Annotated in this window: 56 protein-coding genes and 1 tRNA gene (2 of these 57 only partly in view); 35 read left to right on the top strand and 22 right to left on the bottom strand. The window is 67.3% G+C overall.

Annotation, left to right across the window (positions count from 1 at the left end; genetic code table 11):
- From A5707_RS22485 to A5707_RS22470, 4 genes are all read left to right on the top strand, one after another.
- Window positions 1-966, top strand: partial view of a WS/DGAT/MGAT family O-acyltransferase gene (locus A5707_RS22485; RefSeq protein ID WP_065016631.1) — the 3' portion only. 441 nt of this gene lie to the left of the window's left edge; 966 of the gene's 1,407 nt are visible here — the last part of the coding sequence; the start codon falls outside the window, past its left edge; its stop codon occupies window positions 964-966.
- A 64-nt stretch (window positions 967-1,030) separates the two neighbouring features.
- Window positions 1,031-1,528, top strand: a complete 498-nt coding sequence (locus A5707_RS22480; RefSeq protein ID WP_156658276.1) for a DUF6912 family protein — start codon at window positions 1,031-1,033, stop codon at window positions 1,526-1,528.
- Between the two features lie 98 nt (window positions 1,529-1,626).
- Entirely contained in the window at window positions 1,627-2,763 is a 1,137-nt protein-coding gene (locus A5707_RS22475) for a ferredoxin reductase (RefSeq protein ID WP_065016629.1), read from the top strand.
- Between the two features lie 81 nt (window positions 2,764-2,844).
- Window positions 2,845-4,110 (top strand): fatty acid desaturase family protein, encoded by a 1,266-nt coding sequence (locus tag A5707_RS22470; RefSeq protein ID WP_065016628.1) that lies wholly within the window; start codon window positions 2,845-2,847, stop codon window positions 4,108-4,110.
- 73 nt (window positions 4,111-4,183) lie between these two features.
- Here A5707_RS22470 and rsgA read toward each other — a convergent pair whose 3' ends face one another.
- The gene (gene rsgA, locus A5707_RS22465; RefSeq protein WP_065016660.1) at window positions 4,184-5,164 is read right to left on the bottom strand and encodes a ribosome small subunit-dependent GTPase A; all 981 of its coding nucleotides are present in this window, start codon (window positions 5,162-5,164) and stop codon (window positions 4,184-4,186) included.
- Window positions 5,161-6,444: a 3-phosphoshikimate 1-carboxyvinyltransferase gene (aroA, locus tag A5707_RS22460; protein WP_065016627.1), complete on the bottom strand. Its 1,284-nt coding sequence runs from the start codon at window positions 6,442-6,444 to the stop codon at window positions 5,161-5,163. The genes rsgA and aroA overlap by 4 nt, the downstream gene beginning before the upstream one ends.
- A 45-nt stretch (window positions 6,445-6,489) precedes the next feature.
- Between aroA and A5707_RS22455 the strand changes: the two genes are divergently transcribed.
- The 6 genes from A5707_RS22455 (at window position 6,490) to A5707_RS22430 (ending at window position 12,265) form a co-directional block, all read left to right on the top strand.
- Window positions 6,490-7,245: an SOS response-associated peptidase gene (locus A5707_RS22455; protein ID WP_065016661.1), complete on the top strand. Its 756-nt coding sequence runs from the start codon at window positions 6,490-6,492 to the stop codon at window positions 7,243-7,245.
- Between the two features lie 71 nt (window positions 7,246-7,316).
- A complete protein-coding gene (locus tag A5707_RS22450; protein ID WP_065016626.1) occupies window positions 7,317-8,861 on the top strand; it encodes an aldehyde dehydrogenase family protein in 1,545 nt (514 codons plus the stop codon).
- Window positions 8,858-10,021, top strand: a complete 1,164-nt coding sequence (locus A5707_RS22445) for an NDMA-dependent alcohol dehydrogenase (protein ID WP_269455163.1) — start codon at window positions 8,858-8,860, stop codon at window positions 10,019-10,021. The genes A5707_RS22450 and A5707_RS22445 overlap by 4 nt, the downstream gene beginning before the upstream one ends.
- Before the next feature lie 56 nt (window positions 10,022-10,077).
- Window positions 10,078-10,671, top strand: a complete 594-nt coding sequence (locus A5707_RS22440) for a TetR/AcrR family transcriptional regulator (protein WP_082969629.1) — start codon at window positions 10,078-10,080, stop codon at window positions 10,669-10,671.
- 20 nt (window positions 10,672-10,691) lie between these two features.
- A complete protein-coding gene (locus tag A5707_RS22435) occupies window positions 10,692-11,501 on the top strand; it encodes an enoyl-CoA hydratase/isomerase family protein (RefSeq protein WP_197495408.1) in 810 nt (269 codons plus the stop codon).
- Window positions 11,502-11,590: 89 nt separating this feature from the next.
- Window positions 11,591-12,265, top strand: a complete 675-nt coding sequence (locus tag A5707_RS22430) for a class I SAM-dependent methyltransferase (RefSeq protein ID WP_082969628.1) — start codon at window positions 11,591-11,593, stop codon at window positions 12,263-12,265.
- Here the strand turns inward: A5707_RS22430 and A5707_RS22425 are convergent.
- Together A5707_RS22425 and A5707_RS22420 are read right to left on the bottom strand one after the other, a co-directional pair.
- Window positions 12,256-12,744, bottom strand: coding sequence for a YbaK/EbsC family protein (locus tag A5707_RS22425; RefSeq protein ID WP_065016622.1), 489 nt, complete (start codon window positions 12,742-12,744; stop codon window positions 12,256-12,258). The two genes, A5707_RS22430 and A5707_RS22425, sit on opposite strands and share 10 nt — an antisense overlap.
- Before the next feature lie 3 nt (window positions 12,745-12,747).
- The gene (locus tag A5707_RS22420; protein WP_065016658.1) at window positions 12,748-13,596 is read right to left on the bottom strand and encodes an SDR family oxidoreductase; all 849 of its coding nucleotides are present in this window, start codon (window positions 13,594-13,596) and stop codon (window positions 12,748-12,750) included.
- A gap of 274 nt (window positions 13,597-13,870) precedes the next feature.
- Here A5707_RS22420 and A5707_RS22415 point away from each other — a divergent pair, with 274 nt between their 5' ends.
- Together A5707_RS22415 and rsrA are read left to right on the top strand one after the other, a co-directional pair.
- Entirely contained in the window at window positions 13,871-14,521 is a 651-nt protein-coding gene (locus tag A5707_RS22415) for a sigma-70 family RNA polymerase sigma factor (protein ID WP_197495407.1), read from the top strand.
- Entirely contained in the window at window positions 14,518-14,826 is a 309-nt protein-coding gene (gene rsrA / locus A5707_RS22410; RefSeq protein WP_065016620.1) for a mycothiol system anti-sigma-R factor, read from the top strand. Before A5707_RS22415 ends, rsrA begins: the two co-directional genes overlap by 4 nt.
- A gap of 36 nt (window positions 14,827-14,862) precedes the next feature.
- Here the strand turns inward: rsrA and A5707_RS25005 are convergent, their stop codons facing one another.
- Both A5707_RS25005 and A5707_RS22405 read right to left on the bottom strand, forming a co-directional pair.
- Window positions 14,863-14,937 (bottom strand): 50S ribosomal protein bL37, encoded by a 75-nt coding sequence (locus A5707_RS25005; RefSeq protein WP_085976515.1) that lies wholly within the window; start codon window positions 14,935-14,937, stop codon window positions 14,863-14,865.
- 70 nt (window positions 14,938-15,007) lie between these two features.
- Window positions 15,008-15,832 carry a hypothetical protein gene (locus A5707_RS22405; RefSeq protein WP_065016619.1) on the bottom strand — a complete coding sequence of 275 codons (825 nt, stop codon included), beginning with the start codon at window positions 15,830-15,832 and terminating at the stop codon, window positions 15,008-15,010.
- Between the two features lie 220 nt (window positions 15,833-16,052).
- Between A5707_RS22405 and A5707_RS22400 the strand changes: the two genes are divergently transcribed.
- Both A5707_RS22400 and A5707_RS22395 read left to right on the top strand, forming a co-directional pair.
- On the top strand, window positions 16,053-16,268 hold the full coding sequence (locus tag A5707_RS22400) for a biotin/lipoyl-binding carrier protein (RefSeq protein WP_065016657.1): 216 nt from the start codon (window positions 16,053-16,055) through the stop codon (window positions 16,266-16,268).
- A 36-nt stretch (window positions 16,269-16,304) separates the two neighbouring features.
- A complete protein-coding gene (locus tag A5707_RS22395; RefSeq protein WP_065016618.1) occupies window positions 16,305-17,831 on the top strand; it encodes a sensor histidine kinase in 1,527 nt (508 codons plus the stop codon).
- A 65-nt stretch (window positions 17,832-17,896) separates the two neighbouring features.
- Here the strand turns inward: A5707_RS22395 and whiB1 are convergent, their stop codons facing one another.
- Both whiB1 and A5707_RS22385 read right to left on the bottom strand, forming a co-directional pair.
- Window positions 17,897-18,151 (bottom strand): transcriptional regulator WhiB1, encoded by a 255-nt coding sequence (whiB1, locus tag A5707_RS22390; protein WP_023371700.1) that lies wholly within the window; start codon window positions 18,149-18,151, stop codon window positions 17,897-17,899.
- 257 nt (window positions 18,152-18,408) lie between these two features.
- Window positions 18,409-19,374: a diacylglycerol/lipid kinase family protein gene (locus tag A5707_RS22385; RefSeq protein WP_065016617.1), complete on the bottom strand. Its 966-nt coding sequence runs from the start codon at window positions 19,372-19,374 to the stop codon at window positions 18,409-18,411.
- A gap of 95 nt (window positions 19,375-19,469) precedes the next feature.
- Between A5707_RS22385 and A5707_RS22380 the strand changes: the two genes are divergently transcribed.
- Window positions 19,470-19,859, top strand: coding sequence for a hypothetical protein (locus tag A5707_RS22380; RefSeq protein WP_065016616.1), 390 nt, complete (start codon window positions 19,470-19,472; stop codon window positions 19,857-19,859).
- A gap of 28 nt (window positions 19,860-19,887) precedes the next feature.
- Here the strand turns inward: A5707_RS22380 and A5707_RS22375 are convergent, their stop codons facing one another.
- A complete protein-coding gene (locus A5707_RS22375; protein ID WP_065016615.1) occupies window positions 19,888-20,985 on the bottom strand; it encodes an isochorismate synthase in 1,098 nt (365 codons plus the stop codon).
- The gene (locus tag A5707_RS22370) at window positions 20,982-21,581 is read right to left on the bottom strand and encodes an acid phosphatase (RefSeq protein ID WP_065016614.1); all 600 of its coding nucleotides are present in this window, start codon (window positions 21,579-21,581) and stop codon (window positions 20,982-20,984) included. Before A5707_RS22370 ends, A5707_RS22375 begins: the two co-directional genes overlap by 4 nt.
- Window positions 21,582-21,735: 154 nt before the next feature.
- Here A5707_RS22370 and A5707_RS22365 point away from each other — a divergent pair, with 154 nt between their 5' ends.
- A complete protein-coding gene (locus A5707_RS22365) occupies window positions 21,736-22,530 on the top strand; it encodes a ParA family protein (RefSeq protein ID WP_065016613.1) in 795 nt (264 codons plus the stop codon).
- Window positions 22,531-22,532: 2 nt separating this feature from the next.
- On the opposite strand, the gene A5707_RS22360 is transcribed toward A5707_RS22365, so the two are convergent.
- On the bottom strand, window positions 22,533-23,750 hold the full coding sequence (locus A5707_RS22360; RefSeq protein ID WP_065016612.1) for a hypothetical protein: 1,218 nt from the start codon (window positions 23,748-23,750) through the stop codon (window positions 22,533-22,535).
- A 21-nt stretch (window positions 23,751-23,771) separates the two neighbouring features.
- Entirely contained in the window at window positions 23,772-25,277 is a 1,506-nt protein-coding gene (locus A5707_RS22355) for a DEAD/DEAH box helicase (protein ID WP_065016611.1), read from the bottom strand.
- 305 nt (window positions 25,278-25,582) lie between these two features.
- On the opposite strand from A5707_RS22355, the gene A5707_RS22350 reads away from it, so the two are divergent.
- Window positions 25,583-26,278 carry a ferritin-like fold-containing protein gene (locus A5707_RS22350; RefSeq protein WP_065016610.1) on the top strand — a complete coding sequence of 232 codons (696 nt, stop codon included), beginning with the start codon at window positions 25,583-25,585 and terminating at the stop codon, window positions 26,276-26,278.
- Between the two features lie 7 nt (window positions 26,279-26,285).
- Here the strand turns inward: A5707_RS22350 and A5707_RS22345 are convergent, their stop codons facing one another.
- The gene (locus tag A5707_RS22345) at window positions 26,286-26,933 is read right to left on the bottom strand and encodes an MmpS family transport accessory protein (RefSeq protein WP_065016609.1); all 648 of its coding nucleotides are present in this window, start codon (window positions 26,931-26,933) and stop codon (window positions 26,286-26,288) included.
- Between the two features lie 191 nt (window positions 26,934-27,124).
- On the opposite strand from A5707_RS22345, the gene A5707_RS22340 reads away from it, so the two are divergent.
- Entirely contained in the window at window positions 27,125-27,373 is a 249-nt protein-coding gene (locus A5707_RS22340; protein WP_065016608.1) for a DUF3107 domain-containing protein, read from the top strand.
- On the opposite strand, the gene A5707_RS22335 is transcribed toward A5707_RS22340, so the two are convergent.
- The gene (locus tag A5707_RS22335) at window positions 27,360-28,016 is read right to left on the bottom strand and encodes a TetR/AcrR family transcriptional regulator (protein ID WP_065016607.1); all 657 of its coding nucleotides are present in this window, start codon (window positions 28,014-28,016) and stop codon (window positions 27,360-27,362) included. The genes A5707_RS22340 and A5707_RS22335 overlap by 14 nt on opposite strands.
- Before the next feature lie 181 nt (window positions 28,017-28,197).
- Between A5707_RS22335 and A5707_RS22330 the strand changes: the two genes are divergently transcribed.
- The 3 genes from A5707_RS22330 to A5707_RS22320 all read left to right on the top strand — a co-directional run bounded on the left by A5707_RS22330 (window position 28,198) and on the right by A5707_RS22320 (window position 31,409).
- On the top strand, window positions 28,198-29,250 hold the full coding sequence (locus A5707_RS22330) for a DUF3152 domain-containing protein (RefSeq protein WP_082969626.1): 1,053 nt from the start codon (window positions 28,198-28,200) through the stop codon (window positions 29,248-29,250).
- A gap of 89 nt (window positions 29,251-29,339) precedes the next feature.
- Window positions 29,340-30,518 carry an adenylyltransferase/sulfurtransferase MoeZ gene (gene moeZ, locus A5707_RS22325; RefSeq protein ID WP_065016605.1) on the top strand — a complete coding sequence of 393 codons (1,179 nt, stop codon included), beginning with the start codon at window positions 29,340-29,342 and terminating at the stop codon, window positions 30,516-30,518.
- Window positions 30,519-30,554: 36 nt separating this feature from the next.
- Window positions 30,555-31,409 carry a TIGR02569 family protein gene (locus A5707_RS22320; protein ID WP_065016604.1) on the top strand — a complete coding sequence of 285 codons (855 nt, stop codon included), beginning with the start codon at window positions 30,555-30,557 and terminating at the stop codon, window positions 31,407-31,409.
- 45 nt (window positions 31,410-31,454) lie between these two features.
- On the opposite strand, the gene A5707_RS22315 is transcribed toward A5707_RS22320, so the two are convergent.
- Window positions 31,455-31,766 carry an MGMT family protein gene (locus tag A5707_RS22315; RefSeq protein ID WP_065016603.1) on the bottom strand — a complete coding sequence of 104 codons (312 nt, stop codon included), beginning with the start codon at window positions 31,764-31,766 and terminating at the stop codon, window positions 31,455-31,457.
- A gap of 2 nt (window positions 31,767-31,768) precedes the next feature.
- On the bottom strand, window positions 31,769-32,536 hold the full coding sequence (locus A5707_RS22310) for an alpha/beta fold hydrolase (protein ID WP_065016602.1): 768 nt from the start codon (window positions 32,534-32,536) through the stop codon (window positions 31,769-31,771).
- A 128-nt stretch (window positions 32,537-32,664) separates the two neighbouring features.
- Here A5707_RS22310 and A5707_RS22305 point away from each other — a divergent pair, with 128 nt between their 5' ends.
- From A5707_RS22305 to A5707_RS22290, 4 genes are all read left to right on the top strand, one after another.
- Window positions 32,665-33,774 carry a hypothetical protein gene (locus A5707_RS22305; RefSeq protein WP_065016601.1) on the top strand — a complete coding sequence of 370 codons (1,110 nt, stop codon included), beginning with the start codon at window positions 32,665-32,667 and terminating at the stop codon, window positions 33,772-33,774.
- 41 nt (window positions 33,775-33,815) lie between these two features.
- The gene (locus A5707_RS22300) at window positions 33,816-34,505 is read left to right on the top strand and encodes a hypothetical protein (RefSeq protein ID WP_065016600.1); all 690 of its coding nucleotides are present in this window, start codon (window positions 33,816-33,818) and stop codon (window positions 34,503-34,505) included.
- 87 nt (window positions 34,506-34,592) lie between these two features.
- On the top strand, window positions 34,593-37,730 hold the full coding sequence (locus A5707_RS22295; protein ID WP_065016599.1) for an ATP-dependent helicase: 3,138 nt from the start codon (window positions 34,593-34,595) through the stop codon (window positions 37,728-37,730).
- Window positions 37,727-40,966 carry an ATP-dependent helicase gene (locus A5707_RS22290; RefSeq protein WP_065016598.1) on the top strand — a complete coding sequence of 1,080 codons (3,240 nt, stop codon included), beginning with the start codon at window positions 37,727-37,729 and terminating at the stop codon, window positions 40,964-40,966. The genes A5707_RS22295 and A5707_RS22290 overlap by 4 nt, the downstream gene beginning before the upstream one ends.
- Here A5707_RS22290 and A5707_RS22285 read toward each other — a convergent pair.
- Entirely contained in the window at window positions 40,963-41,346 is a 384-nt protein-coding gene (locus tag A5707_RS22285) for a hypothetical protein (protein WP_065016597.1), read from the bottom strand. The genes A5707_RS22290 and A5707_RS22285 overlap by 4 nt on opposite strands.
- A 39-nt stretch (window positions 41,347-41,385) precedes the next feature.
- Here A5707_RS22285 and A5707_RS22280 point away from each other — a divergent pair, with 39 nt between their 5' ends.
- Together A5707_RS22280 and nudC are read left to right on the top strand one after the other, a co-directional pair.
- Window positions 41,386-42,456 (top strand): potassium channel family protein, encoded by a 1,071-nt coding sequence (locus A5707_RS22280; RefSeq protein WP_065016596.1) that lies wholly within the window; start codon window positions 41,386-41,388, stop codon window positions 42,454-42,456.
- A 5-nt stretch (window positions 42,457-42,461) separates the two neighbouring features.
- Entirely contained in the window at window positions 42,462-43,385 is a 924-nt protein-coding gene (nudC, locus tag A5707_RS22275) for an NAD(+) diphosphatase (protein ID WP_065016595.1), read from the top strand.
- A 1-nt stretch (window position 43,386) separates the two neighbouring features.
- Here the strand turns inward: nudC and mrx1 are convergent, their stop codons facing one another.
- Window positions 43,387-43,641 carry a mycoredoxin Mrx1 gene (gene mrx1, locus A5707_RS22270; protein ID WP_065016594.1) on the bottom strand — a complete coding sequence of 85 codons (255 nt, stop codon included), beginning with the start codon at window positions 43,639-43,641 and terminating at the stop codon, window positions 43,387-43,389.
- An 88-nt stretch (window positions 43,642-43,729) separates the two neighbouring features.
- Between mrx1 and A5707_RS22265 the strand changes: the two genes are divergently transcribed.
- From A5707_RS22265 to A5707_RS22260, 3 genes are all read left to right on the top strand, one after another.
- Window positions 43,730-45,901, top strand: a complete 2,172-nt coding sequence (locus tag A5707_RS22265; RefSeq protein WP_197495406.1) for an ATP-dependent DNA helicase UvrD2 — start codon at window positions 43,730-43,732, stop codon at window positions 45,899-45,901.
- 100 nt (window positions 45,902-46,001) lie between these two features.
- Window positions 46,002-46,133 carry a hypothetical protein gene (locus tag A5707_RS24810; RefSeq protein ID WP_269455162.1) on the top strand — a complete coding sequence of 44 codons (132 nt, stop codon included), beginning with the start codon at window positions 46,002-46,004 and terminating at the stop codon, window positions 46,131-46,133.
- A gap of 128 nt (window positions 46,134-46,261) precedes the next feature.
- On the top strand, window positions 46,262-46,534 hold the full coding sequence (locus A5707_RS22260) for a WhiB family transcriptional regulator (RefSeq protein WP_065016656.1): 273 nt from the start codon (window positions 46,262-46,264) through the stop codon (window positions 46,532-46,534).
- A gap of 70 nt (window positions 46,535-46,604) precedes the next feature.
- Here A5707_RS22260 and A5707_RS22255 read toward each other — a convergent pair whose 3' ends face one another.
- From A5707_RS22255 to A5707_RS22245, 3 genes are read right to left on the bottom strand one after another with little or no spacing between them, the layout of a single operon-like run.
- Window positions 46,605-47,948, bottom strand: a complete 1,344-nt coding sequence (locus tag A5707_RS22255) for an ABC1 kinase family protein (RefSeq protein WP_065016592.1) — start codon at window positions 47,946-47,948, stop codon at window positions 46,605-46,607.
- A 43-nt stretch (window positions 47,949-47,991) separates the two neighbouring features.
- Entirely contained in the window at window positions 47,992-48,846 is an 855-nt protein-coding gene (locus tag A5707_RS22250) for a cyclodehydratase (protein ID WP_065016591.1), read from the bottom strand.
- Window positions 48,847-48,883: 37 nt separating this feature from the next.
- Window positions 48,884-50,260, bottom strand: a complete 1,377-nt coding sequence (locus A5707_RS22245) for a zinc-dependent metalloprotease (RefSeq protein ID WP_197495405.1) — start codon at window positions 50,258-50,260, stop codon at window positions 48,884-48,886.
- Between the two features lie 111 nt (window positions 50,261-50,371).
- On the opposite strand from A5707_RS22245, the gene A5707_RS22240 reads away from it, so the two are divergent.
- The 5 genes from A5707_RS22240 (at window position 50,372) to A5707_RS22220 (ending at window position 56,037) form a co-directional block, all read left to right on the top strand.
- Window positions 50,372-51,394: a PDZ domain-containing protein gene (locus A5707_RS22240; protein ID WP_065016589.1), complete on the top strand. Its 1,023-nt coding sequence runs from the start codon at window positions 50,372-50,374 to the stop codon at window positions 51,392-51,394.
- A 90-nt stretch (window positions 51,395-51,484) separates the two neighbouring features.
- Window positions 51,485-54,472, top strand: coding sequence for a UPF0182 family protein (locus tag A5707_RS22235; protein ID WP_065016588.1), 2,988 nt, complete (start codon window positions 51,485-51,487; stop codon window positions 54,470-54,472).
- Between the two features lie 155 nt (window positions 54,473-54,627).
- A complete protein-coding gene (locus tag A5707_RS22230; protein ID WP_065016587.1) occupies window positions 54,628-55,332 on the top strand; it encodes a nitroreductase family protein in 705 nt (234 codons plus the stop codon).
- Window positions 55,333-55,349: 17 nt separating this feature from the next.
- Window positions 55,350-55,886 (top strand): cupin domain-containing protein, encoded by a 537-nt coding sequence (locus A5707_RS22225; protein ID WP_065016586.1) that lies wholly within the window; start codon window positions 55,350-55,352, stop codon window positions 55,884-55,886.
- Between the two features lie 74 nt (window positions 55,887-55,960).
- Window positions 55,961-56,037: transfer RNA gene (locus A5707_RS22220), tRNA-Met, on the top strand.
- 171 nt (window positions 56,038-56,208) lie between these two features.
- On the opposite strand, the gene A5707_RS22215 is transcribed toward A5707_RS22220, so the two are convergent.
- Window positions 56,209-56,512 carry the end of a nucleotidyl transferase AbiEii/AbiGii toxin family protein gene (locus tag A5707_RS22215; RefSeq protein WP_197495404.1) on the bottom strand. 482 nt of this gene lie beyond the right edge of the window, so only the last 304 of its 786 coding nucleotides appear in the window; its start codon lies beyond the right edge, outside the window — the gene reads right to left on this strand; the stop codon is at window positions 56,209-56,211.

Here is a 56,512-nt window from a genome sequence, read left to right as displayed (position 1 = left end):
ATCGGCCACGTCATCGCCGATCGGGCCCGGCGGCCGCCCCCGTTCCCCGAGGACATCTGGGTGCCGGCCCGCGAGCCTGGCACCACCCGGCTGCTGCTGGGCGCCATCGGCGACTGGGCCACCCGCCCGGGCGCCCAGCTGCAAGCCGTCGGATCCGGAATCACCGGGCTGGCAACCAATTCCGGCCAGTTGGTCAACGTCGGGCGGCGGCTGTTCGACGTGGCCCGCACGTTGGCGCGGGGGAACGCCCCCAGCAGCCCGCTCAATACCACGGTGTCCCGCAACCGCCGGTTCTCGGTGGCCCGGGGGCGCCTGGAGGACTACCGGATGTTGCGGACCCGCTATAACTGCGACGTCAACGACATCGTGCTGGCAGTGATCGCCGGCGCGCTGCGTAACTGGTTGTTGTCCCGTGGGGAGGCGGTGTCCTCGACGACGACCGTGCGGGCGATGGCGCCGCTGCCGGTGTACGTCGACGAATCTTTCGATTCGGCCGGGGTAGGCCAGGCGATCAGCCAGGTGGCGCCGTTTTTGATCGACCTTCCGGTGGGTGAGGGCAACGCCGTCGTTCGGCTGTCCCAGATCGCGCATGCCACCGAATCGAACCCGGTCGCGGCCAGCCTGGTCGATGCGCGCAGCATCGTGACACTGTCGGGTTTCGCCCCGCCCACTTTGCATGCGATGGCCATCCGGGTTGCCACCAGCTTGTCGGCCCGACTGTTCAACCTGCTGGTGACCAACGCGCCGGGCGCGCAGTCGCAGATGTACATCGCCGGCGCCAAATTGTTGGAGACGTATGCAGTGCCGCCGCTGTTGAACAAGCAGGTGCTGGCCATTTCGGTGACCTCGTACAACGGCATGCTGTATTTCGGGATCAACGCCGACCGCGACGCGATGAGCGATGTCGAGGTGTTGCCGGGGCTGCTCACCGAAGCGCTCGACGAACTCCTGGAAGCCGCGCAATGAGTCGCGGCGCTCGCAAGCGCGGCGAAGCCGGGGGCAGTGGGTCGCCGCAAATGATTACAGTCGCCTGATGCGGGTCTACATCCCGACGACTCTGGCCATGCTGCAGCAACTGGTCGCCGATGGATCGCTGGCGCCGGTCAACGGGACGGCGTTCGCGGTGACGCCCACACTGCGCGAGGCCTACGCCGAGGGCGACGACGACGAACTCGGTGAGGTCGCGCTGCGCGACGCCGCGTTGGCCTCGCTGCGGCTGCTGTCCACGGCCAGTGCCGACTTGCCGCCCCGGCGCGCGGTGCTGATCGCCGACGTCGACGATGTGACGTTGCGCCCCGACCTCGACGATGCCGTCGTGCGGCTGGGTACAGCGGTGACGATCGACCGGGTCGTGGCGGCCTATGTCGACAACGCCGCCGCCGAAGCGGACGTGGTCAAAGCGATCGCGGCCGTCGACGCGGCCGACCTGGGCGATGAGGACGCCGAGTTGATTGTCGGTGACGCGCAGGATCACGATCTGGCCTGGTACGCCACCCAGGAGCTGCCGTTCCTGCTCGAACTGCTGTGACGTGCGCATTCTCGAGTGGATACGAGTTCCTAAGTTACGGTACCGTAGGTTGCATCGGGCGGGTTGGATCCGCTGACCGTCTGGTGAGCAGGAGTCCCATGGCTAGGAAAATCTCGAGGCCGACTGCTGACGTCGTCGAAACCCCGCGTCCGGCCGTCGTCCGCACCTACCGGCACCCGGCCCGGCATGCGCTGCGCAAGCTGGCGGCCCGGATCACCACACCGTTGCTGCCCGACGACTACCTGCAGCTGGCCAATCCGCTGTGGTCGGCCCGTGAGCTGCGGGGCCGCATCCTTGATGTGCGCCGCGAGACCGAGGACTCCGCAACGCTGGTCATCAAGCCCGGCTGGGGTTTCAGCTTCGACTACCAGCCCGGCCAGTACATCGGGATCGGGCTGCTGGTCGACGGACGCTGGCGGTGGCGGTCGTATTCGCTGACATCGAGCCCTGTCGCCGCCGCGCGCACGGTGACGATCACCGTGAAGGCGATGCCCGAGGGGTTTTTGTCGACTCACCTGGTGGCCGGGGTGGCACCGGGGACGATCGTGCGACTGGCCGCGCCACAGGGCAACTTTGTGCTGCCCGACCCCGCACCGCGGGCCATTCTGTTCATCACCGCAGGGTCGGGCATCACCCCGGTGATGTCGATGCTGCGCACGCTGGTGCGCCGCGACCAAATCGGCGACGTGATCCACCTGCATTCCGCGCCTACCGAGGCCGACGTGATGTTCGGCGCGGAGTTGAATCAGCTGTCGCGTGACCACACCGGATACCGGCTGCGGGTGCGTACCACGCGTGATCAGGGCCGGCTGGACCTGAGTCGGCTCGACACCGAGGTGCCCGATTGGCAGGAGCGGCAGACCTGGGCCTGCGGGCCCGAAGCCCTGCTGAACGACGCCGAACGCGCCTGGGCGGCCGCCGGCGTGGCCGAGCAATTGCACCTCGAGCGGTTCGCGGTGTCGCGCGCTGCGCCCGCCGGGGCCGGCGGGACGGTCACGTTCGCACGCAGCGGCAAACGCGTCGTCGCCGACGCCGCGACGTCGCTGATGGACGCGGGGGAGCAGGCCGGGGTGCAGATGCCGTTCGGCTGCCGGATGGGCATCTGCCAGTCGTGTGTCGTTCCGCTGGCGGGCGGTCATGTGCGTGACCTGCGAACCGGCGTGGAACACGAGCCTGGCACCCGGATTCAGACGTGTATTTCGGCGGCGTCGGGCGACTGCGTGCTAGAGATTTAGTGGGCTACTGGCTGGTAACCTACGCAAACGTAGCTTACGATGGCGTAGGTAAGCGACGAAGGACTGCAGGAAGGCAACACGGTGGCCGTCACTGACGTCGACGTATTCGCACACCTCACCGACACGGACATCGAAAGCCTGGCGGTGGAGTTGGATGCCATCCGCCAGGACATCGAAGACTCTCGCGGCGAGCGGGACGCCCGCTACATCCACCGCAGCATCGCCGCCCAGCGCGCGCTGGAAGTCACCGGCCGGGTGCTGCTGGCGGCCAGCTCACGGCGCTCGGGCTGGTGGGCCGGTGTCGCCTCGCTGAGCGTGGCCAAGATCGTCGAGAACATGGAACTCGGCCACAACATCATGCACGGCCAGTGGGACTGGATGAACGACCCCGAAATCCATTCCTCGACCTGGGAGTGGGACATGAGCGGCGCGTCCAAGCACTGGCGCTACACCCACAACTTCGTCCATCACAAGTACACCAACATCCTCGGGATGGACGACGACGTCGGGTACGGCTTGCTCCGGGTCACCCGAGACGACCGCTGGAAGCGCTTCAACATCTTCAACCTCCTCTACAACGCCATGCTTGCGCTGCTCTTTGAATGGGGCGTCGGCTTGCAGCACGTGGAGATCGGCAAGATCGTCAAGAAGCGGATGGATCACGACGAGGCCCGGCAGAAGATCGACGAGTTTTTGGCCAAGGCCGGCCGCCAGGTATTCAAGGACTACGTCGCGTTCCCGGCGCTGTCAGCGCTGTCGCCGGGCGCGACGTTCATGTCCACGCTGAAGGCCAACGCGGTGGCCAACGTGATCCGCAATGTGTGGGCCAACGCCGTGATCTTCTGCGGTCACTTCCCCGACGGTGCCGAGAAATTCACCAAAACCGACATGATCGGCGAGACGAAGGGCCAGTGGTATCTGCGGCAGATGCTGGGCAGCGCCAACTTCAATGCCGGGCCGGCGATGCGGTTCATGAGCGGCAACCTGTGCCACCAGATCGAACACCACCTCTACCCCGATCTGCCCAGCAACCGGCTCGCCGAGATCTCCGTGCGGGTGCGCGAAGTGTGCGACAAGTACGACTTGCCCTATACGACGGGTCCTTTCCTGGTGCAGTACGCCAAGACGTGGCGGACCATCGCCAAGCTGTCGCTGCCGGACCGCTACCTGACCGACACCGCCGACGACGCCCCGGAGACCCGCAGCGAGCGGATGTTTGCGGGACTGGAGTTGGGTGTCGACCCGGCGACTGGCCGGCGGCGTGGCCTGAAGACCGCAATCGCGGCGGTTCGGCAACGGCGACGGGACAAGCGAGCCCGGGCCCGCGACAACGACCTGGCGGCCTAAGCGCGCCTCGCCGCGAGCGTGCGTGTCCCCGCACGAAACGCGGAGTGTCGGTACGTAAACACGCACGCTCGGCCTAGCTCTCGCGCAGTACGGCCAGCAGCCGTCGGGCGGCGGCGACGCGCCGCGCTGCCGGTCCGGTCAGCTTGTCGAGCGCGCATTCGGGATCGGCGGGTGGGCCCAGGTGCCCGCAGCCACGCGGGCAGTCGTCGATCGCCTCGGCCAGATCGGAAAACGCCATCATCACGTCGTCGGGCTCGATGTGGGCCAGCCCGAAGGAGCGGATTCCCGGCGTATCGATCACCCAGCCGCTGCTGTTGAGCGGCAACGCCACCGACTGCGTCGAGGTATGACGGCCCCGCCCGATTTCGGTGACCTCGCCGACAGCTCGATCAGCTTCTGGCACAAGCCGATTCACCAGAGTCGACTTGCCCACACCGGAGTGGCCCAACAGCACGGTGATCTTGCCCACCAGCAGCGGGGCGACCACGTCCAGCGGATCGTCGCGGCCCGCACTGACCACCGCGAGGTCCAGGTCGGCGAACTGCGCTGCGAACGGGGCCGCGGGCGCCAGGTCGGTCTTGGTCAGGCACAGGATCGGGGTCAGCCCGCCGGCAAAGGCGGCGATCAGGGCGCGGTCCACCAGTCCGCTGCGCGGCGGCGGGTCGGCCAACGCCACCACGATCAACAGCTGATCAGCGTTGGCGACTACCACCCGTTCGGTCGGGTCGGTGTCATCGGCGGTGCGGCGCAACACCGTTCGCCGCGGCCCCCGCCGGACGATGCGGGCCAGGGTGTCCGGCGTACCTGACAGGTCGCCGACCACGTCGACGTCGTCGCCGACGACGATCGGAGTGCGGCCCAGTTCGCGGGCCCGCATGGCGGTGACACGACGCGCAGGGTCACCGCCGAGCACACAGCCCCAGCGGCCGCGGTCAACGCTGACCACCATCGCTGGCCGGGCATCGGCATGCTGAGGACGGGTCTTGGTCCGGGGCCGCGAACCCCGGCCGGAGCGGACCTTGACGTCGGACTCGTCGTAGTCGCCGGGCCTCAACCGCGCGGCCCCTGCAGCATTCGCATCCACAGCTGCGGAAATTCCGGCAGTGTCTTGGCGGTGGTGGCGATGTCGTCCACCTCGACGCCGGCCACCCGTAGACCCACGATTGCTCCGGCCATCGCCATGCGGTGATCGGCATAGGAGCGCCAGGTCCCCGACCGCAGTGGCGTCGCGGTGATGACCAGGCCATCGGAAGTCTCCCGGCAGTCACCGCCCAACCGGTTGATCTCGGTGCTCAGCGCTGCGAGCCGATCGGTTTCGTGACCACGCAGATGCGCGATGCCAGTCAACTGCGACACCGATCCGGGGGCGGCCAGCGCCGCCAGCACCGCCACCGCGGGCGTGAGCTCACCGACGTCGCGCAAATCGACGTCCAACCCGCCGTATGTCGCCGGCCCTCGTACTTCGAGGTACGAATCAGCCAGGCGGACAACGGCATTCACCCTTCGCAGGATGTCCAGAATGGTGTCGGCAGGCTGGATGCTGGTGGTCGGCCAGTCGGTGATGCGCACGGTGCCGCCGCTGACCACCGCCGCCGCCAGAAACGGGACGGCGTTGGACAGGTCCGGTTCGATGTCCCATTGGCGGGCGGTCACCGGGGCGGGTCGCACCGCCCAGCGGTTGGGTGCCGAATCGTCGACCTCGACGCCGGCTTGGCGCAGCATCGCCACCGTCATCGCGATGTGCGGAGCCGACGGTAGCGCGGCGCCGGTGTGCTGCACGGTCAACCCGTTGACGAACGACGCCCCGGACAGCAGCAGCCCGGACACGAACTGCGACGACGCCGAGGCGTCGATGTCGACGGTGCCGCCGGTGATCGACCCCGTGCCGCGCACCCGAAACGGCAGGGCCGCGCCGTCGACGTCGACGCCCAAGCCGCGGAGGGCGTCCAGCAGCGGCGCGATCGGCCGGTCACGGGCCTGTTCGTCGCCGTCGAAGACGACCGTGGCAACGCTCAGCGCGGCAAGCGGCGGAACGAAGCGCAGCACGGTGCCGGCCAGCCCACACTCCACCCGGGCGTTCGGTCCGGGGGCGATCTGGCCGCTGACCTTCAGCTCGGACTCGCCGCCCTCGACTCGCAGGCCCAGTGCGCCCAGCGCGCCGATCATCAGGTCGGTATCGCGGCTACGTAGGGCGCCGCGGATCGTGGAGACGCCGCCACCCGCGGCGGCCAGCGCGGAGAGCACCAAGGCCCGGTTGGTTTGCGACTTCGAGCCGGGGACGCTGACTGTCGCCATGACAGGCGACGTCAGGCTGGGTGCTGACCAGGTGCTCACGCGTCCATCATTGCGTGTCTGCCCGTACCCGGCACCATGGAAGGTATGTGCGGACGATTCGCGGTCACCACCGACCCGGCAGTGCTGGCCGAGAAGATCCAGGCGATCGATGAAAGGAGGGCGGCCCAGTCCTCAGACGCGCCGAACTACAACGTCGCGCCCACCACCACCATCGCAACGGTGGTTCGTCGACACGACGAGCCCGACGACGAGCCCACCCGGCGGGTGCGGCTGATGCGCTGGGGGTTGGTGCCTCCATGGGCCAAGGCCCGCGCCGACGGCGCGCCGGAGTCCAAAGGTCCGCAGCTGATCAACGCCCGCGCCGACAAGGCCACCACGTCGCCGGCGTTCCGCTCGAGCGCGAAGTCCAAGCGCTGCCTGATCCCGATGGACGGCTACTACGAATGGCGCGCCACCCCCGGCGCCGGCAAGAATGCCCGCAAGACGCCGTTCTACATGTATCGCGAGGATGGCGAGCCGCTTTTCATGGCCGGCTTGTGGTCGGTATGGAAGCCCGCCAACGACGCCAACCCGCTGCTCAGTTGCACGATCATCACCACCGACGCGGTCGGCGAGCTCGCCGAGATCCACGATCGAATGCCGTTGGTGGTGGCCGAACGCGATTGGGACCGTTGGCTGGATCCCGACGAGCCGCCGGATCTCGAGCTGCTAGCGGGCCCGCCCGACGTGCGCGGCATCCGGATGCGAGAGATTTCGACCCTGGTCAACAACGTGCGCAACAACGGGCCCGAGTTGCTCGAGCCGGCCGAGCAGCAGCCAGAACAGGTGACGCTGCTCTAACGCTGACCCAGCGCAAGTGGGGTAGCCGGCTACTCTAGGTGGCTGGTTTGAGCTGGCGAGATGATCGCGCCATGACCGCGATTCAGCCCAAAACCGACACCACCGCCATCGTCGTACGCAATCCCGCCGACGGTCGCGTGGTCGGCACCGTACCGATCGAGACCTCCGAGGCCGTCGCCGCGAAAGCCCGTGAGCTGCGGCTGTTCCAACCCGAGTGGGCGGCGCTCGGCCCGCGTGGCCGCAAGCGGTGGCTGCTCAAGTACCAGGACTGGGTGCTCGACAACGCCGAACACATCATCGACGTGGTGCAGTCCGAAACCGGCAAGACCCGGGCGGATGCCAGCGGCGAGCCCGCCAACACGGCATCCCTGCTGGACTACTGGGCCGGTCACGCGGAGCAGTTCCTCACCGACGAGCATCCGCGCTCGTTCAACCCGCTGGCGATGACCAAGAAGCTCACCACCACTTACCGGCCCTATCCGGTGGTCGGCGTCATCACGCCGTGGAACTTCCCGTTCCTGATGCCCGGGTTGGACCTGGTGCCCGCCCTGGCTGCCGGCGCGGCGGTACTGCTCAAGCCGTCTGAAGTGACGCCGCTGTCCGCCGTGGAATTCGTCCGCGGCTGGACCGAGATCGGGGCGCCGCCGGTGCTCGCATTGGCAACTGGCTACGGTGCCACCGGCGCGGCCGTCATCGCCAACGCCGATTTCGTGCAATTCACCGGATCGACCGCCACCGGCAGAAAAGTGGCCGTCGCCTGCGCGGAGCGGCTGCTGCCCTACAGCCTCGAACTCGGCGGCAAGGACCCGGCGCTGGTGCTGGCCGATGCCGACCTCGACCGGGCCGCCAATGGCATCGCCTGGGGCGGCATGTTCAACTCTGGTCAGGTGTGCGTGTCGGTGGAGCGGGTGTACGTCGAGGCACCGGTCTACGACGAGTTCGTGGCCAAGCTCACCGCCAACGTCCGGCGGCTGCGCCAGGGCCAGGACGACCGCACGTTCGCCTTCGACGTCGGAGCGCTGGCCACCAGCGCTCAGCGCGATATCGTGCAGCGCCATGTCGACGGGGCGGTTGCCGCCGGTGCCCGAGTAGTGACCGGCGGCAAGCCGACCGGAACGGGAACGTTCTTTGAGCCAACGGTTCTCGTTGACGTCGACCACTCCATGGCGTGCATGACCGAGGAAACGTTCGGACCTACCCTGCCGGTGGTCAAAGTCGCAGACGAAGCCGAGGCGATCCGGCTGGCCAACGACTCGGTATACGGGCTGTCGGCCACCGTGTGGACCGGCGATAAAGAACGCGGTGAGCGGATCGCTCGCCAACTTGATGTCGGCGCGGTCAACATCAACGACGTTCTCTCCAACGCATTCGCGTGTGACGTTCCGATGGGTGGCTGGAAGCAATCGGGGGTAGGCGCCCGGTGGGGCGGTGCGGCCGGAGTGCTCAAATACTGTCGGCCGCAAGCTATCACGTCGCCGCGGGTGCCGACCCAATCCAAGGAGTTGCTCTGGTATCCGACGGCGCGGCGTCGGGTCAAATTCGCGTTAGGCCTGTTGCGCGCGTCCGCCGCTCGAGGGGTGCGGCGGTTCGGTGTCGCGCCGAGGGCCGCCCGGTGAAGTGCCGGGCGGCGGTGCTGCGCGGCATCGGCAAGGACTGGGAGATCTGCGAGATCACGTTGGATCCGCCGCATGCCGGCGAAGTGCTGGTGAAGATGTCGGTGGCGGGGTTGTGTCATTCTGACGACCACTTCGCCACCGGTGACTTGGTTCCGGGACCGGAGATCGCGGAGTTGTTGCGCGCCAGCGGGATCGAGGTTCCCGAGACCTTTCCGCTGCTGGGCGGTCACGAGGGTGCCGGCGTGGTGGCGGAAGTCGGTCCCGAGGTGCACTCTGTGCGGCCCGGTGACCGGGTGGCGATGTCGTTCATTCCCGCCTGCGGCAGTTGCCGATTCTGTGTGTCGGGCATGACCTACCTGTGTGATCTCGGTGCCGGTGCCTACGTCAGGGAGATGACGACGGACGGCACGGTGCGCCGCCACGTCGACGACGAGGACCTGTTGGCGTTGATGCAACTCGGCACCTTCGCGGAATATGTTGTGGCATCGGAGTATTCGGTGATCAGAATCGCCGACACCGTTCCGATGCACGCCGCCGCGCTGGTGTCGTGTGGCGTCACGACCGGGTGGGGGTCGGCCACGGTGACCGCTGGCACGGAGCAGGGCGATACCGTCGTCGTAGTCGGCACCGGCGGCGTGGGAATGAATGCTCTGCAGGGTGCCCGCGCGGCCGGTGCCAAATACGTAGTCGGTGTGGACCCTGTCGCATTCAAACGCGATTCTGCTGCATCATTCGGCGCCACCCATACCGTGGAATCGGTCGAGGCGGCGTTGCCACTGGTGCGGAGCCTCACCCAAGGGGTGATGGCCGACCGGGTGATCATCACTGCCGGCGTGGTCCACACCGATCTGCTTGCCCCGGCGATGATGTTGACGCGCAAGGGTGGAACGTGCGTGCTGACCGGGATAACGCCGTACAGCGAAATGCTGGTGCCGCTCATGCTCACCGACATGATCGTGTCGCACAAGCGACTGCAGGGAGCGTTGTTCGGCGGGATGAATCCGCGGGCGAGCACCCCCATGCTGCTGTCGATGTATCAGCACGGCAGGCTCAAACTCGACGAACTGGTGACGCAGCGCTACCGGCTCGAGGACATCAACGACGCCGTCGCCGATATGCGCGAAGGGCGAAACATTCGCGGGATCATCGAATTCGACTAGCACCGATCTAACGCTCGGACTACCGAGATAATCTCGGTTCGTATAGAGTCATTCTCGTGACAGTGAGCGGACGCCCTGACGCGCGGGCGCGGCTGCTCGAAGTGGCCCGGCGCCGGTTCGCGGTCGACGGGGCGCTGGCAGCGACGCTGGACGAGGTTCGCCGCGAAGCCAAAGTGAGTGTCGGGGCGCTGTATCACCACTTTCCGGACAAGTCGGCGCTGGCAGCGGCTGTGTACGCCCAGGTGATGGGGGAGTACCAGGGCGGGTTCGTGTCGATGCTGAGGGGGAATGCCACCGCCGAGGGCGGGATCCGCGGCGGCGTCGAGCATCACCTGAAATGGGTGGCCGCCAATCGCACCGAGGCGACGCTGCTGCTCGGTGATCGGCTGGACAGCCCCGCGCTGCGCGAGTCCAACCACCGGTTCTTCGCCGCCATCCGGGACTGGTGGCGGCCGCACCACAGCTACGGCGTCCTGCAGCCGATCCGGCCGGGCATCACCGCCGCGCTGTGGTTTGGCCCGGCGCAGGAATTCAGCCGGCACTGGATCGCCGACGGCGAAACGAGGATGCCACGGGCAGCCGTCCGGGCATTCGCCGATGCCGCATGGGCGGCATTGCGCGCCAACGATAGTGAGGAGGACGAGTGTTGAACGAATCCCTGTACCAGCGCATGCTCGCCGAGGGGGACGGCCGGGAAGCGCCGCTGCGGGTCCGCGTCGAGCATCGCGGCGACCGCGCAGTGGTGACCCTCGACGAACCCGACCGGCTCAACGTGCTTTCCGCGCCGATGGTGCGACAACTGCGGCGAGCGTTGGAGAACCTCGCTGCCGACACAGATATCCGCGCGGTCGTGGTGACCGGCGAGGGCCCCGGCTTCAGCGCCGGCGGTGATCTGAAGATGATGCGCACCGCCACCGAGCAGCTGAGCCAGCCCGAAGGAGTCGCCGACGTATGGCGGTGGATTCGTCGGGAATTCGGCGGCGTCGCAAGGCTGATCGCAGGATCGGACACCGTCTTCGTGGCGGCGCTCAACGGTCCCGCGGCCGGAGTCGGGCTGGCTTGGGCGCTGACCTGTGACCTCACCATCGCCAGCGAACGCGCGGTGATCGTCCCGGCGTTCGGCCATCTCGGCCTGATTCCCGAGGTCGGCACCAGCTGGGCGCTGACCCGGCGTCTTGGCTACCAGGGCGCGCTGGCGTACTACCTGCGGGGCGAGCACATCGACGCCCATGCCGCGCAACGACTCGGCCTGGTGCACGAGGTCGTCGACCATGACCAGCTTCTTGCGGTGGCCGACGACTGGTGCTCACGGGTCGCCTCGATGCCCGCACACGCGGTGGCGATGACGAAGCCGCTGCTCCGCGCCGCGGCCGACGCCAGCTGGAACGACGCGCTCACGCTGGAGGAATTCGCCGAACCCATCTGCTTCACCACCGCCGCGTTCGCCGACAGCGTGCACGCGATGCTGACCCGACATTGACTCGATACGACTCAGCCGGACAAACGTATTCGGTTACCCGACAACCCGACCCACGGATCGGCACGGTTGTCGACCATGCTTTGCAGGGCATGGCGACAGTCGCGAACATCGGCGCAGGAACCGGCTCCTACGAACCCTCGAACACCGTCGTCGCGGTGGAACCCAGCCGCGTGATGATTGCGCAACGTCCGGTCGGTGCAGCACCGGTGATCCAGGCTGTTGCAGAACGCCTACCTCTTCGCACCGATGCCGTCGATGCCGCACTGGCGATACTGACCGTGCACCACTGGTCCGATGTCGCCGCGGGCGTCGCCGAAATGACCCGTATCGCGCGACGACGTATCGTGATCCTCACTTGGGACGACGCCGTCTTTCGTGAGTTCTGGCTGCTGCGCGAATACCTGCCCGCTGCCGCAGACACAGACGCGCGGCTGGCTGTGCCGATCACCAAACTCGCGTCGTTACTCGGCAACGCGTCGATCCAGCCGGTCCCGATTCCGCACGACTGCGTTGACGGAGTCGGTGGAGCCTACTGGCGTCGCCCATACGCCTACCTCGAGGCGCAAGTCCGAGCCGGGATGTCAATGCTCGCCCTGACGCCGGAACCTCTACTCCGCGAGGGGTTGTCACGGCTGCAGTCCGATCTCGCCACTGGGGCGTGGACACGCCACCACGCCGACCTTTTGGACAAGCCCCAGCTGGACCTTGGATATCGTCTTGTTGTCGCGGATCTGTCGGCGCAGCTGCCCGCAACTCAGGCTTGAAGGTCAGCCGTCACCGCGGCAGTGAGCCGGATCAGATCCGCCGGAGCGACCGCAACGTCCCAGCCGCGCCGGCCGGCGCTGCAATACACCCGATCCCAACCCAGCGCGGCGGCGTCCACGACAGTGGGCAGCGGTTTGCGTTGCCCGAAGGGTGACACCGCGCCCACAACATAACCCGTCGCCCGCTGCGCCGTCGTACGGTCAGCCATCGTCGCGCGCGAGAGCCCTAGTGCCGCGGCGGCGGCCTTCAGCGACAGTCGGGACGGCGCCGGCAGCACGGCCACGGCAAGACCGTCGGGTCCCGCGATGACCAGTGTTTTGTAGATCTGTTCGGGCGCAATGCGATACGCGTCGGTCAGCAGGCGAACCGCCTCGTCACCGAACGAGCCTTCGCGCGGGTCATGGGCGAACTTGACGACTTCGTGCGCCACACCCGCAGCCGATAGCGCCGCAAGCGCGGGAGTCGCCGCAGCCGGCATCGACTAGGGCGCGTGGTATCCGGGCGGGTTCGGGCTTTCCACCCACAGGTCAACCCCGAGCTCACCGCCCGGCGTGCAGTCGTACACCGACAAGTCACTGACCCCGGATTCGACCAAGACGTCCTCGCACAGCACCGAGTTACCGGTGTACTCGGCGGCGGGCTTGTTGAGGATGACGTAGGCGGCGTCGGCGTACACCTCGGGCTTGCGGGCTCGTGCCATCGCCTGGTCGCCGCCCAGCAGGTTCTGCACGGCAGCGGTGGCCACCAGGGTGCGTGGCCACAGGGTGTTGGATGCGATGCCCTCGGCACGCATCTCCTCGGCAATACCCAAGGCGCACAACGTCATTCCGAATTTAGCCATCATGTACGCGGTCGGCTTGAGCCACTTGGACTCGAGCAGTACAGGCGGCGAGAGCGTCAAGATGTGCGGGTTGTCCCGGCCTTTCATGTGTGGAATACAGGCCGCCGACACCGCATAGGTGCCGCGCACCTGGATGCCGTTCATCAGGTCGAAACGCTTCAGCGGCACGTCGGTGATGGACCCCAGGTTGATGGCCGACGCGTTATTCACGCAGATGTCGATGCCACCGAACTGCTCCACGGTTTGGGTGACCGCTGCCTCGACCGAGTCGCCGTCGCGAATGTCACCGACGATCGGCAGCGCCTGCCCGCCGGCCTCCTCGAGTTCTTTGGCGGCGGTGTACACCGTGCCGGGCAATTTGGGGTGCGGTTCGGCGGTCTTGGCGATCAGCGCAATGTTCGCCCCGTCGCGCGCAGCCCGCTTGGCGATCGCCAGGCCGATACCGCGGCTGGCGCCGGAAATGAACATGGTCTTGCCGTTCAGAGACATGGCGTCACAGTAGCCCGCGAACGCCCGGTCGGGGATCAGCGGTCCAAAACAGGAACGACGGCTGACCTGGCCGGGAAATAGCCGACTGCCCGAAGCTGTTGACCAACACAGTTCGATGGCCGCCGTGACGGCCATACAAGACACTGTCGGATACAGCCTTTAGATTGGGGAGAAGGGGAGTCTGGTGTCGACGGCGATGAGCCTGCTGGAGCGTCCGGTATTGGTGCCCGGGCTGTCCGGTGATACCGCGACCGAAGGGATTGTGACAACCAAGATGGCCGACAGTGATGGCTCGACCGGGCCCGAAGTGGCCGCGCCCGATCCCATGGAGGAGACGGACGAGCAGCTCACGGCACGCTTCGAACGCGACGCGATCCCGCTGCTAGATCAGCTCTACGGCGGCGCCCTGCGCATGACGCGCAATCCCGCCGATGCCGAGGACCTGCTGCAGGAGACCATGGTGAAGGCGTATGCGGGCTTCCGCTCGTTCACGCCGGGCACCAATCTCAAGGCATGGCTGTACCGCATTCTGACCAACACCTACATCAACAGCTACCGCAAAAAGCAGCGCCAGCCGGCCCAATACCCGACCGACGAAATCACCGACTGGCAGCTGGCCGCCAGCGCTGAGCACTCCTCGACGGGGTTGCGCTCCGCCGAGGTGGAGGCGCTCGAGGCGCTGCCGGATACCGAGATCAAAGAAGCGCTTCAGGCGTTGCCCGAGGACTTCCGGATGGCGGTGTACTACGCGGATGTAGAGGGTTTCCCGTACAAGGAGATCGCCGAGATCATGGATACGCCGATCGGCACGGTGATGTCGCGTCTTCACCGCGGCAGACGCCAATTGCGTGGGTTGTTGGCCGACGTGGCCAAGGAACGGGGCTTCCTTCGGGGCGGCCAGGCACCTGAGGAGGTGTCGTCGTGACCGAGTTTTCTTGCGGATCGGGTAGTTCTGAGGACGCTCGCGCCAAGGCTGACTGCGCTGAAGTGATCGCCGAGGTATGGACCCTGCTCGACGGTGAGTGCACCGCCGAAACCCGACAGAAGCTGCGTCAGCACCTCGAGGAATGTCCCGGATGCTTGCGGCACTACGGGCTCGAAGAGCGGATCAAGTCGTTGATCGCGATGAAATGCCGCGGCGAGAAGGCCCCGGAGGGCCTTCGCGAACGGCTACGCCTGGAGATCAGCCGGACCACCATCATCCGCCGTCAGGACACCTGGCCACGCTGAGACTGGATTGCCCAGTCGGCCCGCAACGATGCGGAATTAGGAATTCGGGCGCTTGCCGTGGTTGGCCTTGCTGTGCTTGCGGTCGCGCTTCTTCCGGCCTCGTTTGGCCATGACGGATCCTCCTTGCAGCTATACCGGCTGGTCAGTCTTTCATGCGGCCCAAGTTCGGCGGTGCTAGGGGCTAGACAACAGGGACGTTCTGGCCCGCGGCCGGAAGGCTGGTCGCCCCCGGCGTTTGGGCGGGGGAGGCCGGCGTCGCAGGCGTCTGGCCTGGCGTCAGGGCGCTGGGTTGGCCCGGCGGGGTGGGGGTTTGGCCCGGCGTCAGCGTGCCCGGTGTTGCCGGTGTCTGGCCGGGGGTCAGGGTGCCGGGTGTTGCCGGTGTCTGGCCCGGCGACAGCGTGCCGGGAACCTGGCCGGGGAGCGTGCTGGGAACCTGGCCGGGCAGCGTGCTGGGAAGCTGGCCGGGCAGCGTGCTGGGTGTTTGGCCCGGCGACAGCGTGCCAGGAAGCTGGCCGGGCAGCGTGCCGGGTAGCTGGCCAGGCAGCCCGCTGGGAACCTGGCCAGGCAGCGTGCTGGGAACTTGACCAGGCAGCGTGCCGGATAGCTGGCCGGGGAGCCCGCTGGGCACCTGGCCGGGCAACGTGCTGGGGTACCCCGGAGTCAACGAGCCTGCGCCGGAGTTGGCGGGCATGAACACCGAGCCGCTGCCTGGGAAAACAGCATTCAGCAGCGCGCCCAACTCAGTGAAGATCGCATTGCTGATGCCCACTCCACTGGTGGGATCGGCGGCGGGAACGGGCACGGGATCGTCGACGAGGACAGGTTGCTGGGGAGTCGCCCCGGCAACACCGCTACCGACGCCGATCGCAGCCATCGCGGCAAGTGCAACCCCCGCGCCGACAGTCGCGCGAACCACCGGCCGGCATGCCTTCGAAATCTCAAACATGTTCGTGAACAACGGAATTGCACCTCCACTCAATTCGTGCACCCAAAACTCTTCAGACACTCAAATCACTCTGGAAACAATGCTGCTCAATAGTCACAGAAGAAACACGACACGGTCACGGAACGAACTCTATAGATTTGCTTACCAATCTTGGAGTTTGCTTACTCTCTGAAAGGCGGCCCCGAGGGGACCCTCTCGGCGCACCGACGATGGTCGATTGTGGTTCGATGTGAGCGACGGGAATGGCGCAAACAGCGGCTGGGTGACGAACGGGGTAATGATGGCCGAGGACGTCCGCGCGGAGATCGTGGCCAGCGTGCTCGAAGTCGTGGTCAAAGAGGGCGACCAGATCGGCGAAGGCGACACAGTCGTGCTGTTGGAGTCGATGAAGATGGAAATTCCGGTCCTGGCCGAGGTCGCCGGCACAGTCAGCAAGGTGAGCGTATCGGTGGGAGATGTCATCCAGGCCGGCGACCTTATCGCGGTCATCAGCTAGCCATTGGATTGCCGAATTCAGCACCGGGAGTGACTGATGTCGACTCTGGGTGATCTGCTCGCCGAACACACCATCCTGCCCGGCAACGCCGTCGATCACCTGCACGCGGTGGTCGGCGAGTGGCAATTGCTGGCTGATCTGTCCTTCGCCGATTACCTGATGTGGGTGCGACGCGACGACGGCGCGCTGGTGTGTGTGGCGCAATGCCGGCCCAATACCGCCCCCACGGTGCTACTTCGGGATGCGGTCGGCACTGTTTTTCCCGCCGACAAGGTGCCGCTGGTGGCCGCGGCGTTCGATTCCGGTGTTATCGGCCGCGGAAACGTTGCGGCTCAAGAGGATCCGGGGTTGCAGACCGGTCTGAACGTCGAAGCGGTGCCGGTCAGGTACGGCGACCGGGTGGTCGCGGTGCTGACCCATCAGACCGCGGAAGCGGCCGCGGTCCGCAAATCCAGCCCGCTGGAGACCGCCTACGTCGACTGCGCGGCAGATCTGGTGCACATGCTGTCGGAAGGCACCTTCCCCAATGTTGGCGACGTGGCCATGTCGCGCTCCAGCCCGCGGGCCGGTGACGGCTTCATCCGCCTCGACGTCAACGGTGTGGTGTCCTACGCCAGCCCGAACGCGCTGTCGGCTTACCACCGGATGGGCCTGACCTCGGAACTGGAGGGCCACAATCTGGTCGAAGTGACTCGACCGTTGATCTCCGATCCGTTCGAAGCACAGGAACTGGCCGACCATGTGCAGGACTCGCTGGCCGGCGGGTCGAGCATGCGGATGGAGGTCGACGCCGGCGGCGCAGCAGTGCTGCTGCGCACGCTGCCGCTGGTGGTGCACGGCGCGGCGGCCGGCGCGGCAGTGCTGGTTCGCGACGTGACCGAGGTCAAGCGCCGCGATCGTGCGCTGATGTCCAAAGACGCCACGATCCGAGAAATCCATCACCGGGTGAAGAACAACCTGCAGACCGTGGCAGCGCTGCTGCGCCTGCAGGCGCGCCGGACCACCAACTCCGAAGGCCGGGAGGCGCTGATCGAATCGGTGCGCCGCGTGTCGTCGATCGCGCTGGTCCATGACGCCTTGTCGATGTCAGTCAACGAGGAAGTCAACCTCGACGAGGTGATCGACCGGATCCTGCCGATCATGAACGACGTGGCGACGGTGGACACGCCGATCCGGATCAATCGCAGCGGCATGCTCGGCGTGCTGGACTCCGACCGGGCAACGGCGCTGATCATGGTGATCACCGAACTGGTGCAGAACGCCATCGAGCACGCCTTCGAACCAAACGGCGGCGGTTCCGGCGGCCGTGTCGGCGGGAGCGGGTCGGTGACCATTCGCTCCGAGAGGTCGGCGCGCTGGCTCGACGTGGTGGTTCATGACAACGGCCGCGGGCTGCCCGACGGATTCAGCGTGGAGAAGTCTGACCGACTCGGCCTGCAGATCGTGCGGACCCTGGTATCCGCAGAACTCGACGGATCGCTACGCATGCACGACGCCGCCGAGGGCGGCACCGATGTGGTGTTACGTGTCCCAATTGGGCGTCGAGCCAGGCTCGTGCAATAGCCGCCTGCCTTCACACAATGTCGCGGCCCCGACAATTGCCGGGGCCGCGACAGTAAATGTTTTCGTCAGACTCCGCTACGAGCCTTGGTCCGAGCGTTGCGGCGCTTGAGCGCACGTCGTTCGTCTTCACTCATTCCGCCCCACACGCCGGAGTCCTGGCCGGTGTTCAGCGCCCAGGACAGGCATTCAGTGGTCACCGGGCAGCGGTTACAGACCAGTTTCGCGTCAGCGATCTGGGCGAGCGCCGGCCCGCTGTTCCCCACCGGGAAGAACAGCTCCGGGTCTTCGTCGCGACAGACCGCCTTGTGGCGCCAATCCATACGTCGTTACTCCTCACTATGTGCGCAGCAGGGCGCACGGGCGTTTTTTCTTCGGCTGTTAACGCGGGCACAAGAAAGTCTCGGTACCGTTGCACGCGATCTTTCGATCGTTTCACAGGCTCAACGGATGTCAATAGCGCGCGCTGACAGGTGGGCAATCTCACTTTGAGGGTCTGGTTCTAAAACCCTTAATCGTTTGTACTACGATCCCGGCGAAGTTGCGCCCTCGATTAGCCGGCAATTGCCACTAGCGCAGGTCAGGCTGGGTTTTTTGCCGGTGGAGCGACGACGGACAAGGCGTCGGGAACCGCTCGGAAGGTCATCTGCTCGCGTACGCCGAGATAATCACCGTCAAATTGGCTGGCAATCGGCGGACCGTCGCAGGTGACCCGCACGCAGGCTGCGTTGTCGTCGCGGACGAGCTGCTTGGCCTGCATTTTCGGTTGCTTGGCGAACATCTGCCGGACGACCTTCAGTGTCGGGATCACCTTCAGGCTGGTGACCCCGAACACTCCCAGCCCGGATTCGAAGCTGCTGTCGGGGTTTGTCCAGATCGGCCGATGATTAGCGAAGGTCCAGGGGCTGGAGTTGGACACAAAGACGAAGTGGACGCCGGAAACCGGCTCGCGACCGGGCAGGTGCACCGTCAGCCGCGGTTCGCGACGTGTGCTGGCCAGCACCGCCGGCACCGCCGTGCGAATGTAGCGCGACGGCGTCACCTTGCGGCCTTTTTCCCGTTGCGCCTCGACAGCGGCCACCACCTCGGCGTCGACGCCCATCCCGGCGTTGAGCACCGCCCAGCGCTCGCCACAGTCGATCACCCCGATCCGGCGCCAGTTTGGCTGGTGCCCGTATTGGTCGAGCAGTCCGATCAGCTGGTTGGTGGCGTCGATCGGGTCGGGATAGATGCCCAACGAGCGTGCCAGCACATTGGCTGAGCCGCCTGGCACAATCGCCACCGCCGGGACATGGCCGGTAGGCAACTGGCCTGGCGCTCCCAGCAGGCCGTTGACAATGTTGCTGACGGTGCCGTCACCGCCATGCACCACCAGCAGGTCCACACCGTCGTCGGCGGCCGCCTGTGCGATTTCACCACCATGACCGCGGTGGGTGGTGTGTTCGACGGTCAGTTGAAGGCGGCTTTGCAGCGCGTGTGTCAACAGGTCGCGGCCTGCGGCGGTGGTGGAGGTCGCGGTCGGATTGACGATGAGCACGGCGCGCATGACGCCAAAGCCTACGGGACCGGCGGCAATGCGAGCCCTGCAGCGGCGCGGGACGGAGCGGTCCATTGGGCTTACTCGGTGGCTACGCTGACGCCATGAGTGTCCCGGCTCCGACCAGTCTGCGCGTCGCGGGTCTCATCGTTGCTGTGCAAGGCACCGCCGGCTTGGTGGTGGCCGCCGTGCTCCTGTTACGGGGATTGGGCGGCGCCGATCAACGCGCAGTCAACGGTTTTGGGACCGCCGTTTGGTTCGTCCTCATCGGCGGCGCGCTGCTGGCGGCTGGCTGTGCTTTGCTGGCCGGCAAGCGGTGGGGGCGGGGTCCCGCGGTGTTCGCCCAACTGCTGTTATTGCCCGTCGCGTGGTACCTCGCGGCGGGATCTCACCGGCTGCCGGCCGGGATTCTGCTGGGCATCGTGGCGGTGACCGTGCTGGCGTTGCTGTTCAGTTCCCCTGTGCTGCGCTGGCTGTCCGACTGGTCAGCGTGAACTAGCCGGCTTAGCCGGAGTTCCGCCGTTACGGCTGGACTCCCAGCGCGGTCAGGATTGTGACGAATTTCGTTGTGGTTTCGTCGACTTCGTCGTCGGGATCGCTTTCGGCGACGATACCGCCGCCAGAGTGCGCGAGCGCCGTGCGTCGATCGGCGGATAGCTGCGCACACCGGATGGACACCACCCAGCGGCCGTCGCCGCGCGCGTCGCACCAGCCAACTGCGCCGGCGTAGAATCCGCGGTCGCCTTCCAGCTGGCCGATGAGCTGCGCCGCGGCGCCGGCGGGGGAGCCGCCGACCGCCGGGGTGGGGTGCAGTGCCAGTGCCAAATCCATTGCCGTAATCGATGTTTGGCGTAGCCGCCCGCTGATCGGCGTGCTGAGATGCCACAGTGCCGCGGTATGACTCAACTGCGGTGTGGGGGCGATCGTCAACTCACTGCACAGCGGCTCAAGTGCCTCGGTCATTGCGTCGATGACCAATTGGTGCTCATGGCGGTTCTTGGCCGACTCGGCTAGGGCGGCACCGGTGGCGGCGTCGAGGTCGGCGTCGGCGGCGCGCGGTGCCGAACCCGCGAAGGGCTGACATGTCACCCGGTCGCCGACGCGAGCAACCAGCAGCTCTGGGCTGGCGCCCACCAGCGTCATCCCCTCATACGGGTCGCCCGCCGCCGTGAGGTCGACGAGATAGCCATACGCGCCAGGGTCTTTGGCGATCAGCCGGCGCAACACCACGCGGGCATCCAGCGGCGTCTCGGCAACCAACCGCAATGCGCGTGCCAGCACGACCTTCTGCAGAGCGCTGCCCGGCGTGGCCAGCTGATCGCATGCCCGCCGTACCCGGGCGCGGTGTTGCGCGAGTGCGGGAACCATCTCGGCGATGTGCACCGGCGGCAGCGGACCGGTCGGCCACTCGGGCAACGTGTGTTCGTGCCGCACCACGTGCGTCGACATCAGCGCAGCCGGCTTGGACATATCAAAAGGCAACGCGCCCAAGATGATTGGCGTCGCTCCGGAACGCAGCGCGGCCTGCGCGTCGGCTGCGTCGCAATAGCGGTCCCGAACGTCGTCAGCAAAAAGAACCCCGCCCGGTCCGCTCAGAACGAACGGGGGCTCGGACGTCATCGCCCGGTCGTGCGCGGTTGCCCGAGCACGCCGAGCTGGCGGATCCCGTGCTCGAAGCCGCAGACCGCGATCGAACCGGCGACCATGCCGAAGCGGCTCCCCTCGAATAGCGGCAGTTCGAGCCACCGGGCAATCACGGCCCGGGAAAAGTGGCCGTGGCCGACAAACAACACGTCACGGGTCGCTAGGTGCTCGAGTGCGAGCATGACAGCCCGATCTGCTCGGTCGCTGACCTGTCTGACGGTCTCACCGTCCGGACAACCGTGCGTCCAAACCAGCCAGTCCGGTCGGGACTGCTGAATCTGCGCGGTCGTCAAACCCTCGTAGGATCCGTAATCCCATTCGGCGATCAGCGGGGACTCCTCGTTGATGGCCAGTCCGGCGAGCTCGGCGGTGGACACCGCGCGCCGCCGTGGGCTGGCGACCACCAGCGGGTGGTCCAACTGCAGCTCGCCCAGGACAGCCCCCGCAGCAGCCGCTTGGCTCCGACCATGCTCGGTGAGATCGAGTTCGGTGCAACCGGTATGCCGCCCCGACTTGGACCACTCGGTCTCACCGTGGCGAAGCAGCACCAGCCGGTGGCTTTCGACACCCATGGCGACCGATTGTGCCTGACACGCATCGCGATCGCCGCGCGGGCAGCAGGGGGGAGATGCCAGGATGGCAGTGATGGCCCATCGGGCGACGACGCAGAAGGGAGAACGCGATGAGGTGGGGGCAGCTCCCAATTGCGGGGGAGAGCGGCGCTTAATGACTCGGGTATTGGCGGTAGCCAACCAGAAGGGCGGGGTCGCCAAGACGACCACGGTGGCCTCGCTGGGAGCCGCGCTGGCGGACAGTGGACAGCGAGTGCTGCTGGTCGATCTCGACCCGCAGGGCTGTCTGACCTTTTCACTCGGCCAAGATCCGGACAAGCTGCCGGTCTCCGTGCATGAGGTGCTGCTCGGCGAGGTGGAACCCAGCGCCGCGCTGGTCGCCACCGCCGAAGGCATGACGCTGCTGCCGGCCAACATCGATCTGGCCGGTGCCGAGGCGATGCTGCTGATGCGGGCCGGCCGCGAGTACGCGCTCAAACGCGCGCTCGACAAGCTCAGCGACGAGTTCGACGTGGTCGTCATCGACTGCCCGCCCTCGTTGGGGGTGCTCACGCTGAACGGACTGACGGCCGCCGACGAGGTCATGGTTCCGCTGCAGTGCGAGACGCTGGCTCATCGCGGCGTCGGCCAGTTCCTGCGGACGGTCGCCGACGTCCAGCAGATCACCAACCCGAAGCTCCGGTTACTGGGCGCGCTGCCGACGCTGTATGACCCGCGCACCACCCACACCCGCGACGTGCTGCTCGACGTCGCCGACCGCTACGACCTGCCGGTACTGGCGCCGCCCATCCCACGCACGGTTCGTTTCGCCGAGGCCAGCGCGTCGGGGTCGTCGGTGATGGCCGCTCGCAAAAACAAGGGCGCCACCGCTTACCGTGACCTGGCGCAGGCGCTGCTCAAGCACTGGAAGTCGGGCAAGCCGCTGCCAAGTTTCAGCGTGGAAATGTAGCGCTAGCCCCCTAGCGCCACGACCGTATCGCCGCGCTGCTCGACAATCTGCGAACCCAGCACAGCGGGGATCACCGGCGACGGAATCGGCGTCCGGTTCACCGGCAGCACGCGGTCGCCGGCGCCGGTGGCCGGGTCGTAGACACCGATCCCACCGGTAACCGGGACCAGCAACCGGCCCGCCATGATCGTCGCCGGCCCGAGCGGCACAGCCGGCCCCGCCGCCTCGATGGTGTAGCGGTAGCTCAACGTGGCCGCGTCGAACACCAGCACCGCATCGCCGGTCCACCAGGTGACCAGGTTGCCGGGCTTTGAGACTGCACTTGCCGGCCACGGCTGCTTGGGCAGCAGCGTGCTGGAAACCGTCGTGCCGGTTTCGTCGACCACCTCGACTCTGGGTTGCGGGGTGGGCAGATATACCAGGGTGCTGGTCTCCGACACCGCCAGCACCCGCGCACCGGAGCCAGCGCCGACGCCCGGCTCGGGGACATACCGTTGCTCGGGTTCGTCCTCTTCCTTGCTGGGACGCAACAACGTCAGCCGCAGATCAGCCTGACCCGGGCACGCCTCGAGCACCGACGCCGCCGACGAACTGGCCGCCGCCGAGGTCAACGTGCAGCCGGTGTGCAGCCCTTGTGACGACGGTTTGACGCGAGCATCGATCTCGCCGTAGGACAGCATCCGGACCAGGTCCGAGCGCCAAAGTTCAAGCCGAGTGTCACCGACCGACAACACCGTCGTCCCGTCCGACGACACGTGCACCTGCTTGTCGGCGTAGCTGCTGCGGGCGGGGCCGCGCTGGCCGGTCGATCCGTCGATGGCACTGACCTGGCCGCAGCCCCGGCCGTCGCGATAAACCGCGACCGCATAGCGGTAGACCCAGGACACTGCGCACAAATCGGTGCCTCGGGCATAACTCCAGCGCACCTCACCGCTGGCTGGATCGTGGCCGGTGACTGCGCGGGCATCACCGGTGACGACCGTTCCGCCGACCACCACCGGTGCGGTGGTTGCCGCACTGGGGGCGGTCCACAGCTGCGTAAGGGTTGCGGGCACCTCGGTAGCCGAACGGGGAGTGGGCGCCGGCACCGCCGCGGGTTTGCTGTTGGTTGCCCGGGCGTCGCTGGTCCACCAGATCAGCGCCGCGACGACGGCGATCACCACCACGATCACCGCTGCGGCCACCATGTCGGCCCTGGTACGTCGTTCGGGTTTGACCATGGCGTGGCCGGTGGCGCCGACTCAGTTGGTATTCGCGGCGACCTCCGCCGCTTTACGAGGCCGTCTGCGGCGACGGCGGCGACCGTTATGCGTGCTCTCGCCGGCCGAGGCGCCGGCCGGCGTTTCGGCCGGGGCGTCGCCGTTGGTGGCGGCACCACCGTCGGGATGCCCCGTCGCCGGCTTGCCGCCGCGCGTGCGTCGCCGCGACCGTGTGCTCTTGCGTGGTCGTTGGGCGTCGCCGTCGCTCGAGGGAGCGCGTTTGACCGGGGACTTCCGCGGCGCGCCGACCTTGCCGCGGGCCTCGGTCGGGATGCCCAGTTCGGTGTAGAGGTGCGGCGAGCTGGAGTAGGTCTCCGCCGGATCCGGGCAGCCCAGCCCCAGCGCTTTGTCGATCATCGTCCAGCGGGCCAACTCGTCCCAGTCGACCAGGGTGACGGCTACGCCGGTGCGGCCGGCCCGGCCGGTCCGGCCGATGCGGTGCACGTAGGTCTTCTCGTCGTCGGGACATTGGTAATTGATGACGTGGGTGACGTCGTCGATGTCGATGCCGCGGGCAGCGACGTCGGTGGCGACCAACACGTCGATATCCCCGGCCCGAAACGACTTGAGCGCTTTCTCGCGGGCCACTTGACCAAGATCGCCGTGCACCGCGCCGACCGCGAAACCACGTTCGGCCAGCTCGTCGGACACCTTCTGGGCGGTGCGCTTGGTGCGAGTGAAGATCATCGTGGCGCCGCGGTCGCGGGCCTGCAGGATCCGGCTGACCAGTTCGACCTTGTCCAGCGCGTGGGCGCGGTAGACGAACTGCTCGGTGGCGTCGTGCACCGCTGACGAGTGCGGCGCCTCGGCCCGGATGTGGGTCGGCTGGTTCATGAAGGTGCGGGCCAGCGTGATGATGGGATCGGGCATGGTCGCCGAGAACAGCATGGCCTGCCGCTCGTCGGGGATCTGCCGCAGGATGCGCTCGATGTCCGGCAGAAAGCCCAGGTCCAGCATCTCGTCGGCTTCGTCGAGCACCAACACGGCCAGGCCACCCAGTTGCAGGTGGCCCTGCTGGGCCAGGTCCAGTAACCGGCCGGGGGTGCCCACCACGACGTCGGCGCCGGCGCGCAGCGCCTCAATCTGTGGTTCGTAGGGCCGTCCGCCGTAGATCGACACCACCGACAACGGCCGGTCATTGTCGGCGTGTAAGTGCTTGGCCGCGGTGGCCAGGTCGCCCGATACCTGCAGACACAGCTCGCGGGTGGGCACCACGACCAGCGCGCGGGGGATGCCGGTCAGCGCCGGCTCGCTGGTCGTGATCCGCTGCAACAGCGGCACGCCGAATGCGAAGGTCTTGCCCATGCCGGTGCGGGCCTGGCCGATCAGGTCATCTCCGGCAAGCGCCAGGGGAAGCGTGAGCTCCTGGATGGCAAACGGACGCTCGATGCCCTGTTCGGTCAGTGCGCGCACGATTTCGTCGCGGACGCCGAGTTCGGCAAATGTGGATGGGGGCGGGGTTCGGGTTGGGGTGATAAGCGGAGTCATGCGTGCGCGCATATGCCTTTCAATGTTGCATTTTCGGTCAGTTCGTCGCGGTCCACGCGCGCACGATCCAAACTGCCGAATACGTTGCCGATTCGCGGAGCCCTGCGCTCAACTAGGCGGGCTAACGGCGTGCACGCACATTTCGCCGGCAATAGCGGTAAGGGTCTACAGCCACCACCTTCCTCGATCATACCTGGTCGGCGGTTGCGCCATGAGATCTTGGCCCGGCCGCGCGACGAGGCCGGGCATCGCGGGTCGCCACCGGCTGCATTCGTGGTGATCGCTGGCGCGCATAGAGTGTTGCCATGACTTCGCCTTCGCGCGCCGATGAGTTGGACGATCCGCCCACCCCACGGCTGCCCGCGGACCACCCCGGCGTCAACGAGTTGTTTGCGCTGTTGGCCTACGGCGAGGTTGCGGCGTTTTACCGGCTCACCGACGAAGCACGGATGGCGCCTGATCTGCGCGGCCGCATTTCGATGGCGCGCATGGCCGCCGCGGAGATGGGGCACTACGAGCTACTGCGCGACGCTCTGGAGAGCCGTGGTGTCGACGTAGTGCCGGCGATGTCGAAATACGCTTCGGCGCTTGATGATTACCACCGGCTGACCACGCCGAGTACCTGGCTGGAAGCGCTGGTGAAGACCTACGTCGGCGATGCCCTGGCCGCCGACCTGTATCTGGAGATCGCGGGCGGGCTGCCCGACGAGGTGGCCGACGTCGTGCGCGCGACGCTGTCAGAGACCGGGCACTCCCAGTTCGTGGTCGCCGAGGTGCGCGCCGCGGTGACGACCAGCGCCAGACAGCGCAGCCGGCTGGCGCTATGGTCACGCCGGCTGCTCGGTGAAGCCATCACCCAGGCCCAGTACGTGCTGGCCGACCACGACGAGCTGGTCGATCTGGTGGTCTCCGGAACCGACGGCCTCACCCAGCTGACCGGGTTTTTCGACCGGCTGCAGCAAACCCACGACCAACGGATGCGCGAACTGGGCCTGGCCTAAGGGCTGTTTAGCGGGTGCAGGTCGCGATGATCGTGCTGGTGGTCGACGCCATGATGGTTTGACCGTCGGCGTTGGTGATCGCGCAGCTGAGCCGGCCGGTGAGGCTGGTCGCCACGACGGACTTAGTCTGCACGCCCGGGGCCAGCACCACCGTCTTCGACCAGGGCAGCGATACGTTCACGTCGGTTTGGGGCGCGCCTTGGCCGTCGGTGTAGACGACAGTCACCAGGTCCAGGAACCCCTTGGTCCCGTTCACCCGGTACACGACGGTGTTCGGATCCAGCTGCGGGGCCGGCGGGGCCGCTTCGGGCGGTGGCGGTGCTGCCGTCGGCGATTCCGCCGGGCTGGATTGCCGCGGGGCCGGCGTCACCGTCGTCACGGTTTCCGGCGGTAGCGACGCGGTGGGCGGCGGCGCTGGGCGCGGGGTGGCGATCACCGTGCGGGTCGGCGGCACGACCGTGGCCGTCGTCGAGGCGCTGTCGCCGCCGTTGAGGATGATCACGGTGGCGATCACGGCAAGCACGAACACGATGCCGGCGACGGCCGCGATCGGCCGCCAGCGTTCGTCGACCGGCCCGACCCAGTCGTCGTCCGGGTAGGTCGCGTAGACCTCGTCATCTGGGTAATCCTGGATGTCGCTGTCCAGGTGTTGCATGGTGCTGATGTTGCAGATGTTATCGATGTGACCTGATGTGGATCGCTCCGCGGGTGGGCGTGTTGGTCACGATTTGGCGACGACGACCCGTTGTCGCCGTGCGCGCGAAGGCTTGGCGCGGACCGGCTTTCACGGCCGCGGCGGTACGTCTACTAGCCTGCTGGAGAACGCTTACAACGGAAGGGGCCAGCGTGGAGGTCAAGATCGGTGTCACGGACAGCCCGCGCGAGCTGGTCTTCACCAGCGCACAGGCGCCCGGCGAAGTCGAAGAACTGGTCACCGCCGCGCTCGGGCAGAACTCGCAAGTGCTGAGCCTGACGGACGACAAGGGGCGTCGCTTCCTGATCCAGGCGGCCAAGATCGCCTATGTCGAAATCGGGGTTGCCGACGCGCGCCGCGTGGGCTTCGGAATCGGATCGGCTTCGGCTACGAGCGGGTAAGCGGCACGTGCGAGAGGCCGCCCCAGGCGAACTGCACGGTGCCGTCCACCGCGTCCTCCTTGGAGATCGGCCGATCGGTGTCCAGCCAGTACCTGGCGCAGTCGACGCTGATCCCGACCAGGCCGACGGCGATCATCCGGGCCCGGTGCGGGTCCAACCCCGAGTCGGCGCTGATGAGGTCGAACACGGCGTCGATGCACGATTCGGTGGCCACCCGTACCTGCGCGGCCACCTGCGGCTCGGTGACGTTGTCGTTCTCGAAGATCAGCCGGTAGCCCTGGCCATCGTGCTCGATGAAGTCGAAGAACGCCTGCACCGCCGAACGCAACCGTTGCCGGTTGTCGGTCGTGGTCCGCAGCGCTTGGCGCACGCCTGAGACCAAATTCTCGACGTGCCGATTCAACACCGCCAAATACAGCTCGAGCTTGCTGGAAAAGTGTTGGTACAGAACAGGTTTGCTGACTCCCGCCCGGTCGGCGATCTCGTCCATGCCGGCGGCGTGATAGCCGCGGTACACGAAAACATCACTGGCAGCGATGAGCAGTTGACCGCGCCGCTCGTCGCGAGGCAGCCGGTTACCGCGCCGCGCGGGGGCGACGGTGTCCGTCGACCGCCTTCCGGCCGCGTTGGCGAGATCGCTCATCAAGTCCTCATCTGATCGTTTAGGACACGCGCCGTCGGCGTGGCCGCGCGCTGCTGATCGCAAAGACACTACTACCCGGGTGGCCGCGTGTTTGTTATTGACTATTCCAAGCCCCGCGGAAGCCGTCGTACCAAGCCTGCGGGCGCGCCAAGAGCCCAGCTAGCGGCGTCCTTAGCAGCGAATGTGCGATCCTGGGGCGGTGAGTTTCGACCCAGAGCCACGCGGAACCGGCCAGGTGCCGGTGCTCCGCGACGACTGGCGAGAACCGCTGCGTGCTCAGCGGGATCCGCTCGCCTGGGGCTCGGGCCGAACCCGGTCCAATCGAGACCGGCCGCGCCGCTGGCGCAAACAGACTTGGCTGGGCCGGTTCGTGTCCACCTACGGTTGGCGCGCCTATGCGCTGCCGGTGCTGGCGGCGCTCACCGCGGTGGTGCTCTACCAGACGGCCACCGGGACCAGCGCGCCGGCGCCCGCTTCGGAGGAGCCGGTTCAAGGACCGCCGACAATCGGATCGGTGGGCACGGCCATCATCGGTGCGCCGCCACGCGGGCTGACCGAATTCGACGCCAGCCTGCCCACCGGCGTACTGCCGGACGGCGGCCCGTTCACTCCGGCCGGTGACAAGACCTGGCGCGTCGTTCCCGGGGTGATGCCTCAGGTCGGACAGGGCACCGCGAAGGTGTTCCGGTACACCGTCGAGGTCGAAAACGGGATCGATCCGACCACGTTCGGCGGCGACGATGCGTTCGCGCGGATGGTCGACCAGACGTTGGCCAATCCCAAGAGCTGGACCCACAATCCGCAGATCGCCTTCATCCGGATCGACGGATCCGACGGCACCAACCCTGACTTCCGGATCTCGCTGAGCTCGCCGATGACCGTACGCGAGGGCTGCGGCTATGAGATTCCGTTGGAGGCCTCTTGCTACAACCCGTCGTTCAGTCCCGCTGGGCAGCAGCGGGTGTTCATCAACGAGGCCCGCTGGGTGCGCGGAGCGGTTCCGTTCCAAGGTGATGTCGGCTCCTACCGGCAGTATGTGATCAACCACGAGGTAGGTCACGCCATCGGCTATTTGCGTCACGAGCCGTGCGACAAGCAGGGTGGGTTGGCGCCGGTGATGATGCAACAAACGTTTTCCACCGCCAACGACGACGACGCCAAGTTCGACCCGGACTGGGTCAAGGCTGACGGGAAGACGTGCCAGTTCAATCCCTGGCCGTACCCGATCGCCTGACTGGTCGTCGGGAAGGTTCCCCGGCTGTTTGCCGTTGATCCGGGCAACTGCTGTGATGGGTAGAGCTGACAAAGTTGAGGAGATATTCGGTGTCGACGTCGTTGCCACCGCTGGTTGAACCGGCCGCCGGACTGACGCGCGATGAAGTTGCGCGCTACAGCCGTCATCTGATCATTCCCGACGTAGGCGTCGACGGGCAGAAGCGGCTCAAGAACGCGCGGGTGTTGGTGATCGGGGCCGGCGGGCTCGGCGCACCCGCGTTGCTGTACCTGGCCGCCGCCGGCGTGGGCACCATCGGCATTGTCGACTTCGACATCGTCGACGAGTCCAACCTGCAGCGCCAAATCATCCACGGCGTGTCCGACATCGGCCGCCCGAAGGCGCAGTCGGCGCGCGACTCGATCACCGAAATCAACCCGCTGGTCGACGTGCGCTTGCACGAAGAGCGATTGGAACCGGACAACGCCGTCGGCCTGTTCGAGCAATACGACCTGATTCTCGACGGCACCGACAACTTCGCCACCCGTTATCTGGTCAACGACGCCGCCGTGCTGGCGCACAAGCCGTATGTCTGGGGCTCGATCTACCGCTTCGAAGGCCAAGTCTCGGTGTTTTGGGAGGATGCGCCCGACGGACGCGGCCTCAACTACCGCGATTTGTATCCCGAGCCGCCGCCTCCCGGCATGGTGCCGTCGTGTGCCGAGGGCGGTGTACTAGGCATTCTGTGCGCGTCGATCGCTTCGGTGATGGGCACCGAGGCGATCAAACTGATCACCGGCATCGGCGAACCGTTGCTGGGCCGATTGATGGTCTACGACGCGTTGGAGATGAGCTACCGCACGATCTCGATCCGCAAGGATCCCACGACGCCGAAGATCACCGAGTTGATCGACTACGACACGTTCTGTGGTGTGGTTTCCGACGAGGCGGCCGACGCAGCGGCAGACGCCACGATCACGCCGCGCGAACTGCGCGAGTTGATGGATTCCGGCAAAAAGGTTGCCTTGATCGATGTGCGCGAGCCGGTGGAGTGGGACATCAACCACATCGACGGCGCGCAGTTGATCCCGCAGTCGTCGATCAACTCGGGCGAGGGGCTGGCCAAGGTGCCCCAGGACCGGCTACCGGTGCTGTATTGCAAGACCGGTGTGCGGTCCGCGGAGGCGCTGGCCGCGGTGAAAAAGGCGGGTTTCGCCGACGCGGTCCATCTGCAGGGCGGCATCGTTGCCTGGGCGCAGCAAATGCAGCCCGACATGGTCATGTACTAACGCGTCTGCCCAGCTGACGGCCATTAGGCTGAGCGTGTGAGTGTCGACCCGCCGCCCGAGCATGTATTGGCGGCGTTTGGTCTGACCGGAGTGCGGCCCGCGCCGTTGGGTGGCAGTTGGGAAGGTGGCTGGCGGTGCGGTGAAGTGGTGCTGTCGCTGGTTGCCGATCATGCCCGCGCCGCTTGGTCGGCCAAGGTGCGCGAGACACTGTTCGTCGACGGCGTGCGACTGGCCCGACCGGTCCGTTCGACCGATGGTCGCTACGTGGTCTCCGGCTGGCGGGCAGACACTTTCGTCGCTGGCAAACCTGAGCCTCGTCATGACGAAGTCGTCTCGGCGGCGGTGCGACTGCACGAGGCCACCGGGAAACTGGAACGCCCTCGATTTCTCACTCAGGGTCCCACCGCGCCGTGGGCGGATGTCGACGTCTTCATCGCGGCCGACCGGGCGGCGTGGGAAGAACAGCCGCTAGCCTCGGTGCCGCAGGCCGCACGGGTTGCTCCCGCGGCCGCCGACCGGCCACGCTCAGTCGAGCTGATCCAACAGCTCGCCGGGCTGCGGCGGCGGACCAAAAGCCCCAGCCAGCTCGTACACGGGGACCTTTACGGGACAGTGCTTTTCGCGGGTGCCGCCGCGCCCGGCATCACCGACATCACGCCGTACTGGCGGCCGGCGTCGTGGGCCGCCGGTGTCGTCGTCGTCGACGCGTTGTCGTGGGGGGAGGCCGACGACGGGCTCATCGAGCGCTGGAACGCCCTGCCGGAATGGCCGCAGATGCTGTTGCGCGCGTTGATGTTCCGGCTCGCCGTTCATGCATTGCATCCTCGCTCCACGTCGGCGGCCTTCCCGGGCCTGGCGCGCACCGCAGCCCTGGTCCGCTTGGTGCTCTAAGCGCGAAAGTGCAAGTAGCAACGCATTTCCCGAGAAGGGCCGTCGCTAGTTGCACTCTCGCGGAAACACGTGACGCACTTCGGCCAGCGCGACCCTGCCGTCGTCTGCCAGCACCCCTTCGGCGCGCAGCAGTTCCAACTGGCGGGTGGCCAGATGCCTTGCGGGCCGGCCGGACGCGGTGATCACCCGATGCCACGGCAAATCCGAGGAATCGGTTCGCATGATCCAGCCGACGATCCTCGGACTGGAAAGCCCTGCGGCGGCTGCGATATCGCCGTAGGTCGCCACCCGGCCGGCAGGGATGGCGGCCACCAGCGCACGCACCCGCTCGACCTGCTCGTCGGTCACCGTCGCCATTGTCAGCGCATCCGCTCGCGGATCAGCGCGGCCACCTCGGCGGGCTTGGCTTGGGCCACCATGTGGTCGCATTCGAATTCCAGCAGCTGAAAATCGGATCCCAGCCGCTCACGCATGCCGGCGACCAGACCGTCGTCGACATACGGCGGCGACGTCCACAGCGCCCGAACCACCGTCGTGGCAATTCCTTTCGGCGGCAACACCACATCGCGGGCCAACTCGCTCCAGTACGACATCATCGCCGGCACGCTGATCCGCCAGCCGTAGCGCCCGCCGGGCAGCGCCACCAGATGTTCGTCGAGTTCGGCGTCGAGCACGGCGGGGTCGACGTCGGCCCATGCGCCGGTAGCCTTCTCGGCGCGGGCTTCCACGGCGTCCGGGTAGTCGGGGGAGGCCAGCATCGCGTCGGCGATCTCACGCATCCAGGCGCCGTCCAGCCCAATCGCGGGATCAAGCAGCACCAGCGCGGCCACTCGATCGGGATGGGTGGCAGCCAGGTGCAGCGCGACAGCGCCGCCGAACGAATGCCCGACCACGACCGCTGGACCTTCGAGCAGCGCGGCCAGCGCCGCGACATTGGCGTCGATCGTCCACGGCGCGGACCACGACGACCTGCCGTGGCCGAGCAGATCGGGGGCGGCCACACTGACCTCGGGCAGGTAGTCGGTTGCCAACCGTTGCCAGCGCTGCCCATGCCCGGTCAAACCGTGGATAGCCAACAACCGCACCGGCCCCGGGGGGCCGTAGCGGTGCACATGAAGCTTGCTCACGCGTCGTATGGTGCCAGCCGCCTGCAACGCCGCCGGTGCCGCTGCTGCCGAAAATGTGTCAATAGCCGGGCTAGCTGCGCAGTAAGGTTTGACGGTATATCCGGGCACGCTGGGGAAGGGATCGTGTCATGGGGATCGAGGCCGACAACAGCCCCTACGGGTCGCAGACGTTGCTGGGCCCGGGCTGGCCGAACATCGACGAGGACGTGCTGGCGGCGGCCGCCGCGGAGTTCGAACAGCTGGCGATGCACCTGACCGGGGTGGTGGTGCCCCAGCAGCAGGGACAGATGATGCAGATCCAGGGCATTTGGACGGGTGCCGCGGCCACTGCGGCGCTTGGTGAGGCCAGCACGATCATCAACGGTCATGAAATCAACGCCGCCGAGGCGTCGGCCATCGCGCTCAAGCTACGGGCCATGGAGGCGTCGGTCGTCAAAGCAAAAGGGCTGGCCAACGCCACCGCACAGCTGACCCAACGCACCTGCGAGATGATCGAAGGACTGCCGCTGCCGGGGGAGGACAAAGAAGCTCTGCTGCAAAGCCAGATCAGGCTGGGCCAGTCGCAGAACATGGCCGACGTGATGACGGGCACGACCGAACTCGCGGGCAACCTGGGTACGCCGGCGGTGAACCCCGCGGCGATACCCATCCCGCCCGGCGGGGCGACCGGTGCAGGACAGGCCGGCAAGGAATCGCAAGACGGCGCGCAGATGGTGAGCCAAATGGTCTCCCAGGTCGGCCAGCTTCCCCAGCAGCTGGGCAAGATGACTGGCGGCGGTCAAGGGCTGCAGCAGTTGACCCAGCCTTTGCAGCAGATTTCGTCGATGTTCGGTCAACTCGGCAAAGGCGGTGCCGGCGGGGCAGATACGTCACCGTTTGCCGCGTTTTCCAACCATCCGGCTGCCGGCGGCTCCGGTGCGACCTCGGGTGCCGGGCTGATGCGGGGCGGCGGAGTACCCGGCTCCGGCGGTAGCCCGCCGCGCACCCCGCTGATGGCCAAACTGGTCGACAAGCACACCACCACCGTGGCTCCCACCGCAGTGGAGGAGGGCGCTGCCGCAGGCAGCACCGTCGTCAGCGGCGCGGCACCGGTGGGCGCCGGCGGCGGCATGGGCGGCATGGGTGGCATGGGCATGATGGGCCACCGCGGGGAAAGCGGCGGCACCCGGGCGGGGATGGCGGTTCCCACGCCCCTCGATCACGACCTCACCGAAGGCGAGGACGACGATGATTGGTGATCGTTCGCGCCGCGGCAACCGACAACAGGAGATAACGACTGATGAGTGAGGGCGTAGAACACCACGGACGGCCCACCTGGCAGCCAGGCCAGGTCCAACTGCCGCAGATGCCGATGGTGACGCCTGGCGAAGACCCGATGAGCGCGACGATCGCCTCGGTCTTGCCGACGCTGTCCGTTCCGCTACACGCGAATGTTGCGGCGCTGCAAGGCAAAGAGGCCATGTTCGACGGCAAACTCGGCGCCTCGAGCGCGGCATATCAGGGCGCTGACGAGTCGGGTCAGCAGGGCGTGATGCAGATCGTCCAAACGCTGGGCCAAATGGGCAGCCAGGCCGGCGAGATGGCCGGGGCGCCCGGTCAGATGGCGGGTCAGTTCGGCGGCAGCTTCACGTCACTGATGCAACCGATGATGCAGGCATTTCAGGGCGCTGGCCACGGCGGACAGGGTCACGGCGGGCAAGGGCAGCCCGCGGGCGGACCGGGATCTCAAGGCGCCGCCGGAGGCGTCGGCCAAGGCCCCGCTGGGATGGGCAGCGCGCAGCAGCAGCGAGACGACCAACCTCCCCCCCAGCCTCAGCCGGAAACCCAGCAGAGCACCGAGCGCGAGGACACGGGAGCTGCGGCCGGGCCGCAAGCCGGCAGCGACACCCGGCACGACGCGGGCTCACCACCGGTGCTGCCCGAATACCCCCGCCACAGCGGCGATGAGGATCTCGGCCGCCGGATGTGATGCCGGTGCGCGCTATGCAGCGGCGCTAGCCAAGCAGCGGTAATCGGCTCGCACCGACTTGTCGGACCTTCGTGATGTCATGCCGCTATGGCACATCGATGGGGTCCCGAGGCTCAGTCCGTGCTGGATCCCGGCCTGCGCGGTCAGCTGCGGATCGTCGGCGGTCCGGGAACCGGTAAGAGCAGCTTGCTGATCGACGCGGCGGCAGCCCGTATCGCTGCGGGCGCCGACCCGGAATCGGTTCTGTTGCTGACGGGTTCGGGGCGGATCGCGACGCAGACACGCAGCGCGTTGATGACCCGGTTGTTGCGTGCGCGGGCCGACGGCGCGGGCCGCACGGTAATCCGCGAGCCGCTGGTACGCACCGTGCACAGCTACGCCTTCGCGGTGCTGCGGCTGGCCGCGCAGCGCGCCGGCGCTCCGCCACCGCGACTGGTCACCAGCGCCGAACAGGACAGCATCATCGCCGAACTGCTGGCCGGTGACCTCCACGACGGTCCGGCGGCAGCGGTGGCCTGGCCCACGCAACTGCAACCGGCGTTGGCTACCGCCGGATTCGCCGCGGAGTTGCGGGATCTGTTGGCGCGCTGCGCGGAACGCGGCGTGGACACTCGGGAACTGGAGCGGCTCGGCCGGCTGCACGGCCATCCCGAATGGGTGGCGGCAGGACAGTTCGCGCGTCAGTACGAGCAGGTGATGCTGCTGCGTGGGGCGGTCGGCACGGCAGCCCCTCAGGCGACGACGCCGGCCGTGGGAGCCGCCGAACTGGTCGGGGCGGCTTTGGAGGCATTTGCCGTCGATCCGGAGTTGTTGGCCGCAGAGCGCGCAAGGATTCAGATCCTGCTGGTGGACGACGCCCAGCAACTCGACCCGCAGGCCGCTCGCATGGTGCGCGTGCTGGCGGCCGGCGCTGAGGTGGCGCTGATTGCCGGTGATCCCAGCCAGGCCGTGTTCGGTTTCCGCGGCGCCGAGCCGACCCTGCTGTTGGGCGGCGATCGCGCACCCGAGCGCGGCGCCGCTGCGTCGACGGTGACGCTCACGGCGTCACACCGCTGCCCGCCGGCCGTGGCGCGCGCAGTCTCGGGTATCTCGCGCCGGCTCGTCGGAGGCAACGAAATCACCGGGGCCGGAAGCGGTTCCGGTTCGGTGGCGGCACGTCTGGCGGCCTCACCACACGCGGAAGCAGAGGTGATCGCCGATGCCATACGGCGCGCGCACCTCATCGACGGGGTGCCGTGGTCGCAGATGGCGGTCATTGTCAGGTCAGTGCCGCGTGCCGGTGCCGGGTTGTCGCAGGCCCTGATGCGGGCCGGCGTCCCGGTGGCCATGCCCAGCGCCGGCGGATCGCTGTGGCAGCAGCCCGCGACGCGAGCGCTGCTGACCGTACTGGCCGCAACAGCCGACGGCCTGGACGGCGAGCGGGCGCTGGCCTTGCTGACCGGTCCCGTCGGCAGGGTGGACCCGGTGACTCTGCGCCAACTGCGCCGTACATTGCGCCGCACCGCAGGTGACCAGGAGTTCGCCGACGTGTTGGTAGCAGCGTTGAGCGGCGAGCCGATTCGGCTGCCCACCGCGCAGGCCCGCCCGGTACGACGGATGCGGGCGGTGCTAGACGCTGCCGCGCGCTGCCAGCGGGACGGGCAGGATCCCCGTTACACGCTGTGGGCGGCGTGGCAGCGCTCGGGTCTGCAGCGCCGCTGGCTTACGGCGTGCGAACGCGGTGGCCCGGGCGGCGCTCAGGCAAATCGCGACCTGGACGCCGTCACAGCGCTTTTCGACATCACCGAGCAATACGTGTCACGTACCGTGGGCGCCTCACTGCGCGGCCTGCTCGACCACGTCGGCGCGCTGCAACTGCCTCCGGTCAGCCCCGAGCCGGGCATGACCGAAGCCGTCAGCGTGCTCAGCGCACACGCCGCGCTCGGGCACCAGTGGGACCTCGTGGTCATCGCCGGTCTGCAGGAAGGACTGTGGCCCAACACCATTCCCCGCGGCGGGGTGCTGAGCACCCAGCGGCTGCTCGATGTCCTCGATGGCGTCAGCGAAAACACGTCGATGCGGGCCCCGCTGCTGGCCGACGAGCGGCGGCTGCTGATCGCAGCCATGGGCCGGGCCAGCCGACAACTCCTGGTGACCGCCGTCGACGGCGAGGCCGACGGCGGCGGCGAGACCACGCTGCCGTCGCCGTTCTTTTTCGAAATCGCGTCATGGGCCAGCGACGGACCCGACCCCGATACCGCGCTGCCGCCGGTGGCCGCCCCGCGGACGCTGTCGGCCACGGCGGTAGTAGGCCGGCTGCGGGCTGTCGTCTGCGCTCCGCACGGCGCGGTGAGTGACGAGAAACGCGCCGGGGCGGCAACGCAATTGGCCCGCCTGGCCAACGCCGGGGTGCCCGGTGCGGACCCGGCCAGCTGGTATGGGATCGCGCCGGTCAGCACCGCCGAGCCGCTGTGGAGCGGTGACGATCACGTCGTCACACTGACCCCGTCGAGCTTGCAGACGCTGACCGACTGTCCGCTGCGCTGGCTGGCCGAACGCCATGGCGGCACCGATCCGCGAGATCTGCGCTCCACCATCGGGTCCTTAGTGCATGCGCTGATCGCCGACGCGGAGAGCAACGAGACGCAGCTGCTGGCCGCGCTGGACCGGGCCTGGGAGCAGCTGCCGTTCGACTCACGGTGGTACGGCGCCAACGAGCTGGCCCGCCACCGCGCGATGCTGGAGGCTTTTCTCCAGTGGCGGGCTCAGACACGACGCGAGCTGACCGAGGTCGGCCGCGAGGTCGAGGTCGACGGGATGCTTGCCGGCACCGGTGTCCGGCTGCGGGGACGGGTCGACCGGGTCGAGCGCGACGGCGCCGGCCGGCTGGTGATCGTCGACGTCAAAACCGGCAAGACGCCGGCCAGCAAGGACGATGCGCAGCGGCACGCCCAGCTGGCCATGTACCAGCTGGCCGTCGCCGAAGGCCTACTACCTGACGGCGACGAGCCCGGCGGCGCCCGGTTGGTGTATCCGGGCAGGGCCGGCGCGGGGGGCGCCGCCGAACGCGAGCAGGACCCGTTGACGCCGGCTGCTCGTGACGACTGGCGCAACCTGGTTCAGCAGGCGGCCGCGGCCACCGCCGGACCGCAGTTCGTCGCCCGCGTCAACGACGGCTGCACCCATTGCCCCATCCGGCCGAGTTGCCCGGCCCACACCGGCGGCGCGGGGGAGGGCCGGTCATGACGCCGCGCTACACCCCCGCTGAATTAGCCAGCGCCTTAGGGCTTTTCGAACCGACTGCCGAGCAGGCCGCGGTGATCGCCGCCCCGCCGGGGCCGCTGGTGGTCATCGCGGGCGCCGGTGCCGGAAAAACCGAGACGATGGCCGCCCGGGTGGTGTGGCTGGTCGCCAACGGCTACGCCGACCCCAGCCAGGTGCTGGGGTTGACGTTCACCCGCAAGGCCGCCGGACAGCTGCTGCGCCGGGTGCGTTCCCGGGTGACCCGGCTGGCCGGCACCGGCCTGATCGCCCACACCGCCGAACCGGTCGGCACCGCCGCCGTCAGCACCTACCACGCCTTCGCCGGCCAGTTGCTGCGCGATCACGGTCTGTTGCTGGGCATCGAGCCGCAGACCCGGCTGCTCGGCGAGACCGAACTTTGGCAGCTGGCCTTCGACGTGGTCAACGGCTACCGCGGCGAGCTGCACACCGATAAGAGTCCTACTGCGGTGACCTCGATGGTGCTGCGGCTGTCCGGCCAGCTTGCCGAACACCTCGTCGACACCGCACAACTCCGCGACACCCACGTCGAACTGGAGCGGTTGGTGCACACGTTGCCGGCTGGCCCCTACCAGCGTGACCGCGGCCCCAGCCAATGGCTGTTGCGGATGTTGGCCACCCAGACCGAGCGCGCCGAGTTGGTACCGCTGATCGAGGCTCTGCATCAACGGATGCGGGCGGAGAAGGTGATCGACTTCGGGATGCAGATGGCGTTGGCCGCGCGGCTGGTGTCCGCCTTCGGCGAAGTCGGCGAGCAGCTGCGGAGCCGCTATCGGGTGGTGTTGCTCGACGAATACCAGGACACCGGCCACGCGCAACGCGTCGTGCTGTCGTCGTTGTTCGGCGGCGGGGTCGACGGCGAGTTGGCGCTGACCGCAGTCGGTGATCCCATCCAGTCGATCTACGGCTGGCGCGGCGCCTCGGCCACCAACCTGCCCCGGTTCACCACCGACTTCCCGCGTCCCGACGGCACCGCGGCGCCGGTGCTGGAGCTGCGAACCAGCTGGCGCAATCCGCCACGCGCGCTGCGGGTGGCGAACGCGATATCGGCAGAAGCACGGCGACGGTCGGTGGCGGTGCACGCACTGCGTTCGCGGCCGAACGCCGAGCCCGGCACCGTCCGCTGCGCACTACTGGCTGATGTGTGCGCCGAACGCGAATGGGTCGCCGATCACCTGCAGCAGCACTTCCAACGCGCCCACGCCGCGGGCGTCGCACCGCCCACCACCGCAGTGCTCGTGCGCCGTAATGCCGACGCCGCGCCAATGGCTGATGTGTTGCGGGCCCGCGGAATACCGGTGGAGGTGGTCGGGCTGGCCGGGCTGCTGTCCATCCCTGAGGTCGCCGACGTGGTGGCGATGCTGCGGCTGGCCGCCGACCCGACTGCGGGGACGGCCGCGCTGCGGGTGCTGACCGGTCCGCGCTGGCGGCTTGGTGCCCGTGACGTCGCGGCGTTGTGGCGGCGCGCTGTCGCTCTCGAAGACGGTGCAGGCCAAATGGTTTCAGCCCGGCAGATCGCCGCTGCCGCCGCAGCTGACACCGATAGCGCGGGTCTGGCCGACGCCATCGACGACCCGGGACCCGCGGTGGCGTATTCGACGGCCGGGTATCGGCGTATCGGGGCGCTCGCCGAGGAGCTGTCCACGCTGCGCGGACATCTCGATCACCCACTGCCTGACCTGGTGGCCGAGGTGCGCCGGATGCTGGGGGTCGATTGTGAGGTCCGCGCCGCTGCGCCGGCAGGCTGGACGGGCACCGAGCACCTCGACGCCTTCGCTGACGAGGTCGCCGCCTACGCCGAGCGGGCCGGCACCGCCGCCAAGGCATCGGTCCTGGGCCTGCTGGCTTATCTGGATGCGGCTGCCGTCGTCGAAAGCGGGTTGCCGCCGGCGCAAATCACCGTCGCTCAGAACCGGGTTCAGATACTGACAGTGCACGCGGCAAAAGGCCTGGAATGGCAGGTGGTGGCTGTGCCGCACCTGTCGGCAGGCGTGTTCCCGTCCACCGGCTCCGCCCGCACCTGGCTTACCGACGCTGCCGATCTGCCCCCGCTGCTGCGCGGCGACAGTGCCTCGACGTGCCCGCACGGCGTGCCGGTGCTGGACACCTCTGATATCACCAACCGCAAACAGCTGTCCGACAAGATCTCTGCGCATCGCCGCCAGCTCGACCAGCGGCGTCTCGACGAGGATCGTCGGCTGCTGTACGTGGCCGTCACCCGCGCCGAGGAGACCCTGCTGCTGTCGGGCCACCATTGGGGCGCCACCGGGATCAAGCCGCGCGGCCCGTCGGATTTCCTCTGCGAGGTCAAAGATGTCATCGAGCGGTCGGCCCGCGACGGCGAGCCGTGCGGTGTCGTCGAACACTGGGCGCCGTCACCGGCTGATGGAGAACGAAACCCTTTGCGCGACAACGTTGTCGAGGAGATCTGGCCGGTCGATCCGCTGGGCGCCCGCCGCGCCGACGTCGAGCGTGGCGCAGCGTTGGTGGCTGCGGCGATGTCGGCAGAGGCGCCGCCCGCCAACGCCGGAGACGAGTGGGCCGCCGATGTGGATGCGCTGTTGGCCGAGCGGGACCGCGCCGCAGCACCAGCTCAACCGCCCAACCTGCCCAGCCAGCTGTCGGTTAGCGGGTTGGTGGATCTTGCCCGTGATCCCGACGGCGCGGCGCAGCGCCTGACGCGCCGGCTGCCTACCCGTCCGGAACCGCATGCCCTGCTGGGCAATGCGTTTCATGACTGGGTGCAGCGGTTCTACGGTGCCGAGCGGTTGTTCGACCTCGGCGATTTGCCCGGCGCGGCTGACGCCGACACCGCCCGGGGTGACGCCGAGGAATTGGCCGCCCTACAGGCGTCCTTCCTCGCCTCACCGTGGGCGGCCCGCACACCGGTTGCCGCCGAGGTGCCGTTCGAGATGGCTATCGGCGACACCGTGGTGCGCGGCCGCATCGACGCGGTGTTCGCCGATCCGGACGGCGGAACCACGGTGGTGGACTGGAAGACCGGTGAGGCGCCGGACAGTCCGGAGGCCGCTCGGCAAGCCGCTGTTCAACTCGGTGTCTACCGATTGGCCTGGGCGGCATTGACCGGTTGCCCGGAATCGTTGGTGCGCACCGCTTTTCACTACGTGCGCACCGGGGCCACCGTTACGCCCGAGGTGCTGCCAGAACCCGAAGAGCTGGCCGCACTGGTGGCCGGTTAAGCCGTGCGCCTGATTTTGAGCGCCATGGTGACCATCGGGATCTGCAGTGGCAGCCGCGCTAGGGCCACCAGCCGCATCGGCCAGGGCTTGTCCCACCACAGCCGGACCATGTTCAGGTTGCCTGGGAAGACCCCGAGGAAAAGCGCGACCGCGGCCAGCGCGCCGAGTCGGCGGGTGCTGCGGACCAGCAGCAGTGCGCCGGTGACCACTTCGGCAACGCCGGATGCGTAGGTGTAGAAGCGCTGACTTCCCGGCAGTTCCACGGGAACAATGTCGTCGAACGGCTTCGGAACGACAAAGTGGGTGATGCCCATGCCGATCAGCAGCGTTCCCATCCGGTATGCGGGTGCCTGGCTGGCTATTGGTGTGGTGGGTGCCATGGTTACATTGTGTCGTGCGCCAGCCGATGACAGCTAGCCGTGGCCAGAGGTAGCTGGCGGCGGCACGGCAGTCTCGACGAGACGCTGACCGCCCAGCGAGGCTATGACCTGGTCCGCGTGCTGCGCATCCCCGAGGGGCGCTCCAACCCCGCGCGGACCGTGTACCGCCGGGTGCTTATCGCGCTGGCTGCGTTGTTGGCTGGGGCCTTTTTCGTCTACATCGATCGCGGCGGCTACCAGGACGTGCGGGGTGAGCCGCTGACGTTCCTGGACTGCCTCTACTACTCCGCGGTGACGTTGTCGACCACTGGGTACGGCGACATCACCCCGATCTCCGAATACGCGCGCCTGATCAATGTTTTGGTGATCACCCCGCTGCGGATCGCGTTCCTGATCCTTTTGGTCGGGACGACGATCGAGGCGTTCACCGAAACGTCGCGACAGGTGCTGAAGATCCAGCGGTGGAGGAAACGAGTGCGCAACCACACCATCGTCACCGGCTACGGCACCAAGGGCAAAACGGCGGTGGCCGCGATGCGCGGCGACGGGATCGCTGCGGGCGACATCGTGGTCGTCGACCCCGACCAGGCCGCGCTCGACCGCGCGGCGGGTGAGGGCCTGGTGACCGTGCGCGGCGATGCCACCAAATCCGATTTTCTGCGGCTCGCCGGCGCTCAGCACGCTGCCTCGATCGTGGTGGCCACCGGCCGCGACGACACCGCGGTGCTGGTCACGCTGACTGCCCGGGAAATCGCGCCGACGGCCAAGATCGTGGCGTCGATCCAGGAAGCCGAAAACCAGCACCTGCTGCGGCAGTCGGGCGCCGACTCGGTGGTGGTGTCTTCGGAGACCGCGGGCCGGCTGCTTGGCATCGCCACCACCACGCCCAGCGTGGTGGAGATGATCGAGGACCTGCTGACCCCCGAGGCCGGGTTCGCGATCGCCGAACGGGAGGTGGAGCAGGGCGAGGTCGGTGGTGCGCCCCGGCATTTGCGCGACATCGTGCTGGGCGTGGTCCGCGACGGCCAGCTGTTACGGGTGGGCACACCCGAGGTCGACGCGGTCGAGGCCAGCGACCGGCTGCTCTATGTCCGCAGCGTGGGGAAATAGCCTAAGTGGACTTTCAGCTGCAGAGTGTTCCGTTGCTGTCGCGGATCGGCGCCGACCGCGCCGACCAGTTGCGCACCGACGTCGAGGCGGCCGCCGCGGGATGGCCCGACGCGGCGCTGCTGCGGGTGGATTCCCGCAACCAGGTGTTGGTCGCCGACGGTCGGGTGGTGCTGGGAACTGCGGGCACGCTGGCCGACAAACCGCCGCCGGACGCGGTGTTTCTGGGCCGGATCGACGGCGGACGCCACGTATGGGCTGTGCGCGGCCCACTGGAAGCCCCCGATGATCCCGAGACACAAGCCGAGGTGGCGGATCTACGCCGCGCGGGCGAACTGTTCGACGACATCAGCGCGCAGCTGGTGTCCTCGGCCCTGGCGCTGCTGAATTGGCATGACGGCGCCCGGTATTCCGCCGTGGACGGCTCGCCGACGCGGCCGGCGAGGGCTGGTTGGGCACGGGTCAACCCGCTAACCGGCCACGAGGAATTCCCGCGAATCGACCCGGCGGTGATTTGCCTGGTCCACGACGGTGGCGACCGCGCCGTGCTGGCCCGCCAAACGGTGTGGCCTCAGCGGCTGTTCTCGCTGCTGGCCGGCTTCGTCGAGGCCGGCGAGTCGTTCGAAGTTTGCGTGGCCCGGGAGATCCGGGAGGAAATCGGTCTGACCGTGCGCGATGTGCGGTATCTGGGCAGCCAGCCTTGGCCGTTCCCACGCTCGCTGATGGTCGGCTTTCACGCGCTCGCCGATCCGGATCAGCCGTTCTCGTTCAACGACGGAGAAATCGCCGAGGCGGCCTGGTTCACCCGCGACGAAGTGCGCGCAGCGCTGGCGGTCGGCGACTGGAGCAGCCGATCGGACGCCAAACTTCTTCTGCCCGGCTCGGTTTCCATCGCCCGGGTGATCATCGAATCCTGGGCCGCGGCGGGCTGAGTTACCCGGCCAGCTCGGCGAGCTTCGCCTTGACCTCGTTTGCGCCCGGGTTGGTCAGTGTCGACCCGTCGGCGAAGCGCAGCGTGGGCACGGTCCGGTTGCCGCCGTTGACCGAGCCGACGAACTCCGCGGCCGCGGCGTCCTGCTCGATGTCGATCTCGTCGTAACCGATCCCGGCGGCCTTCAACACCGTCTTGAGCCGATGGCAATAGCCGCACCAGGGCGTCGTGTACATGGTTAGCGAAGCGTTGGTCATAAGTCGTTAAACATAATCGGCGCCCGCCGTATTGCCTCGGCGTGGCGATCCGCGGGGTTTGTCGGCCGGCGCTGCCAAGATGGACGCCATGCCGGTGATCGCAGACGCTTTGCTTGCCGATCTCGACGACGAGCAGCGCGAGGCTGTGTTGGCGCCGCGTGGCCCGGTCTGCGTGCTGGCCGGCGCCGGAACCGGCAAAACCCGCACCATCACCCACCGCATCGCCCAACTCGTCGCCGCCGAACACGTCTCTGCCGGACAGGTGCTGGCGGTGACGTTCACCCAGCGCGCGGCCGGCGAGATGCGCGGCCGGCTCCGCGGGCTTGCCGCCGCCGCCCAGAGTGGGCCCGGCGTGAGCGCAGTGCAGGCGCTGACCTTCCACGCGGCCGCGCACCGCCAGCTGCGCTACTTCTGGCCGCGGGTGGTCGGCGATACCGGCTGGCAGCTGCTGGACAGCAAATTCGCCATCGTCGCGCGCGCGGCGACCAGCGCCGGGCTGCAGGTGAGCACCGACGACGTGCGGGACCTGGCCGGCGAAATCGAGTGGGCCAAGGCGTCGCTGATCTCCCCGGAGCAGTATCCGGAGGTGGTGGGCGCGGAAGGCCGCGACATACCGCTGGACGCGGCGCGGGTCGCCGCCGTGTACGCCGGCTACGAGGCGCTCAAGGCCCGCGGTGACGGCGTGGCCCTGCTCGATTTTGACGACTTGTTGCTGCACACCGCGGCCGCGATCGAAAACGACGCCGCAGTGGCCGAGGAGTTCCGCGAACGGTACCGCTGCTTTGTCGTCGACGAATACCAGGACGTCACGCCGTTGCAGCAGCGGGTGCTTTCGGCGTGGCTGGGCGAGCGCGATGACCTGACCGTCGTCGGCGACGCCAACCAGACCATCTACTCGTTCACCGGGGCCTCCCCGCGATACCTGCTGGACTTCTCCCGACGGTTCCCCGACGCCACGGTGGTGCGCCTGGAACGCGACTACCGGTCCACCCCGCAGGTGGTGTCGCTGGCCAACCGGGTGATCGCCGCCGCCCGCGGCCGGGTCGCCGGCAGCAAGCTGCACCTGGTCGGCCAGCGTGACCCGGGCCCGGAGCCGTCGTTTGCCGAATATTCCGACGAAGTCGCCGAGGCCGCTGCAGTGGCCAAGTCGATCACCCGGCTCATCGCCGCCGGCACCGCGCCGGCCGAGATCGCGGTGCTCTACCGGATCAACGCCCAGTCCGAGGTCTACGAGGAGGCGCTGACCGAAGCCAACATTCCCTACCAGGTGCGCGGCGGCGAGGGATTCTTCAGCCGCCAAGAGATCCGGCAAGCCCTGCTGGTGATCCAGCGAGCGGCCGCCCGCGGTGCTGACGGGTCACAACCCGATGTGCTGCTGCCCGATGGCGGCGACCCGCTGCGCCCGGCTCCGCCGCGCTTGCGATCGCCGCTGCCCGACGTGGTGCGGGAGCTGCTCGAGCCGCTCGGACTGACCGCGCAACCACCGACCGGTACCCGGGCGCGGGAACGCTGGGAGGCGCTGACGGCGTTGGCCGAGTTGGTCGATGAGGAGGCGGCGCACCGGCCGCAGCTGGACCTGCCCGGTCTGGTGGCCGAGCTTCGACTACGCGCCGACGCCCGCCACCCGCCGGTGGTCCAAGGCGTCACGTTGGCGTCGCTGCATGCTGCCAAGGGCCTGGAGTGGGACGCGGTCTTTCTGGTCGGGCTGGCCGATGGCACGCTGCCAATCTCACACGCGCTGGCGCACGGCCCCGACAGCGAACCCGTGGAGGAGGAACGCCGACTGTTCTACGTCGGCGTCACCCGAGCGCGGATCCATTTGGCGCTCAGCTGGGCCTTGTCCCGAACGCCGGGTGGGCGGGGTGGCCGTAAGCCGTCGCGGTTCCTCAGCGGCATCGCCCCGCAGACCCGGCCGGATTCCGCGCCCAGTAAGCCGCGGCGCAACCGGGGGACCGCGTCGCGCTGCCGAGTCTGCAACAACCTGCTCACTACGCCTGCGGCCATCATGTTGCGCCGCTGCGAAACCTGCGCCGCCGATATCGACGACGCGCTGTTGCTGCGGCTCAAGGACTGGCGGCTGCGCACGGCCAAGGAGCTCAACGTGCCTGCCTATGTCGTGTTCACCGACAACACGCTGATCGCCATTGCCGAGATGCTGCCGAGCGACGACGCGGCGCTGGTCGCGATACCGGGTATCGGTGCCCGCAAGTTGGAACAGTTCGGGCCCGACGTGCTGGAACTGGTGCGCAGTCGCCACTAAAACCCGAGGTCAGAAAATCGGTTGCCCCGTTCAGCTGCTACGATTTAACCTCTCAGCCGCAGTTTCCGATGCGCATGCAGCACGAAAGGAGGGAGCCCCGATGATCACCATGAACGCGTTCGGCGTACGCCTGACCGGCGCTGGCTCCCGCCATGCTGCCGCGGCGGCCGTATTGGCTGCGCTGCGTCATCGCGCCGCCGCCGCCGCGTCCGTGGATCGGGGCTCTACCTAGGTTTCTAGGAACCCCGACGGCCACGGACTGAAACCAGATCCGTGGCCATCTTTTTCGGGGCGCCCACCCGCCACCTGGTCCGGATCTCGCAAAGACCGCTATCAGACCAGGAAGCAGGTGACCAGGACATGTCGACCCAGACAGTCTGCGACGAGAAGCTGCCGGAGTTGCCGTGTCATGTCGGCGATCCCGACTTGTGGTTCGCCGACAGCCCGGCCGACCTGGAGCGCGCCAAGGCGCTCTGCGTCGATTGCCCGATCCGCAACGAGTGCCTGGCCGCGGCGTTGCAGCGGGCCGAGCCGTGGGGTGTGTGGGGCGGTGAAATCCTCGACCGCGGCAGCGTCGTCAACCGTAAGCGTCCGCGCGGGCGGCCACGCAAGGACGCCGTCGCGGCCGCCTAGGTCCGCGAGAGTGCAGCTACCGACGCATCGGTCGAGAGGCAGTGTCGGTGGTTGCACTCTCGCGGATGCGTCAGACCATCGCGGCGTCGGGCTCGGTGAAGCCCGGGACCAACTCTTCGGTCAGCGCCTTCATCGGCACATGCGCGTCCAACTGGCACAGGATCGCGCCGACCGAGGCGATCACCCGCATCGGGATCGCCAACTTGGCCGGCAGGTCGAGCTGGCGCGCGGTCCTGATCTGCGCCACCGACCGGTCGATCTGGCCGACGGTCATCCTCTGCAGCCATTTGCGATTGTAGTGAAAGACGTCGACCTCGACGGGCTCGACGTATTGGCGAAGCATGTCGTCGATGTCGCGCACCGACACCTGCTGACCCTTCTGGATGAAGCCGGCCTTCTCCATCGTCGGCAACAGCAGGTCGTAGTTCTTTTCGCGGGCCAGCCGAATCGTCATCCCCAGCTCGATGGGAAAGCCGCCAGGAAGCGGCGCCACCGCGCCGAAATCGATGACGCCCATCCGGTTGTCGGGCAGCAGCATGAAGTTGCCGGGGTGGGCGTCGCCGTGGATGACCTCGAGGCGGCGTGGCGCCTCGAAGGTGAACGCGGCCAGCCGGGTACCCATCAGGTCGCGCTGCTCGACGGTGCCGTTGCGGATGATTTCCCCCATCGGGATGCCGTTGATCCACTCCTGGATCACCACCTTGGGCGCACTGGCCACCACGTGCGGCACCACGAAATGCGGGTCATCCTGGTAGGCCTTGGCGAACAGCCGTTGATTGTCGGCCTCGAGCCGATAGTCGAGTTCCATCTCGGTGCGCTCGATCAACTCGTCGACGATGCCCTGCACATCAACGCCGGGCGCGAGCTGTTTGACCACCCCGACCATGCGTTGCATGGTCTTGAGGTCGGCGCGCAGCGCCTCGTCGGCACCGGGGTACTGGATTTTGACGGCCACCTCGCGACCGTCGGCCCATACCGCCTTGTGCACCTGACCGATGCTGGCCGAGGCCATCGGCTTGTCGTCGAAAGAGCTGAACCGAGAGCGCCACTTGGTGCCGAGTTGCGCGTCGAGCACCCGGTGCACCTTGTTGGCGGGCAGCGGCGGTGCGTCTTTCTGCAGCTTGGCCAGGGCTTCGCGGTAGGGCTCGCCGAACTGCTCGGGGATGGCGGCTTCCATCACCGACAGCGCCTGGCCGACCTTCATCGCGCCGCCTTTGAGCTCACCGAGCACGGTGAACAGCTGGTGGGCGGCTTTTTCCATCAGCTCGGCGTTGACTTCGTCTCTCGACTTGCCGGTGAGGCGCTTCCCGAAGCCGAGCGCGGTCCGGCCGGCGATGTTGACCGACAGGCCGGCCAGCTTGGCGTTACGCGCCGCGCGGCCGCGTTTGATGTCTGTCACACACCCATCATCCATGACGGTCCGGGGTCCGCCCGCATCGATCTGGCAACAACCGATGTCAGCATGAACACAGTGGGTGCCGGGGCCAGTGCCGCGCCACTATCGAGCCGACATGGACGTCGAACTCCAGCGTGGCGTTGAATGCCGGCGGCGGCCCCGGATCTGAGCCGCGCACCGCCCCGATCACCCGGTTGACCTGGCTGAGCGCCAGCGCCGCCGTCGCGAGCAGCGTCGCGCGGTCGGCCGTGCCGACGGTGTCGCGCAGTTGCACGGCGACGGCGGGCCACGCCGCGTCGCGGTCTCTGCGGTGCAGATCGGCGCAGGCCAAACAGCTCGTAACGCCGGGAACGACCAGCGGACCGACCAGCCCGGCGCCGTCGCGCACCCGCACGGCGAGGTGCGGGACACGCTGGCTGTGCAACTCGCGCACCAGCCGGGGGTCGGCGATCAGGTAATCCGACAGCACGACCAAGTCGGCTCCGGCCGAGGTCACCACCGCATGCGGTTGGCTGCTGTGCTTGATCCGGGCCCCCGAACAGCGCAGCGCCTCGAGCAGCAGATCCGACAACGGCCCGCGCCCATGCACCCGGATCGATGCGGACCGCCCGGGCTGCGGGCGCGGGCTGCGGCTGACCACGCCGGCCTCGACCAGTTGCGCGACGAGGTCGGCAAGGTGCTCGGCCCCCACCGCGGGTGCCTGATCGTGCAGCGCGCTCATCGGCGTCGGGGTGTGCATGGACCGCAGCAGCGTCGCCAGCTGGGCAGCGGTCAGGCCGGCGGGGGGCTGCACAAGCACGGCGCGGCGCGGGTCCCACCCCACCTGCACGGCGCCGTCCGGGCGCACCACGACGGGCATCGCCGGGTCCAATGCGTACAACGGCGACGCGACCGGCGCAGGTCGGCCCTGGGGCATGCTTGGCAGGGTGTCACGGCGAGGGCGCCGCGCCGACTCAGCTATCCACAGGTCCGTCGGGACCGGGATCGCCGCCACGCTCGAATTCGGTAATCGCCCGATTGATCGCAGTGTCGATACCGGACGTATCGCCGCCGATGATTCGGTCGATGAATCCGGCCGGCTCGTCGAGGTCTTCCGACGCGGGCAGCAGATCGGGGTGTTGCCAAACCCCGTCGCGGGCGTCCACGCCGGCGGCCTGAGTCAGGCGTTCCCACAGCACGGCGGCTTCCCGTAGCTTGCGGGGACGCAGTTCCAAGCCGACCAGCGTCGCGAAGGTTTGCTCGGCGGGGCCGCCGGTGGCCCGGCGCCGGCGCAGCGTCTCGGCCAGCGCGTCAGCGCCGGGAAGGCGGTCACCGAGCGCAGCCATCACCACGGTCTGCACCCAACCCTCGATCAAGGCGAGCAGCGTCTCCAGCCGTTCGAGTGCCTGCGTCTGCTCCGGTGTTGCCTTGGGCTCGAACACGCCCTGCGTCAGTAGCTCTTCCACGGCGGTCGGGTCAGTCAACGACGCAGGGTTGAAATCCCTTGCCAGCTCTTCGATTCCGGCCATATCAATTTTCATGCCCTTGGCATAAGCCTCCACGGCGCCAAGCAGCTGACTGGGCAGCCACGGGACGTGACTGAACAGCCGATGATGGGCGGCTTCGCGGGCCGCCAAAAACGTCATGATCTCACTACGCGGCTGCTCGAGCCCGGCGGCAAAAGATTCCACAGCGTTCGGCATTACGGCTGCAATTCCCTTGGGGCCCAACGGTAAACCGATGTCGGTGGAGGTCAGAACCTCGCGGGACAACCGACCCAGCGCCTGGCCCAGCTGTGAGCCGAACGCCATACCGCCCATCTGCGACATCATCGACAGCAGAGGGCCGGCCATGCTTTTGGCCTCTTCGGGCAGCGCCGCCTCCCATACCGTGGCGATCTGCTGGGCCATCGGATCGCACAACCGTTTCCACGTCTCCAGGGTGTTGTCGACCCAGTCGTTGGGGCTCCAGGCGACGGCTTTGGCGGTGCCGGCCGGCAACGCGGTCACCCCGTCCAACCAGGTCTCGGCGAGGTGCACCGCGTCGCTGATCGCCGAGTTGGTCGAGGCCGGGATCGGCGCCACGAAACCGATCGAGTTCGACGCCAGTTGTCGGGCCAGCTCGTAGTTCACCGGGCCGGCGGACTTGCCGGAGGCCATGGCCGAGCCGGCGCCGCTGAACATCTGCCCCAACCGGGTAAAGATCTGGCCCAGGTCGGCCATGTCGAAATCGCCGCCGAAACCAGACGGGTCAGCCGAGCCGGCGTCGTCTTTTCCCCGCTTGTCGCGGTCAGGGTCATCTCCGGCGGAAAACCCGAAAGGCAGGTCAGCCATGACCCCAACGGTACCCATCGGTGAATCGCGGCGGGCCTTCGGACGTCACGCTCTCAGTGAACTGGCCGCGACGCCGGGGCGGCCCGGCTTGCGCGGGTCGGACAGCCTGGTCAGATTAGGGTAGGCGGCGTGAACAGGCGGATTCTGACCCTGGTCGTCGCGTTGGTGCCGATCGTGGCGTTCGGTGTGCTGCTGGCGGTGGTGACGGTGCCGTACGTGTCATTGGGGCCAGGGCCCACGTTCGACACGCTCGGCGAGGTCGACGGCAAGCAGGTGGTCGACATCCAGGGGACCCAGACGCATCCGACGTCGGGTCATCTCAACATGACGACGGTGTCGCAGCGCGACGGCCTGAGCTTGGGTGAGGCGCTGACATTGTGGCTTTCCGGTCAAGAACAACTGGTGCCGCGCGACCTGGTGTATCCGCCCGGCAAGTCCCGAGACGAGATCGACAAGGACAACAACGCCGATTTCAAGCGATCCGAAGACAGCGCCGCCTACGCAGCCCTGGGCTATCTGAAGTATCCGGAAGCGGTCACGGTGGCGGCCGTCAGTGATCCGGGCCCGTCGATGGGCAAGCTGCAGACCGGCGATGCGCTCGACGCGGTCAACGGCACCCCGGTCGCCACGGTCGAGCAGTTCACGTCGCTGCTGAAGAACACCAAAGCCGGTCAAGAGGTCACCATTGACTTCCGTCGTAAAAACGCGCCGCCCGGGACCGCGCGGATCACGCTGGGCAGCAACCCCGATCGCGGCTACGGCTTTCTGGGCGTCTCGGTCCTGGACGCGCCGTGGGCACCGTTCGCGGTTGATTTCAACCTGGCCAACGTGGGTGGGCCCTCGGCGGGACTGATGTTCAGCCTGGCGGTCGTCGACAAGCTCACTACCGGTGAGCTGGCCGGCTCGAAGTTCATCGCGGGCACCGGCACCATCACCGCCGAAGGCAAAGTGGGGCCCATCGGTGGGATCGTCCACAAGATGATCGCCGCCCGCGCGGCCGGCGCGACGGTGTTTTTGGTGCCGGCCAAAAACTGCTACGAGGCACGATCGGACCAGCTGCCCGGAATGGAGTTGGTGAAGGTCGACAACCTCGGGCAAGCGGTGGATGCGCTGCACGCGGTGACGTCTGGCCGGCAGCCGCCGACCTGCTAGCCCGGCGACGACGCGGCCGGAATGGCTGCAGACGAGCCGATGCGTACAGTTGTGATCGCCACAGTCAACGGTGACCAGGGAGCGTAACTAGTGGGGATGCGGCCCACCGCGAGAATGCCGAAGCTTACTCGGCGCAGCCGGATTCTGATTGCCATCGCGCTGGCAGTCATCGTGCTGCTGTTGGTCGGTCCACGACTGATCGACGCCTACGTCGACTGGTTGTGGTTCGGCGAATTGGGCTACCGGTCGGTATTCACGACCGTGCTGGTGACCCGCCTGGTGGTGTTCGTGGTGGTGGGGCTACTGGTCGGCGGGATCGTGTTCGGTGGACTGGCCGCGGCCTACCGCACCCGACCGGTGTTCGTACCCAGCAACGGCAACGACCCGGTGGCGCGGTATCGCACCGTGGTCATGTCGCGGTTGCGGGTGATCGGCATCGGGCTCCCCGCGATGATCGGCCTGCTGGCCGGCGTCATCGCACAGACGTATTGGGTACGCATCCAGCTGTTCTTGCACGGCGGCGACTTTGGAATCGAGGACCCGCAATTCGGCAAGGACCTTGGCTTCTACGCCTTCGACCTGCCGTTCTACCGGCTGCTGGTCGGCTATCTGTTTGTGGCGCTGTTCCTGGCGTTCTTGGCGAACCTGGTGGCGCACTACATCTTCGGCGGTATCCGGCTGTCTGGGCGCACCGGCGCGCTGAGCCGCTCGGCGCGAATCCAATTGGTCAGCCTGGTCGGTGTGCTGGTGCTGCTCAAGGCGGTCGCCTACTGGCTGGACCGCTACGAACTCCTGTCGCACACCCGCGCGGGTAAGCCGTTCACCGGCGCCGGGTACACCGACATCAACGCGGTGCTGCCCGCCAAGCTGATTCTGCTGGCGATCGCGTTGATCTGCGCTGCTGCGGTGTTCTCCGCCATCGTGTTGCGAGATTTGCGAATTCCGGCGATCGGGCTGGTGCTGTTGCTGTTGTCGTCGCTGATCGTCGGGGCCGGCTGGCCGCTGATCATCGAGCAGATCAGCGTCAAACCCAATGCTGCGCAAAAGGAAAGCGAATACATCAGCCGGAGTATCACCGCGACCCGGCATGCGTACGGCCTGACCGACGACGTGGTGAGCTACCGCAACTACAGCGGCGACGCCCGGGCGACCGCCGAGCAGGTGGCCTCCGATCGCGCCACCACATCCAACATCCGGCTGCTCGACCCGACCATCGTCAGCCCGGCGTTCACTCAATTCCAACAGGGCAAGAACTTCTACTTCTTTCCCGACCAACTGTCCATCGACCGATACGTCGACCACGACGGCAATCTGCGCGACTATGTGGTCGCCGCACGCGAACTCAACCCGGACCGGCTGATCGACAACCAGCGCGACTGGATCAACCGGCACACCGTCTACACCCACGGCAACGGGTTCATCGCCTCCCCGGCGAACACTGTTCGCGGTATCGCCAACGACCCCAACCAAAACGGCGGCTATCCGGAATTTCTGGTCAACGTCGTCGGCGCCAACGGCAGTGTGGTCTCCGACGGCCCGGCGCAATTGGACCAACCGCGTGTGTACTTCGGCCCGGTCATCTCCAACACGCCCGCCGACTACGCGATCGTCGGACGCAGCGGCGCTGACCGGGAATACGATTACGAAACCAACACCGAAACCAAGAACTACACCTACACCGGCAGTGGTGGTGTGCCGATCGGTAGTTGGCTGTCCCGCAGCGTGTTTGCCGCGAAGTTCGCTGAGCGAAACTTCTTGTTCTCCAACGTGATCGGCTCCAACAGCAAGATCCTGTTCAACCGCGACCCCGCGGAGCGGGTAGAGGCCGTCGCGCCGTGGCTGACCACCGACAGTGCGGTATACCCCGCGATCGTCAACAAGCGGCTGGTGTGGATCATCGACGGCTACACCACATTGGACAACTACCCGTATTCCGAGCTGACGTCGCTGTCGTCGGCCACCGCCGACTCCAACGAGGTTGCATTTAACCGGCTGCTGCCCGACAAACGGGTTTCCTACATCCGTAACTCGGTGAAGGCCACCGTCGATGCCTACGACGGAACCGTCACGCTGTATCAGCAGGACGAGCAGGACCCGGTGCTCAAAGCGTGGATGAAAGTCTTCCCCGGCACGGTCAAGCCCAAGGGCGACATCACCCCGGAGTTGGCCGACCATTTGCGCTACCCCGAGGATCTGTTCAAGGTGCAGCGGATGCTGCTGGCCAAGTACCACGTCAACGACCCGGTGACGTTCTTCTCCACGTCCGATTTCTGGGACGTGCCGCTGGATCCGAACCCGACGGCCAGCAGCTATCAGCCGCCGTACTACATCGTCGCCAAAAACCTTGCCAAGGGCGATAATTCAGCTTCCTATCAGCTGACCAGCGCGATGAACAGGTTCAAGCGCGACTATCTGGCCGCCTACATCAGCGCCAGCTCCGATCCGGCGACCTACGGCAAGATCACCGTGCTGACCATCCCCGGCCAGGTCAACGGACCCAAGCTGGCTAACAACGCGATCACCACCGACACCGCGGTGTCCCAAGACCTCGGGGTCATCGGGCGCGACAACCAGAACCGCATCCGCTGGGGCAATCTGCTGACACTGCCGGTGGCCCAGGGTGGGTTGCTTTACGTCGAGCCGGTTTACGCCTCGCCGGGCGCCAGCGATGCCGCCTCGTCGTATCCGCGGCTGATCCGGGTGGCGATGATGTACAACGACAAAATCGGGTACGGCCCGACCGTCAGCGACGCACTGACGGGGTTGTTCGGGCCTGGCGCCGGTGCCACCGCGACCGAGATCGCGCCCACCGACGGCGGCGCCCCTGCCAGCTCGTCACCGGGAACGGAGCCGCCGGCAGACTCTCTGCCGGCCGCGTCGGAGCCGCCGGCCGCCGCGGCTCCGCCGGCGCCGAACGCGGCCGCGCCGCTGTCGCCGGCAAAGTCGGCCGCGCTGAAGGAGATTCAAGCGGCGATCGGCGCGGCGCGTGACGCGCAGAAGAAGGGCGACTTCGCCGCCTACGGCGCTGCGCTGCAACGAGTCGACGACGCGATCACCAAGTTCAACAACGCCAAGTAGCTTTTCCGCGAGCTTCACATCGCGCAACAAGCAACCCGCTCGACTGGCCGCAGCACATGTCAGATTCTGTGGGAAAGACGGCTGGAACGGCGCCGTCGGATAACCGTGTACCGCCGCACAATGAGCCACGACGAATTGTGGAAAGGAGTAGACAAATGGATATCTACGAAGCGCTATACACCACCAGGATGATGCGGCGGATGCGGCCTGATCCGGTTCCGCTGGACACGCAGGCCCGCATCCTCGATGCAGCCGTTCGCGCCCCCAATGGGGCTAACACCCAACGCTGGCACTTTGTCGCCGTTGACGATCCGGAACTCAAACAGGAATTCGCCCAACTGTTCCGGCGGGCCCGCGCCCTCGAATACGAGAAGTTCGGAACAGGGACGGGACCGATGGTAGCGCCGGCGCCGGGTGCCGACCCAGCCGGTCACGCCGAGACGATGCGCCGAATTAAAGGCTCGGGAGATTACTTGGCCGACCATTTCGAAGAAATTCCCCTGCTGGTTTTCGTCTTCGCCATCGACGACCTCGGCGGGGCCAACATCTACCCGGCGATCTGGAGTGCGTTGCTCGCTGCCCGTGCCGAAGGCGTCGGCGGCGTCATGACGATGGTGCTCCGCAATTTCGAGGACAAGGTGAACGAGCTACTGGGCGTGCCCGTGGAGGAAGGCTGGACGATGTCGGCCATGCTGGCCCTCGGCTACCCGCGCGGCAAATGGGGCGTCGCCAAACGGCATCCCGTGCACGAGGTTTCATCCCGAAACGGTTGGACCAAGCCGTTCGGTGTCGAAGTTCCGCAGCCGCTCTGGCCCCCTCAGCACGACATGGCGACCGAACTGCCCGCAGTTGGGTTCTGAAGAAGGAGGAACACCAGATGGCCGACGCGAACGAAATCGGAGTCACCGTTGTCCAGCCTGGGGAAGGCGATTACGTCGCCCTGCCTGGCTTTGGAGCGGTCTTCAAGCTGTCCGGCAAGACCAACGGCGGCGAGGTGTCGATTGTCGAGCACCCGTTTGAAGTCGGCTTGCTCACCGCGGCGCACCGGCACACGCGCGAGGATGAGCATTCGATCGTGCTGGCAGGCGAGATCGGCTTCCGCTCCGACGACAGTGAAGTCGTCCTCGGGCCTGGCGGCTACATCACCAAGCCGCGGGGTCAGATGCACGCCATGTGGAACGCCGGCAGCGAACCGGGCCGCATCGTCGAGATCATCACCCCGGGCGGGTTCGAGAATTACTTCCGCGAACTCGGTGAGTTGCTCCTTGACCACGCCAACGACCCGGTCAGCAAGGTGCTGCACGAGTTGCCCGAGTTCGGCGAACTCGCCGACAAATACGGACTGACCTACGGGTCGCCCGCCTGGATGGACGACATTGCACAGCGATACGGGCTGAAGCCGCCGTCACACTGACCAGATCCGGCCGCGCGCTCACGCCCCGCGATTTGGCTGGCCCCACAGGGTTCGGTAACCTGGTATTCACCCGTCGCGGGGTGGAGCAGCTCGGTAGCTCGCTGGGCTCATAACCCAGAGGTCGCAGGTTCGAATCCTGTCCCCGCTACCAGGTAAAACGGCCCTCGGAGAACTCTCCGGGGGCCGTTTTCATGCTTGATGGGAACACGTTGGGAACATTCGCAACATTAAGTATTCGCCGGGAACGCTCTGTATCGAAGTGCTGCTGATGCGCCACGGCTGCAACTGGGAAATACGCATCCTGATCCCAGGATGCAGCGGGTCAGCGCAGCAGGCGCCCGGTGAACGCGGCGGCCGCGAGCTGACTGTCGGCAGCCACGATCTCAGCGTCTTCGGCGGGGTGGTTCTCGAGAAACTGCTTGACGTACGCCAGAGACCCCTGCGCGGACGAATCGGCGAAATTTGCCTGTAGATCGAGCAGTTGGGTCCGCATCTCGCCTGTGGGCGGACCGAAAACCTCTAAGACGCGCTCAGCTGCGGCAGTGGCGTCACCGTGGTCGTTGTGCAACAACACAAACGCGACGTCGTACCAGTCCTTTTCCTTGCGACGGCCGTGAGCCGCGGCC

Origin of the sequence: Mycobacterium kyorinense (assembly GCF_001672775.1) — a bacterium.
GTDB lineage: Bacteria > Actinomycetota > Actinomycetes > Mycobacteriales > Mycobacteriaceae > Mycobacterium > Mycobacterium kyorinense_A.
Note: the sequence above shows the minus strand (reverse complement) of the source record. Positions and strands in the feature narration are given on the sequence as shown.

Coding starts and splice junctions, on each gene's coding strand:
- A5707_RS22475 (WP_065016629.1), top strand. CDS start 1,627: ATGGCTAGGAAAATCTCGAGGCCGACTGCTGACGTCGTCGAAACCCCG.
- A5707_RS22455 (WP_065016661.1), top strand. CDS start 6,490: ATGTGCGGACGATTCGCGGTCACCACCGACCCGGCAGTGCTGGCCGAG.
- A5707_RS22450 (WP_065016626.1), top strand. CDS start 7,317: ATGACCGCGATTCAGCCCAAAACCGACACCACCGCCATCGTCGTACGC.
- A5707_RS22435 (WP_197495408.1), top strand. CDS start 10,692: ATGCTCGCCGAGGGGGACGGCCGGGAAGCGCCGCTGCGGGTCCGCGTC.
- A5707_RS22430 (WP_082969628.1), top strand. CDS start 11,591: ATGGCGACAGTCGCGAACATCGGCGCAGGAACCGGCTCCTACGAACCC.
- A5707_RS22425 (WP_065016622.1), bottom strand. CDS start 12,744: ATGCCGGCTGCGGCGACTCCCGCGCTTGCGGCGCTATCGGCTGCGGGT.
- A5707_RS22420 (WP_065016658.1), bottom strand. CDS start 13,596: ATGTCTCTGAACGGCAAGACCATGTTCATTTCCGGCGCCAGCCGCGGT.
- A5707_RS22415 (WP_197495407.1), top strand. CDS start 13,871: ATGGCCGACAGTGATGGCTCGACCGGGCCCGAAGTGGCCGCGCCCGAT.
- A5707_RS22400 (WP_065016657.1), top strand. CDS start 16,053: ATGGCCGAGGACGTCCGCGCGGAGATCGTGGCCAGCGTGCTCGAAGTC.
- A5707_RS22395 (WP_065016618.1), top strand. CDS start 16,305: ATGTCGACTCTGGGTGATCTGCTCGCCGAACACACCATCCTGCCCGGC.
- whiB1 (WP_023371700.1), bottom strand. CDS start 18,151: ATGGATTGGCGCCACAAGGCGGTCTGTCGCGACGAAGACCCGGAGCTG.
- A5707_RS22385 (WP_065016617.1), bottom strand. CDS start 19,374: ATGCGCGCCGTGCTCATCGTCAATCCGACCGCGACCTCCACCACCGCC.
- A5707_RS22380 (WP_065016616.1), top strand. CDS start 19,470: ATGAGTGTCCCGGCTCCGACCAGTCTGCGCGTCGCGGGTCTCATCGTT.
- A5707_RS22375 (WP_065016615.1), bottom strand. CDS start 20,985: ATGACGTCCGAGCCCCCGTTCGTTCTGAGCGGACCGGGCGGGGTTCTT.
- A5707_RS22370 (WP_065016614.1), bottom strand. CDS start 21,581: ATGGGTGTCGAAAGCCACCGGCTGGTGCTGCTTCGCCACGGTGAGACC.
- A5707_RS22365 (WP_065016613.1), top strand. CDS start 21,736: ATGACTCGGGTATTGGCGGTAGCCAACCAGAAGGGCGGGGTCGCCAAG.
- A5707_RS22360 (WP_065016612.1), bottom strand. CDS start 23,750: ATGGTCAAACCCGAACGACGTACCAGGGCCGACATGGTGGCCGCAGCG.
- A5707_RS22355 (WP_065016611.1), bottom strand. CDS start 25,277: ATGACTCCGCTTATCACCCCAACCCGAACCCCGCCCCCATCCACATTT.
- A5707_RS22350 (WP_065016610.1), top strand. CDS start 25,583: ATGACTTCGCCTTCGCGCGCCGATGAGTTGGACGATCCGCCCACCCCA.
- A5707_RS22345 (WP_065016609.1), bottom strand. CDS start 26,933: ATGCAACACCTGGACAGCGACATCCAGGATTACCCAGATGACGAGGTC.
- A5707_RS22335 (WP_065016607.1), bottom strand. CDS start 28,016: ATGAGCGATCTCGCCAACGCGGCCGGAAGGCGGTCGACGGACACCGTC.
- A5707_RS22330 (WP_082969626.1), top strand. CDS start 28,198: ATGTGCGATCCTGGGGCGGTGAGTTTCGACCCAGAGCCACGCGGAACC.
- A5707_RS22315 (WP_065016603.1), bottom strand. CDS start 31,766: ATGGCGACGGTGACCGACGAGCAGGTCGAGCGGGTGCGTGCGCTGGTG.
- A5707_RS22305 (WP_065016601.1), top strand. CDS start 32,665: ATGGGGATCGAGGCCGACAACAGCCCCTACGGGTCGCAGACGTTGCTG.
- A5707_RS22300 (WP_065016600.1), top strand. CDS start 33,816: ATGAGTGAGGGCGTAGAACACCACGGACGGCCCACCTGGCAGCCAGGC.
- A5707_RS22295 (WP_065016599.1), top strand. CDS start 34,593: ATGGCACATCGATGGGGTCCCGAGGCTCAGTCCGTGCTGGATCCCGGC.
- A5707_RS22290 (WP_065016598.1), top strand. CDS start 37,727: ATGACGCCGCGCTACACCCCCGCTGAATTAGCCAGCGCCTTAGGGCTT.
- A5707_RS22285 (WP_065016597.1), bottom strand. CDS start 41,346: ATGGCACCCACCACACCAATAGCCAGCCAGGCACCCGCATACCGGATG.
- mrx1 (WP_065016594.1), bottom strand. CDS start 43,641: ATGACCAACGCTTCGCTAACCATGTACACGACGCCCTGGTGCGGCTAT.
- A5707_RS22265 (WP_197495406.1), top strand. CDS start 43,730: ATGCCGGTGATCGCAGACGCTTTGCTTGCCGATCTCGACGACGAGCAG.
- A5707_RS24810 (WP_269455162.1), top strand. CDS start 46,002: ATGATCACCATGAACGCGTTCGGCGTACGCCTGACCGGCGCTGGCTCC.
- A5707_RS22260 (WP_065016656.1), top strand. CDS start 46,262: ATGTCGACCCAGACAGTCTGCGACGAGAAGCTGCCGGAGTTGCCGTGT.
- A5707_RS22255 (WP_065016592.1), bottom strand. CDS start 47,948: ATGGATGATGGGTGTGTGACAGACATCAAACGCGGCCGCGCGGCGCGT.
- A5707_RS22250 (WP_065016591.1), bottom strand. CDS start 48,846: ATGCCCCAGGGCCGACCTGCGCCGGTCGCGTCGCCGTTGTACGCATTG.
- A5707_RS22245 (WP_197495405.1), bottom strand. CDS start 50,260: ATGGGTACCGTTGGGGTCATGGCTGACCTGCCTTTCGGGTTTTCCGCC.
- A5707_RS22230 (WP_065016587.1), top strand. CDS start 54,628: ATGGATATCTACGAAGCGCTATACACCACCAGGATGATGCGGCGGATG.
- A5707_RS22225 (WP_065016586.1), top strand. CDS start 55,350: ATGGCCGACGCGAACGAAATCGGAGTCACCGTTGTCCAGCCTGGGGAA.